We start from the raw sequence: 57671 nt of genomic DNA on the forward strand, positions 1-57671 counted from the left end.
TGCAGCGTCGCACCGACGTCGGACGTCCTGGTCGTCGTCATCGACTGCACCGAGACGGGTGCGTCCCCGCCGACCGCCACCGATCCGACCTGGATCTTGCGGCTGACCCTACGGTCGGCGAGCTTCGTCGGAACGGAGGGCATTCCGAGAGAAATTGCAGTCATCTGCTGTGCAACCCCAAGGTGTGGATCATGGTCCCGAGATCGGCGGGCTCCGGACTTCGAGGTTACGTCACCACGAAAGCCCGGAGCACACCACGTCGACAAGTCCACCCCATGGTGGGCTGCCGGTGAGCCGCACGTGTCAGGAGATTCGGACGGGGTTCACCACGTCCGCCACCAGCACCAGTGCGGTGAAACAGATGAAGATCCCGGCGACGACGTACGCGACGGGCATCAGCTTGGCGACGTCGAAGGGACCCGGGTCGGGCCGCCGGAAGACCTTCGCCACATTGCGCCTCAGCGACTCCCACAGAGCCCCCGCGATGTGCCCGCCGTCGAGCGGCAGAAGCGGCAGCATGTTGAAGAGGAAGAGGGAGAGGTTGAAGCCCGCGATGAGGAACAGCATCATCCCGACGGTGTTCTCCATGGGCAGCCCGAGCCCGAGGATCTCGCCGCCCACGCGAGCCGCGCCGACCACGCCCATCGGGGAGTCGGCCTTGCGCTCCTCGCCGTTGAACGTCGCGTTCCACAGGTCGGGGACCTTGGACGGCAGGGCGATGAGCGAGTCGACACCGGACTCGATCATGACGCCCATCCGGTCCAGCGAGTCGGTGAAGGACAGTGGCGTGACGGCCATTCCGGGGCCGAAGCCGAGGTAGCCGGCCTTGACGTACTCATCGGCGACGGGCTGGCCCTGGGCGTCCTTCTTGGCCACCTTGTTGGCGATCAGGTTCGCCTGGAGGACCTGCTCACGGCCGTCGCGCTCCACCGTGATGGAGGCGGGGCCGATCGTCTCGCGGATGCGGTCCGAGAGGGCGGCCCAGTCCTTGACGGGCTCCCCGTCGAAGGCGACGATCTTGTCGCCCTTCTCCAGGCCCGCCGCCTTGGCCGGCGACGCGGGGTCGCCCTTCCTGCAGTCGCGGTTCTCGCTCTGCGCGACGACACAGGGGACGACGGTGTCAACCGTGGTGGTCTGCTGGTTCAGGCCGATCGTCATGAACACGCCGAGGAAGATCGCCACGGCGAGAATCAGGTTCATGAAGGGGCCGGCGAACATCACGATCACGCGCTTCCACGGCTTGCGCGTGTAGAAGAGCCGGGTTTCGTCGCCGGGCTGGAGTTCCTCGTACGCCGCCGAACGGGCGTCCTCGATCATGCCGCGCCACGGCGACGTCGACCTGGCCTCGATCTTGCCGTCGGCACCCGGCGGGAACATCCCGATCATACGGATGTAGCCGCCGAGCGGGATCGCCTTGACGCCGTACTCCGTCTCACCCTTGTGCCGTGACCAGATGGTGGGGCCGAAGCCGACCATGTATTGCGGCACGCGGACGCCGAAGAGCTTGGCGGTCGAGAGGTGACCGAGTTCGTGCCAGGCGATGGAGATCAGCAGCCCGGCAAAGAAGATGACTATCCCGAGGACCGTCAACAGGATCGTCGTCATGCGCGAGCCTCCGCTGTTGCCTGTACTGCGATTTCACGGGCCCGGGCTCGTGCCCAGGTCTCGGCTTCCAGGACGTCCGCGACCGTGAGCGAGGTTCCCGTACGGGGGGTGCCATGCTCGGCCACGACTTCGGCGACCGTATCCACGATTCCTGTGAACGGCAGCCGTCCCGCGAGAAACGCGTCGACGCACTCCTCGTTCGCGGCATTGAACACCGCCGGGGCCGTGCCCGCGAGCGTACCGACATGACGGGCGAGTCCCACGGAGGGGAACGCGTCGTTGTCGAGCGGGAAGAACTCCCACGTCGACGCCTTCGACCAGTCGAAGGAGGGGGCGGCGTCCGGGACACGCTCGGGCCATCCGATGCCGATGGCGATCGGGCCGCGCATGTCGGGCGGTGTCGCCTGGGCGAGCGTCGAGCCGTCGGTGAACTCCACCATGGAGTGAACGTACGACTGGGGGTGGACGACGACCTCGATGCGGTCGAACGGAATGTCGTAGAGGAGGTGCGCCTCGATGACCTCCAGCCCCTTGTTGACCAGGGTGGCCGAGTTGACCGTGATCACCGGGCCCATCGCCCAGGTGGGGTGCGCCAGTGCGTCCTCGCGGGTGACGTCGGCCAGTTCGGCCTTCGTGCGCCCGCGGAAGGGGCCGCCGGACGCGGTGACGACGAGCTTGCGGACATCGGCGCGCGTGCCGCCGGCGAGGGCCTGGAAGAGCGCGGCGTGCTCGGAGTCGACCGGGATGATCTGGCCGGGCTTGGCGAGCGCCTTCACCAGCGGGCCGCCGACAATCAGCGACTCCTTGTTAGCGAGCGCGAGGGTGCGGCCCGCTTCGAGGGCGGCGAGGGTCGGGGCGAGGCCGATGGATCCGGTGATGCCGTTGAGCACCGTGTGGCACGGGGAAGCCGCGATCTGGGTGGCCGCGTCGGGCCCGGCCAGGATCTCCGGGAGGGGCTCCCCGCTGCCGTACTGCGCCTTCAGTGCCTCGCGAAGGGCGGGGACGGCGTCCTCGCGGGCGACCGCGACGCTGCGCACGCGCAGTTGCCGCGCCTGCTCGGCGAGCAGTCCGACCCGGCCGCCGGCCGCGGAGAGCGCGGTGACGCGGAAGCGGTCGGGATTGCGGAGTACCAGGTCGATGGCCTGGGTTCCGATGGACCCGGTGGAGCCGAGGACGACGATGTCCCGGCGGCCTTCGGACGGGTCGAAGGCGATGTGCGGGTCGGCGAGGGGGGCTGGGCTGTCGCTCATGCCCCCCATTGTTGCCGCAATGGCTCACCGGGTGGACAGCGCGTCCCTTTCGTTTCGCCGCTGACGCAACGGCCGGGCATCCGCGTGCGCGTCCCTTCGGACTCAGCGGGCCGCCGCGCGGAACTTCTCCCACTGGGCGTCGGTGATCTCCTCGGGCACTCCGCCGATGTCCTTGGTGCCGAGGATGTCGGCGCGGAAGGAGAGCGTGGCCGAGCCGGACCGTACGACCGTGAGGTAGTCGTGCAGCTTGAGCTTCCCCTTCACGTCGAGAATCGTGAAGTGGTACGCCCTGGCCTCGTCCGCCCCGGCGCCGAACTCGGGCGCCTCGACGGGCTCGACCTTGAGGTACTTGCCCTTGGCGATGGCCCGCACCTCGGTGAAGCCGTCGGCGCACTCCTGGCCGGCCTTGGCGAGGTCCTTCATGACGCGGGCGGCGTGGCCGCGTCCGTAGGAGCGGAGCTGCACGGCGACGGAGAGGCCGAGCATGTCGTCCGGGACGTCGACCCGGCGGCTGACCTCGCTCTTCAGGTCGTAGTCGGTGACATCGGCTGCGAGGCTCACGAGGGGCTGGCAGACGGCGGGGGCGGCTGTGTAGTCGTCGCCGTGGGGCGCGCCGAGGGTGAACTCGGACGCGGTGTACTTGCCGACCGTCTCGCCGTCGGTGAAGGAGGCGGCGGTGAGCTGCGCCTCGGTGAGCGCCTTGGGGCCGCCGGCGGAAGCGGTGGCTTCGCTCTTGCCGGCCTTCTTGTCGTCCTGGCCGGCGTCGCTGCCGCCGCACGCCACAGTCCCCGCGAGCAGAAGCCCGCCCACTGCGAGGGCCGCCCCACACCGTCGGCTGTTTCGCTTTTCCGCCCCGAACATGCGTGACCCCTGGTTCTGTTGACACGTGGGTGAATGCACGATTGTGGTGCATGGCTGCGGCTCGCGCCACAGCCGCCGCCCCGGCCGCTCATCCGCCCGTACGAGAAGGAGCCTGCCTTGACCACCGAACGCATCGACCCGTTCGTCGTCGCGGGGGAACGCGAGACGCTGCGCTCCATGCTGGACTTCCACCGAGCGACGCTCGTCATGAAGTGCGAGGGGCTGACCGACGAGGACCTGCGCCGGCAGTCGGTGCCGCCGTCGACGCTGTCGCTGCTGGGTCTGGTGCGGCACATGGCGGAGGTGGAGCGGGCGTGGTTCCGGCGGGTCATCAGCGGCGAGGACATACCGCTCGTGTGGTCCGACGAGGGCGACTTCCAGGTGGCGTACGACGCGACCTCCGCCACGCGGTCGCAGGCGTTCGAGGTCTGGCGTACGGAGGTCGAGCACGCGCGGCGCGTCGAGCGGGAGGCGGCGTCGCTGGACGTGACGGGCCGCTGGGCGAGGACGGGCAAGGACGTGTCGATTCGGCTGGTGATGCTGCACATGATCCACGAGTACGCCCGCCACAACGGTCACGCCGACTTCCTCCGCGAGGCGATCGACGGAAGCGTCGGCGTGTGACGCGCCCCCGAAGTGAGCTGCAGATCCATACGGTTGAGGAGTCCGCGCCCGGTGCGGCCGTCTGCGTGGTGCGGTGTGTGGGCGGAGTCGCGCGAGTGGGGCAGGAGTTCTCGGTTCCGGCGGCTTCGGGCCCCGTGGAGGAGTGCCTCCCCGTCATGCTGGAGGGCATCCGGCGCTATGAGAACGTGCACGTCACGTTCTTCGGCCCGCCGCACGCCGCGAAGGTCCGGCTCTCGGGGCCCGGTGTCCGGGGGCTGAGGCCGCGGCTCGTCATCTCCTGCGGCTGAGCGTGCCGCCGCGCCCCGCGGCGGGCGCTCGTCGAGGGGCTACCAGGCTCGCCGCAGCGCCGCGAACGCCTCGTGGAAGGCCGGGAAGGTCTTCCGTACGCAGCCGGGGTCGTCGAAGGTGACGCCGGGGGCGGTGCGCAGTGACGTGACGGCGAAGGACATCGCCATGCGGTGGTCGCCGTGCGTCGCGATCTCGGCGGGGCGGGGCGCGCCCGGCCGGATTTCGATCCAGTCGGGGCCGGTGGCTACCGTGATGCCCATCCGGCGCAGGTTCTCCGCGCACGCCTCCAGCCGGTCGCACTCCTTCACGCGCGTGTTCGCCACGTCCTCGATGCGGACCGGGCCGACGGCGTACGGCGCGATCGCCGCCAGCGTCGGCATGGTGTCGGAGATGTCGCGCATGTTGACCGTGAGGCCGGTGAGGGGGCCGGTGCCCCGGACGGTCGTGCTGTCGGCGGTGATACGGACCTCCGCGCCCATCCGCTCCAGTACGTCGACGAAGCGCAGGTCCCCCTGGAGCGCGCCGGTGCCGAGCCCCTGGACCGTGACCTCGCGGCCGGGCGAGAGCGCCGCCGCCGCGAAGAAGTAGCTGGCGGTGGAGGCGTCGGGCTCGACGGCGTACGTCGTGGCGCGGTAGCCGCCGGGCGGGACGGTGAACGTGCGGCCCTCGCACGTCACTTCGGCGCCGAAGCGGCGCATCATCGCGAGCGTGATCTCGACGTACGGCGCCGAGACGAGGTCGGTGACGGTGATACGCAGTCCCTCGGCGGTGAGCGGTCCGAGCATCAGGAGCGCGGTCAGGTACTGCGACGACTCCCCCGCGTCCAGGGTCACTTCGCCGCCCTTGATGCCGGCGGCGGCGATGCGCAGCGGGTGGTGTCCCTCGGCCTCCTCGTGGCGCAGGTCCACGCCGAGCGTGCGCAGCGCATCGGTGAGGGGGGCGAGGGGGCGACGGCGCATCTGCGGCGACGCGTCGAAACGGTACCTACCGGACGCGCCGGCCGCGGCGAGCGTGGGCAGGAAGCGGGCGGTGGTGGCGCCGTCGCGGCAGTAGACGTCGGCCTCGCTCACGGCCGGTCCCGTCGGGCGCCCCTCGACGCGCCAGGCGTCCGGCCCGCACTCCAGCCGGTACCCGAGCCGGCCGAGCCCTTCGGCGAACCCCTCGGTGTCGTCCGAGCGCAGGGGGCGAAGGAGCGTGGTGGTTCCGGCGGCCGCGGCGGCGAGAAACAGGGCGCGCGCGGTCACGGACTTGGAGCCGGGGATGTCTACGACGGTCACGGGCACCATCCTGCCGCGCGCGCGGCTGTGAGCCGGGGACTGTTTCGCCCCTTGGACAGCCGTGCGGGGGCCGGCGCACCCGGCCGCCCGCCCGGTGGGGCGGCGGCCCACCGGCCGTCGCCCCACCGGGCTTCGAGCGAGCCGCCCCCTCAGCGGACCGGGCGGTGGACGTTCTCCCGTTGTGAGGGGCCGTGGGCGGCCTCGGCGATCCAGGGGCCCTCGCCGCTCGGGTCGACGATGCCGGACTCCAGCCAGGTGTACGTGCCGGACAGGACGCCCTTGACGACCTTGTTGTCGAGGTCGTCGGTGTTGGTCCACAGGCGGTTGAAGAGTTCGTCGGTGCGAATGCGGGACTGGCGGCAGAAGACGTCGGCCAGTTGGTACGCCTCGCGGCCGTGCTGCCCCGTCGTACGCAGGAGTTCGGCGCGTACGCAGGTCGCGCTCATCGCGAAGAGCTCCGCGCCGATGTCGACGATCCGGCCGAGGAAGCCCTGCTTGGTCTCCATGCGGCCCTGCCAGCGCGACATCGCGTAGAAGGTGGAGCGAGCGAGCTTGCGTGCCGCGCGTTCGGCGTAGCGGAGGTGGACCGAGAGGTCCGCGTGTCCGGACGGGTGGAATTCGGCGTACGAGCGCGGGAGCTGACCGGGACCGGTCACCAGCTTCGGGAGCCACTTGGCGTAGAAGCCCGCCGCGTTCGCCCCCGCCTTCGCCTTCGCCGAGAGCGGCTTGTCGGGGTCGATGATGTCGCCCGCCACCTTCAGGTGGGCGTCGACCGCCTCGCGCGCGATCAGCAGGTGCATGATCTCGGTCGAGCCCTCGAAGATCCGGTTGATGCGCAGGTCCCGCAGCATCTGCTCGGCGGGGACGGCCCGCTCGCCCCGCGCCGCCAGGGAGTCCGCCGTCTCGAAGCCCCGGCCGCCACGGATCTGGACCAGTTCGTCGGCCATCAGGCAGCCCATCTCGCTGCCGTACAGCTTGGCGAGGGCGGCCTCGATGCGGATGTCGTTACGGTCCTCGTCGGCCATCTGCGAGGAGAGGTCCACGACCGCTTCGAGAGCGAAGGTCGTGGCGGCGATGAAGGAGATCTTCGCGCCCACCGCCTCGTGGAGGGCGACCGGCTTGCCCCACTGCTCGCGCACCGACGACCACTCGCGGGCGATCTTGAGGCTCCACTTGCCCGCGCCCACGCACATCGCGGGCAGGGACAGACGGCCGGTGTTGAGTGTGGTGAGGGCGATCTTGAGGCCGGCGCCCTCGGGGCCGATGCGGTTCTCGGCGGGGACCCGTACCTGGTGGAAGCGGGTGACACCGTTCTCCAGGCCGCGCAGCCCCATGAACGCGTTGCGGTTCTCGACGGTGATGCCCGGGGAGCCCGCCTCCACCACGAAGGCCGTGATGCCGCCCTTGTGGCCCTGCGACTTGGGTACGCGCGCCATGACGACCAGCAGATCGGCGACCACTCCGTTGGTCGTCCAGAGCTTCACACCGTCCAGGACGTACGAGTCGCCGACCGGCACGGCCGTCGTCGCCAGCCGGGCCGGGTCCGAGCCCACGTCCGGCTCGGTGAGGAGGAACGCGGAGATGTCGGTGCGGGCCAGCCGCGGGAGGAAGGCGTCCTTCTGCTCCTGCGTGCCGAAAATCTTGAGCGGCTGCGGTACGCCGATCGACTGATGCGCCGACAGGAGCGCGCCGATGGCGGGGCTCGCCGAGCCGACGAGCGCCAGAGCCTTGTTGTAGTACACCTGGGTGAGGCCGAGGCCGCCGTACTTGATGTCGATCTTCATGCCGAGCGCGCCGAGCTCCTTGAGCCCGTTGATCACCTCGTCGGGGATCTTCGCGTCCCGCTCGATCTGCGCGCCGTCGATCTTCGTCTCGCAGAAGACCCGGAGCTTGTCGAGAAACGCCTCGCCGCGCGCCGCGTCCGGGGGCGGCGGCATCGGATGCGGGTGGATGAGGTCCATGCGCAGGCGGCCGAGGAAGAGTTCCTTGGCGAAACTCGGCTTCCGCCAGTCCTTTTCGCGCGCCGCCTCGGCGACCTGCCGTGCTTCACGCTCGGAGACCTTGGGCTGCTGGGTCGGTTGTGCGGACATGAGGAGCTCACCTCGCCGCGAGTCGGGGTCCGGCCGCATTACCGACCGGTTCTACCCGACCGTATCTACCCGATATCCGGCATCCCCACCACCCCTGGCGCACCGATCGGCGCAGGGCCCGGCGCGCGGCACAAGGAAACGGCCGGAGCCCCCGCACAGTGGGCTCCGGCCGTGGCTCAGGTGTCGTACGAGGTCAGAGGGCGAGGCCCGTGAGGACCATGACCCGCTCGTACGTGTAGTCGTCCATCGCGAACCGCACACCCTCGCGGCCGACGCCGGACTGCTTGACGCCGCCGTACGGCATCTGGTCCGCGCGGTACGAGGGGACGTCGCCGACGATCACGCCGCCGACCTCGAGCGCGCGGTGGGCGCGGAAGGCGGTCTGGAGGTCGTGGGTGAACACGCCCGCCTGGAGGCCGTACTTGGAGTCGTTGACCGCGGCGAACGCCTCGGCCTCGCCCTCCACCTTGCGCACCGTCAGGACCGGGCCGAAGACCTCCTCGCAGGAGATCGTGGTGTCGGCCGGTACGTCGGCGAGAACGGTCGGGGCGTACGAAGCACCCTCGCGCTTGCCCCCCGTGAGCAGGCTCGCGCCCGCCTTGACGGCCTCGTCGACCCATGCCTCGACGCGCTTGGCGGCGTCCTCGCTGACCAGCGGGCCGACGTCGGTGCCGGCGTCGTTCGGGTCACCGGTCACCTGGGCCTCGACGGCGGCGACGATCCTCGGCACGAGACGCTCGTACACGGAGGCGTCGGCGATCACGCGCTGCACGGAGATGCAGGACTGGCCGGCCTGGTAGTTGGAGAAGGTCGCGATGCGGGTCGCGGCCCAGTCCAGGTCCTCGTCCGAGGCCCAGTCGGCGAGGACGACGGCCGCGCCGTTGCCGCCGAGCTCCAGGGTGCAGTGCTTGCGCGGCACCGAGTCCATGATCGCGTAGCCGACCTTCTCGGACCCGGTGAAGGAGATGACGGGCAGCCGCTCGTCCTGCACCAGCTCGGGCATCTTGTCGTTGGCGACCGGCAGCACGGACCACGAACCGGCCGGCAGGTCGGTCTCGGCGAGCAGCTCACCCAGGATCAGGCCGGACAGCGGCGTCGCGGGCGCGGGCTTGAGGATGATCGGGGCGCCGACGGCGATGGCCGGGGCGACCTTGTGCGCGCACAGGTTCAGCGGGAAGTTGAAGGGCGCGATGCCGAGGACGGTGCCGCGGGGGAAGCGGCGCGTCAGGGCGAGGCGGCCGACGCCGCCGGCGTCGGTGTCGAGGCGCTGGGCCTCGCCGCCGTTGAAACGGCGGGCTTCCTCGGCGGCGAACCGGAACACGGAAACGGCGCGGCCGACTTCACCGCGAGCCCACTTGATCGGCTTGCCGTTCTCCGCGGAGATCAGCTGCGCGATCTCTTCGGTGCGCTCGACGAGACGCTTGCTGACGTGGTCGAGGGCGGCGGCGCGGACGTGCGCGGGGGTGGCCGCGAACTCGGCCTCCACGGCGTACGCGGCCGCGACGGCCTCTTCGACCTGCGCGTCGGTGGGGATGCTCACCGTGCCGACGAGTCGGCCGTCCCAGGGGGACGTGACGTCGAACGCGTCCTCGCCGGTGGCCTGGCGGCCGGCGAGCCAGAAGGCGTGGGTGGAAGTCATATCGTTTCCGGCCCTTCCGAGGGAGTGGGGTGCTGATGTCCCCCCACGGTAGGGGTGCGGACGCCGGAGGTCGTTTGTCCGAGGTGGAGTGCTGCGCGCGGCGGAGACGCCGGTTTGGAGGACGACCGGTTAGCGCCCCCTGGCCGGGCGGGTCGGTACGGGGCGCAGGGGCGTATGCGGGGCAGCGTTTTCCCCCAGCCGCCTTCCCGGAACCGGGGCTCAGCCCCGGACCCAGCTCCTCGCACGCCGGAGGGGCTGGATTCGGATACCGCAACCGTCCGTCGGCGTAAGCCCCGTCGGCGTCAGCCCGCGCCCGAGCCCGAGCCCGCTGTCGCCTTAAGCGCCAGCCACAGCTCCATCCGCACGTCCGCGTCGTCCAGCGACCGGCCCAGGATCTCCTCGACCCGCCGCATCCGGTACCGCAGCGTGTGCCGGTGGACTCCCAGGTCCGCCGCCGCCGCGTCCCACTGGCCGTGGCGCGACAGCCACGCCCGCAGGGACGCGATCAGGTCGCCCCGGCCCTTCGCGTCGTGCTCGTGCAGGGCCCGCAGCGTCCCGTCGGCGAAGGACCTCACCGCGTCGTCCGCCAGCAGCTGCATCACCGAACCCGCCGCCAGCTCCTCGTGCTCGACCAGCGTCCGTCCCCGCCGCCGCGCGACCGAGAGCGCCTGTTCGGCCTGCTTGTACGCCCCGACCGCCGCGATCGGGCCGGCCGGCGCCGAAAGGCCGACCACCAGTTCGTCCTCGCCCGCCGGCTCGTGCGGCCGCGCCGCGTCGCCGCGCCGTGCCTCCGTGTACGCGAGGCACGCCGCCACCGCGTCACCGCCGTCCGCGGCGAGCACCACCAGCCGGTCGCCGTCGGGCACCACGAGCACCGGCTCGCCCGCCCGCATCGCTGCCGACTCCATCGCGTCGGCGAGCGCATGGAGGGGGTCGGTGCCCACGGCGGGCGCGCCCTCCGCCACCTCCGAGGCCGTCGGCTCGGCGATGAGGAGTCGGAAGGGGGCGTCCAGCAGCGCCCCGTACAGGTCGCCGGCGACGGCCCGCGCGTGGTCCGGCTCACCGGCCAGCAGCATCCGCAGCACCGCCGCTCCGAGCCGCTGTTCGGCGGCCTGCAGGGACCGCGACCGCTCCGTCGTCAGCGTCAGCAGCGCGATGGCCGAGTGAACGGCGTACCGCTCGGCCGTCCCCAGCGGAGCCCCGGTCCCGACCGCGAGTACGCCCCGTACGCGGCGCCCGGCGCCCAGGGATTGCAGCTCGACCCGGTCGTCCGCCTCGGCGTCGCTGTCCGCTCCACCACCGCCCACCACGGAGCTGGCGGGCGCGGGCCGCTCCCGCAGCCGTTCGACGTCGGCGGTGAGCCGGGCGGCCCGGCGCGCGGCCCAGTCGGGCGCCGCGACGACGACCGCGCCGGAGACGTCGTACAGCGCGGCCCACCCGTTCACGTGCGCCGCGAGGCGGGCGAGCAGATCTCCGGGACCGTCGCCGGACAGCGCCGCCTTCGTCAGTTCGCGCTGCGCCTCGAAACCGGCGGTCACGGCGCGGTACTGGTCGGCCGCGTTGGCGGCGGATACGGCCTTGCTGATGGCGAGGAAGGGCGTACGGCGCGGCACTTCCAGCAGCGGCAGGCCCTCCTCCGTGGCCGCGTCGACGAGTGCCTGCGGGATGTCGTCGTAGTGGACGCCGACGGCGAAGCCGAGCCCCACGACGCCCGCCCCGGCCAGCCGCCGCACGTACCGGCGCATCACGTCCGGGTCCTCGGCCTCCAGCTTCACCGCGGTGACGAGCAGCAGCTCGCCGCCCTCCATGTAGGGCACGGGGTCGGGGAGCTCACTGACGTGGGCCCAGCGCACCGGAGTGTCCAGCCGGTCCTCCCCGGCGCGCACGGTGAGCTTGAGCGCCGAGTGGTGGACCAGCGAGGCGAGGGTGGGGGGCATGGACGGTCAGACCTTAGGACGGAGGATTTTCGCCGTCGCGTATGAACGGCTCATATCGATTCTGCCAGGACGTACGAGTACCCGGCACCACGCCACTCGGCCGCGAGGCAGCCGCCGGTCAGTCGCCGGTCAGCTCCGCAGGTCCACGAGCAGCGGCGGGGCGTGCTCCCCCCGCACCGTCGTCAACGACAGCACGGCGTGCCCGGCGGGCACCGAATGGGCCAGGTCCGAGGCGGACCACCGCTCGCGTTCGACCTTGCGCACCGTGATCGCGTCCGTCGTCACGGCCTTGCCGGTGACGATCCGCCGGAAGACGTGGAAGGCCCGGGTGAGCGGCTGGTCGGCGAAGACGGTCCGGCTGGTCACATCGCGCGTCTCGACCCACTCGGTGCCCCACGCCTCGGCGAACCGCTTCCCGTCCCACGTGGTGACACCCGAGAAGGCCATCCGGCACCCGACGGCGCCGAGCAGCGCCGCGTGCAGGTTCTCCGGTACGTCGTCGAGCGACCGCAGCGTGATCACAGCGCCGGCGTGGGCGGAGCGCAGTCGCTGGATGCCCCGCACGGTCTCCGCGGTGAGGGTGCGGGTGGCGTCGTCCAGCACCAGGCAGGCGAAGAGCGACCGGTCGGCGCGGTGCGCGGCGCTCGCCGTGAACTGGGCGAGGACGAGCCGCGCGAGCAGCCGGGACGCCTCGGCGTGACCGCGCTCGGGCAGGTCGATGCGGACCCGAAGCGGGTGCTCCAGGGACCGCAGCGAGAAGGGCCGGGCCTTCCCGCTCGTGTCGAAGAACGACGCGAACGCGGGCCGGTCGAGCAGCGCCACCCGGTCGGCGAGAGCGATGCCGGGGTCACCCGGCGTCCCCGACTGCCGTGCCCGCGCGTCGAGTTCGCGCTGGAGGGCGTGCTGCGAGCCGTCGTCGAGTGCCTCGCGCAGCGCGCCGAGCGCGGCCGGTACGCCGTCGAGGAGCTCCCGCAGTTCGGGTACGGAGGGGAAGCGGCCGTAGGCGGCGCGGTACGGGCCGAGGAGCTGGGCGAGGGCGGTGGCGGCGCGACGGCTGTCGACGTCGGGGAGATCGCCGACGAAGCCCTCGGCGAGTACGGCGGCGGCCTCGTCCGGGTCGGTGGTGCCGCCGTACAGGTCGAGGTCGTACACGGAGCCGGGGTCGCCGAGCTTGACGACGACGTCGTACGCCTCGTCCGGGCCGAGCTGCGCGCCGGCCGCCCCGACGGCGATGACGGCGGCCTGGCCGGCGAGCGCCAGGAGGGCCAGCGATTCGACGACGGGCCGTACGAGGGCCCGGGACTTGCCGGTGCCGGGCGGGCCGACGGCGACGAGGGAGGTGCCGAGCAGCTCCGGGTCGAGGGCCAGGCCGGTACCGCGCCGGCCGTACGGATTGCGTTCGCCGGGGTGGACGGTGCCGAGCCTGACCTGGCGGGCGCACAGGTCGTGCGCGGCGGCGCGGACGGGCAGGTCGCGGGCGCCGGAGGGGTGGGTGCAGGCGGCTGCGCCGTTGCGCAGGACGGTGTCGGTGAAGGCACTGAGGCGGGAGGGGTCGGCCCGGACGGACTGCCAGGCGCGGCGGATCCGGGCGTAGTCCACGTCGTTCATGCGCCCCGATCTGGCCTCCTCCGCGAGCCTGGCGGCGGCCTCGGCCTGTCCGGCGCCACGCAGCTCGGGCCACTCGGCGGGGTCGGCGGCGGAGCCGGGTTCGGTGCGGGGATCGGGCACGGGTCCGGCGGCGGGGGGCTTGGGGAGGAGGAAGCGGCGTACGACCTCGGCCCAGCGGCCCATGCGGCCGAAGGCGACGGCGAGCAGGAGGGCGAAGAGGCCGTAGTAGAGGTACGAGACCCAGACGAAGGCCATATTGCCGCCGTCCTCGCGCCACGACGCGGGGGTGAACCAGAAGAGCGGCCACAGCCAGAAGCTGATGTAGCCGTTCCAGCAGAGCGACCAGATGAGCAGTGCGGTGAGCAGCGAGATCAGGGCCCCGCTGACGAGCTGGCGCCCGGGGATGACCTCGGGCTCCTCGGCGGGGCGCGGGACGTGGCCGTACGACCAGACACCGGGGCCGTCGGCGTTGCGCGGTGTGCGCAGCCATTCGGTGAGGGTGGGGCCGGTGGCGGGGGCGTGGGTGGGGGCCGGTGGTACGGCGGGGGGTGCGGAAGGGGGCGGGCCGGCCGGACGCGGTACGGCGCTGGACCGGGTGGCGCGTGCTTCGGGTGTGCCTGTGCCCTCGGTGTCCATGTGCTGCCCTGCCCCTCGTCCCCTGACCAGCCTGTGCGCAGGGCCTCAATCTAGTGCCCGGGGCAGGGCAGTTGTCCGCCCCGCGCCCGGTGACGGGCGATGTCGCCCGCGGCGCCGCCCCCTGCCCGGGACCGGGGGCAGAACCCCCGGCTATGTCCGCCACGGACAAGGACACGACCGCACTTCTCCCGAACGGAACATGCCACCCCCCACCCCCCACCCCTAGCCTGCGAAGTAAAGAAGCGTCCGGAATACCCCCAGGAGCCCCCCATGACCGCAATCCCGCAGGAGCGCCGCGTCGTCACCGCGATTCCCGGCCCGAAGTCGGCAGAGCTGCAGGCCCGGCGCACCGCCACGGTCGCCGGCGGCGTGGGCTCCGTGCTGCCCGTCTTCACCGCGCGCGCGGGTGGCGGCATCATCGAGGACGTCGACGGCAACCGTCTGATCGACTTCGGCTCCGGTATCGCCGTGACCTCGGTCGGCGCGTCCGCCGAGGCCGTCGTACGCCGCGCCTCCGCGCAGCTCCAGGACTTCACCCACACCTGTTTCATGGTCACGCCGTACGAGGGCTACGTCGAGGTCTGTGAGGCGCTCGCCGAACTGACCCCGGGCGACCACGCCAAGAAGTCCGCGCTGTTCAACTCCGGCGCGGAGGCCGTCGAGAACGCCGTCAAGATCGCCCGTGCGTACACCAAGCGCCAGGCCGTCGTCGTGTTCGACCACGGCTACCACGGTCGCACCAACCTCACGATGGCACTGACCTCGAAGAACATGCCGTACAAGAACGGCTTCGGCCCGTTCGCCCCCGAGGTCTACCGCGTCCCGGTCGCCTACGGCTACCGCTGGCCGACCGGCGAGGAGAACTGCGGCCCCGAGGCGGCGGCCCAGGCCATCGACCAGATCAGCAAGCAGGTCGGCGCCGACAACGTCGCCGCGATCATCATCGAGCCGGTGCTCGGCGAGGGCGGCTTCATCGAGCCGGCCAAGGGCTTCCTGCCCGCGATCGTGAAGTTCGCCAACGACAACGGCATCGTCTTCGTCGCCGACGAGATCCAGTCCGGCTTCTGCCGCACCGGCCAGTGGTTCGCGTGTGAGGACGAGGGCATCGTCCCCGACCTGATCACGACCGCCAAGGGCATCGCGGGCGGTCTGCCGCTCGCCGCCGTGACCGGCCGCGCCGAGATCATGGACGCCCCGCACGGTGGCGGCCTGGGCGGCACGTACGGCGGAAACCCGGTGGCCTGCGCCGGTGCGCTCGGCTCCATCGAGACGATGAAGGAACTCGACCTCAACGCGAAGGCCAAGCGCATCGAGGAGGTCATGAAGGGCCGCCTGGCCACCATGGCGGAGAAGTTCGACATCATCGGTGACATCCGCGGCCGCGGCGCCATGATCGCCATCGAGCTCGTGACGGACCGGGACACCAAGGAGCCGAACGCGGCCGCCGCCGGCGCCCTCGCCAAGGCGTGCCACGCCGAGGGTCTGCTGGTCCTCACCTGCGGCACCTACGGCAACGTGCTGCGCTTCCTGCCGCCGATCGTCATCGGCGAGGACCTGCTCAACGAGGGTCTGGACATCATCGAGGCGGCCTTCGCCGGCGTGTGACCTGTGAAGAAAGGGTGGGGGGCCAATGGCGGGATGGAGATCCGCCTGTCGGTCCCCCACCCTCTGCCGTACGGTTTCTGCAGATGAGAGAAACACCCCGCTCGCAGGGGACTGCGGGCGGTTCCAGGTCGAGGCACCCCCTGCCCCGCCCTGGTCGTGCCTTCGCGCACATGGCTGGAGCCTCGAGCTCCGGAACTCCTCACCGATCGGATCGCCGCCCGCCCCACACCCCCCGGGGCGCGCGGCAGCCCGGTCCAGGCGGCTGCCTCGGAACTACCCCCCCTGTTCCGGGGCAGCCGGCTTTCCTCTTCGGCCCCTTCGCCCTCTCAGGGCTTCTTTCCGGGCTTCTCTTCGCGCTCGTCACCTGGCAGGTCGCTGCCGCCGGCCCCCTGCGCCGCGCCGACGAGCGCCTCGGCCGGGCCGTCGTGGGCCACGGCCCGACCGGACTCACGGAATTCCTCGCCGACCTCGGCAACATGGCGGTGGCGCTCCCGGTGCTGGCCGCCGCCGTCGCGTACACGCTGTGGTGCGGCGGCCGCGGCGCCCTCCCCCGCGCCTCGGCCGCCGTCCTCTCCATGGCGGCTGTGCCCGCCCTCGTCGTCCCGCTCAAATCCTGGATCGCCCGTACCGGCCCCCTCACCCGGGAGACCGGCTACTACCCGTCCGGGCACACGGCGACCGCCGCCGTCGCGTACTGCGGCGCGGCACTGCTCCTCCTGGCGTACGTACGCCGCCACCGCTGGTGGCCACCGGCCGTCGCGCTCGTACTCACCCTCGCGACCGGCGCCGGCCTCGTCCTGCGCGGCTACCACTGGCCGCTGGACGTCGTCGGCAGCTGGTGCCTGTGCGTCGTGCTTCTTCTGCTCAGCCATCGCCTTCCCGCGCGATACCGGCGGCCGCCTCGTGCATCGCGAGCTCCAGCAGCGCCGGATCGGTGAGCGTGCCCGTGCCGTCCGGCAGGACCAGCCACCGGACTCCGCCGGCCGCCCGGCCCGGGTAGGGGACGACGATCCAGGTGCCGCGGCCCGCGCCGCGTACGCCCGTACCGATCCAGTGGCCGACCGTGCCCGGTGGCACGAAGAAGCCCATGCGGGAATCGCCGAAGTCGGCGAGCACGGGACCCGGGCGGTCGATGAGACGGGTCAGGATGTCGAGCGTGGGGTAGCCGAGCTCGCCCGGCAGGATCAGGACGTCCCAGCGCCTGCCGGCGGGAAGGAGAGCGACCCCCAGGGGGTTGCGCTCCCATTCCCACCGGCAGGCGTCGGGATCCGATGCCACCGATACGAGCCAGTCCACCGCGGTTTCAGCCCCCGAGCCAGTCATGTTGTCCGGCCTCCATTCGCGTGCGCAGCCAGTGCGTATACGAAGGGAGAGGGGGCTGGGCCCGGGGTATTACGCGGGTTCGGTCACCTCGTTGGTGTGAGCCGGGTCTCAGCTGTCGAAGCCGAGCCCCAGCTTGTCCATGGCCTTGAGCCACAGATTGCGGTGCCCGCCGTTTTCGTCCGACCGGGCCAGCGACCACTTGGTGATGCCGATGCCCGCCCAGGCGAAAGGTTCCGGCGGGAACGGCAGCGGCTTGCTGCGCACCATCTCCAGCTCGGTGCGCTCGGTCCGCTCGCCCGCGAGGAGGTCGAGCATCACGTCGGCACCGAAGCGCGTGGAGCCGACGCCGAGACCGGTGTACCCGGCGGCGTACGCGACCTTGCCCGCGTGCGCCGTGCCGAAGAAGGCCGAGAAGCGCGAGCACGTGTCGATCGCGCCGCCCCACGCGTGGCTGAAGTTCACGCCCTCCAGCTGCGGGAAGCAGCGGAAGAAGTGGCCGGCCAGCTTGAGGTAGGTCTCCGGGCGGTGGTCCATCTCGGCGCTCAGCCTGCCGCCGAAGGGGTAGATGGCGTCGTAACCGCCCCACAGGATGCGGTTGTCGGCGCTCAGACGAAAGTAGTGGAACTGATTGGCGCTGTCGCCGAGCCCCTGTCGGTTCTTCCAGCCGATCGAGGCAAGCTGCTCGTCGGTGAGCGGCTCGGTCATCAGCGCGTAGTCGTAGACCGGGACGGTGTACGGGCGTACCCGCTTGACCAGTGACGGGAAGATGTTCGTGCCGAGTGCGACCCGGCGGGCCGAGACCCGGCCGTACGGCGTACGGACGGCCATCCCGGCGCCGGCCGACACCAGGTCCAGGCCCCGGGTGTGCTCGTAGATCCGTACGCCGAGACCGAGACAGGCCTGCTTGAGTCCCCACGCCAGCTTCGCGGGGTGCAGCATGGCGACGCCGCGCCGGTCGAACAGGCCGCCGATGAAGGTCGGCGAGTCGACCTCGGCGCGTACCGCGTCCCGGTCGAGGAGTTCGAGATGGCCGGCGAAGCCGAGCTTCTCCGCCTCCGCGTACATCTCGCGCAGCTCTTCGAGCTGGTGCGGCTCGGTGGCGACGTCGATCTCACCGGTGCGCTCGAAGTCGCAGTCGATGCCGTACGCCGCCACCGCCGCCTCGATGGCGTCGAGGTTGCGCTCGCCGAGCTCCTCCAGCCTGGCCAGCTCGCCGGGCCAGCGGGAGATGCCGTTGCTCAGGCCGTGGGTGAGGGAGGCGGCGCAGAATCCGCCGTTGCGGCCCGAGGCGGCCCAGCCCACCTCGTGGCCCTCGATCAGTACGACGTCCCGCCCCGGGTCGCGCTCCTTGGCAAGGAGCGCGGTCCACAGTCCGCTGTATCCGCCGCCGACGACGAGCAGATCGCAGCGCTCGTCACCGGTGAGGGCGGGCTGTGGTGCGGGCCTTTCGGGATCGTCCAGCCAGAACGACACCGGCTTGGCGCCGGAAAGGGATTGTGCAGCACTACGCATGGCAACTGGGGCCATGGTTTCCAACTCCTTCAGGGCTTACTGGGGCTGTGCGTTGTTCTTTCGACGGCTCGCGAGAAACTGGCCGCCGAGAACCATCAGTACCGCGATGACGAACATCGCCGTGCCGATGACGTTGATCTGTACGGGTGTGCCGCGCTGCGCCGATCCCCACACGAACATGGGGAAGGTGACGGTCGAGCCCGCGTTGAAATTGGTGATGATGAAATCGTCGAAGGAGAGCGCGAAGGCGAGCAGCGCTCCGGCCGCGATTCCGGGTGCGGCGATCGGCAGGGTCACCCGCACGAAGGTCTGCACGGGGCCCGCGTAGAGATCGCGCGCGGCCTCCTCGAGACGTGGGTCCATCGACATCACGCGCGCCTTGACCGCCGTCACCACGAAGCTCAGGCAGAACATGATGTGCGCGATGAGGACGGTCCAGAAGCCCAGCGGGGCGCCCATGTTGAGGAAGAGCGTCAGCAGCGAGGCGGCCATGACGACCTCGGGCATGGCCATCGGCAGGAAGATCAGCGAGTTGATCGCGCCCCGCGCCCGGAAGCGGTAGCGGACCAGCGCGAAGGCGATCATCGTGCCGAGCACGGTCGCGCCGACCGTGGCCCAGGCGGCGATCTGGAGCGAGAGGGACAGCGAGCCGCACAGGTCGGCGACTCCGCACGGGTCCTTCCACGCGTCCAGCGAGAATTCCTGCCAGGCGTAGTTGAAGCGCCCCTTCGGATTGTTGAAGGAGAACACCATCACGACGATGTTCGGCAGGATCATGTAAGCGAGCGTCAGCAGCCCCGCGATGACGACGAGATTGCGCCGTATCCAGCGAATCAAAGGCATCAGACCAGATCCTCCGTCCCGGACTTGCGGATGTACACGGTGACCATGCCCAGCACGATCGCCATCAGGATGAAGGACAGCGCGGCCGCCGTCGGATAGTCGAGCACCCGCAGGAATTGCGACTGGATGACGCTGCCGACCATTTTCGTGTCGGTCGAGCCGAGCAGTTCCGCGTTGACGTAGTCGCCGCTCGCCGGGATGAAGGTGAGCAGCGTGCCGGAGACGACACCCGGCATCGAGAGCGGGAAGGTCACCTTGCGGAAGGTGGTCGCGGGGGTGGCGTACAGGTCGCCGGCCGCCTCGTGCAGCCTGCCGTCGATGCGCTCGAGCGAGGTGTAGAGCGGCAGGATCATGAAGGGCAGGAAGTTGTACGTCAGGCCGCAGACCACGGCCATCGGCGTGGCCAGGACACGGCTGCCCTCGGTCCAGCCGAGCCAGCTGGTGACGTCGAGGACGTGCAGGGTGTTGAGCACGTCCACCACCGGGCCGCCGTCCGCGAGGATCGTCTTCCACGCGAGCGTACGGATCAGGAAGCTGGTGAAGAACGGCGCGATGACCAGCACCAGGACCAGGTTGCGCCAGCGGCCCGCCTTGAAGGCGATCATGTACGCGAGGGGGTAGCCGAGCAGCAGGCACAGCAGGGTGGCGGTACCGGCGTACAGCAGCGACCGGATGAACTGGGGGTAGTAGTCCGTCAGCGCGTCCCAGTACGTCTGGAAGTGCCAGGTGACCTTGAAGCCCTGCTCCAGCGAGCCGGTCTGCACCGAGGTCGACGCCTGGTAGACCATCGGCAGCGCGAAGAAGACGATCAGCCACAGGATGCCGGGCAGCAGCAGCCAGTACGGTACGAGCCGCTTGCGGGTGGATGCCTTGCGCAGGGCGGGCGGCTCCACCGGTGAGGGCGCCAGGGGCGGCGCGTCGGTGACGCTCACGCGCTCTCCTCCACCGTCTCCACGCCCGCGTCGATGTCCTGATCGGCGTCCAGGCCGAAGGTGTGGGCCGGGTTCCAGTGCAGGACGACCTCGGCGCCCGGGACCAGCCGGGCGTCGCGCTCGATGTTCTGGACGTACACCTCGAAGTCCGAACACGCCGGGCTGTCGACGATGTACTGCGTGGAGACGCCGATGAAGCTGGAGGCGACGATCCGGCCGGTGATCTTGTTGCGGCCGTCCGCGACCGAGCCCGCGTCGTCCGCGTGCGCGACCGAGACCTTCTCCGGGCGTACGCCGACGAGCAGCTTGCCGCCGCTGCGCGGCTGCGACGCGCACCGTCCGCCGGGCAGGCGGAGCTTGGAGCCGCCGCAGGTGACCACGGTGTCGTCGCCCGAGGTCTCGACGACCTCGGCCTCGATGAGGTTGGACGTACCGAGGAAGTTGGCGACGAACGTCGTCTTCGGGTTCTCGTACAGGTCGGCGGGGGCGCCGAGCTGCTCGACGCGGCCGCCGTTCATCACCGCGACCTGGTCGGCCATGGTCATGGCCTCCTCCTGGTCGTGGGTGACGTGGACGAAGGTGATGCCGACCTCGGTCTGGATGCGCTTGAGCTCCAGCTGCATCTGGCGGCGCAGCTTGAGGTCGAGCGCGCCGAGCGGCTCGTCGAGGAGCAGCACCTGCGGGTGGTTGATGAGCGCGCGGGCGACGGCGACGCGCTGCTGCTGGCCGCCGGAGAGCTGGTGGGGCTTGCGTCCGGCGAAGGCGCCGAGCTGGACGAGGTCGAGCATGTCGTCGACCTGCTTCTTGTACGACTTGATGCCGCGCCGGCGCAGGCCGAAGGCGATGTTCTCGGCGACGTTCAGGTGCGGGAAGAGCGCGTAGCTCTGGAAGACGGTGTTGACCGGCCGCTTGTACGGCTGGAGGTCGGTGACGTCCTTGTCGCCGAGGAAGACCGTGCCGGTGCTCGGGTCCTCCAGGCCGGCGATCATCCGCAGGGTGGTGGTCTTGCCGCAGCCGGACGCGCCGAGCAGGGCGAAGAAGGAGCCCTGCGGAATGGTGAGGTCGAGCGGGTGTACGGCTGTGAAGGAGCCGTAGGTCTTGCTGATCCCGGAGAGGCGGACGTCGCCGCCTTCTGTCTTCTGCGTCATGGGGTGTGGTCCCAGGGTGTTGAGAGGGGGCGGGAGAGGACAGCGGCTCAGGCGCCGATGAGCTTGGCGAACTTCTCTTCGTACGCCGTCTCTTCCTTGCTGCTGAGCGAGCGGAAGGCGTGGGACTTGGCGGCCATCGCCTTGTCCGGAAGGATCAGCGTGTTGGAGGCCATCGACTCGTCGATCCTGGCCAGCTCGTCGCGCACGCCCTCGACCGGGCAGACGTAGTTGATGTACGCGGCGAGCTCGGCGGCGACGGGCGGCTCGTAGTAGTAGTCGATGAGCTTCTCGGCGTTGCCCTTGTGCCGCGCCTTGGCCGGGACCAGCAGGTTGTCGCTGGAGGTGATGTAACCGGCCTCTGGGATGACGTACTTGATGTCCGGGTTGTCGGCCTGGAGCTGGATGACGTCACCGGCCCAGGCGAGACAGGCCGCGAGGTCGCCCTTGCTCAGGTCCGAGGTGTAGTCGTTGCCGGTGAAGCGGCGGATCTGCTTCTTGTCGACGGCCTTCTGGATCCGGGCGACGGTGGCGTCGAAGTCGTCGTCGGTGAACTTCCCCGGGTCCTTGCCCATGTCGAGGAGGGTCATCCCGATGGAGTCGCGCATCTCGGAGAGGAAGCCGACCTTGCCCTTGAGCGCGGGGTCCTCCAGCATCTGCGTGACGGTTTCGATCTTCTTGCCGCCCGTCGCCTTGGAGTTGTAGGCGATGACCGTGGAGATGCCGGTCCAGGGGTACGAGTAGGCGCGGCCCGGGTCCCAGTCGGGGGTGCGGAACTGCGGGGAGAGGTTGGCGAACGCGTGCGGCAGGTTCGCCGGGTCGAGCTTCTGCGCCCAGCCGAGCCGGATGAGCCGGGCGGCCAGCCAGTCGGTGACGCAGATCAAGTCGCGTCCGGTGTCCTGACCGGCTGCGAGCTGCGGCTTGATCTTCCCGAAGAACTCGACGTTGTCGTTGATGTCCTCGGTGTACTTGACCGTGATCCCGGTGCGCTTGGTGAACGCCTCCAGGGTGGGCCGGCTCTTCTCGTCCTCGCTGACGTCCATGTACTCGGTCCAGTTGGAGAAGCTGATCCGCTTCTCCTCGGCCGAGTGGTCGTCGGACGCCGGGGCGTCGCCTTCCCGCTTGGCGGGCGGGATGCCGCAGGCGCTGAGGGTTCCCAGGCCGCCGACCGCGAGCGCGCCCATGCCTGAGGCGCGCAGCAGCGAACGGCGGGTGAGGGCGCCCCTGCCGCTCGTCGCGCTGCGCCGCATGGCGGCCACTTGGGCCGCGGACAGGCTGTCAGGCTCGTACTGCTCCATGCGCAAGTGCCCTTCCGGGTGGGTATGGCCGCTGGTCGTGCGGCGTAGCTCTATCGGTCCCCGAAGATCGTGCGGTGCCAGTCCTTGCGGGCGACCGCGGTGTTGTCGTACATCACATGCTTGACCTGCGTGTACTCCTCGAAGGAGTACGCCGACATGTCCTTGCCGAAGCCGCTGGCCTTGTATCCGCCGTGCGGCATCTCGCTGATGATCGGGATGTGGTCGTTGACCCACACACAGCCCGCCTTGATCTCGCGGGTGGCACGGTTCGCGCGGAACACGTCCCGGGTCCAGGCGGAGGCGGCGAGTCCGTACGGCGTGTCGTTCGCCAGCGCGATGCCTTCCTCGTCGGTGTCGAAGGGCAGCACGACCAGGACCGGGCCGAAGATCTCGGCCTGGACGATCTCGCTGTCCTGCGGGGCGTCGACGACGAGCGTGGGCCGGTAGTACGCGCCCTCGGCGAGGTCTCCGCCGGGCGCCTCGCCGCCGGCCACGACCCGGGCGTACGCACGGGCCCGCTCGACGAATCCGGCGACCCGGTCGCGCTGGGCGTGGCTGATGAGCGGCCCGAGGTCGGTGGACGGGTCGAAGGGATCACCGACCCGCACGCTGTCCATCACCTCGGCGACGCCCGCGACGAAGGCGTCGTAGAGCGGGCGCTGGACGTAGGCGCGGGTCGCGGCCGTGCAGTCCTGCCCGGTGTTGATGAGCGAGCCGGCCACCGCGCCGTTCACGGCGGCTTCGAGGTCCGCGTCGTCGAAGACCACGAAGGGGGCCTTGCCGCCGAGTTCGAGGTGGAGGCGCTTGACCGTGGAGGTGGCGATCTCCGCGACGCGCTTGCCGACGGCGGTCGACCCGGTGAAGGAGGTCATGACCACGTCCGGGTGCCCGACGAGGTGCTCGCCCACGTCCTTGCCCGCGCCCGTGACGATGTTGACGACACCGTCCGGGATGCCGGCCTCCTTGGCCGCCTGCGCGAACATGACCGACGTCAGGGGGGTGATCTCGGCGGGCTTCAGGACGATGGTGTTGCCCGCCGCGATGGCCGGCAGGACCTTCCAGGCGGCCATCTGGAGGGGGTAGTTCCAGGGGGCGATGGAGCCTACGACGCCGATCGGCTCGCGGCGTACGTACGAGGTGTGGTCCCCGGAGTACTCGCCGGCCGACTTGCCCTCCAGGTGGCGGGCCGCGCCCGCGAAGAAGGCGGTGTTGTCGACACTCCCGGGCACGTCGAACTCGGTCGACAGCTTGATCGGCTTGCCGCACTGGAGCGACTCGACGTACGCGAAGTCCTCGGCCTGCTCGGCGAGCACGGCGGCGAAGCGGTGCATCGCCTCGGAGCGTTCCGCCGGGGTGGCGGCGGACCAGCCGGGGAAGGCGTCACGGGCGGCGGCGACCGCCGCGTCGACATCGGCGGTGGACGCGAGCTCGTACTCGTACACCTTCTCGCCGGTCGCGGGGTCCACGACGGCGTGGGTACGTCCCGAGGTGCCTGCCCGCAGCTGTCCGCCGATGTACTGCGCACCGTCCGCGAATCGGTCCTGCACCGGGAAACGGTTGACCATGACGCACTCCGTAGCTCCAGCTGGATTTGAGTGCCGATCCTGACAGAGGGACTGATCACCAACAAGGGATTCCGTTGTTGCCTTTTGGTTACGCGACGGAATCGGTCGACCATGTGTCGAGGCGAGCCGGAAATACCGTACGGAGTGTCCGTGGCATGCGCACACCCGGCGTGGCAGGACCGCCCCGCAGGGCGAAACCGCAGGCGGGGCGGGGCGGGCCCGGGGGCTCGGAGGGCCTGCCGACGGGCCCTGGAACGCCGGACGGGCCGGCCTCTCCGGGGTGGAGAGGCCGGCCCGTCCGGCGGCCGCGGACCGGGGTCCGGGCAGCGCCCCGGTGCGGGGAGGGGGCTCGCGGCGCCTAGCCGCGAACGGGGGCTTCGACCACCAGTGAGGAGTTCGCGTACGGGTCGTACTCGGAGTCGAGGTCCTTGTCGTTCTCCGACTGGACGATCGCCCACACGATGAACCCGATGAACGCCGAGCTGAGCACGAAGCCGATGACACCGAGGATGATCCCGGCCAGCGCCATGCCGCTGTTCGTCGCCTCGCCGCGCTGGACCCGCTTGCGGCCCAGGATGCCGAAGATCAGCGCCAGGATGCCGAGGATGATCCCGAGTCCGTACGCGCAGAAGAACGTGACGGCGATGATGCCGAGCACCATGGCGGTGATGCCGTAACCATTGGCCGGCGCCGGGGCCTGCTGTCCGGTCCAGGCGGCCGGGCCGCCGTATCCGGGATAACCGGGGTAGCCGCCGGTGCTGTACGGAGCCTGGGCCTGCGGGGCCCCGTACGCCGGGTAGCCGTAGGTGCCGGGCGCCGACTGCGCCGGACCGCCCTGGCCCACCGGTGCGGCGGGCGGCGGCGGCACCGCGCCCTGGCCGGGAGCCGCGCCCGTTCCCGTGCCCGGCCCGAAGCCCGGTGCCGGTTCGGCGAGCGGCACCGAGGTGACCGTCTGCTGGTCGTGCACCGGAGGCCGCGCGGCCTCCGGCTTGTCCAGGGGCACCTTCTGCGCCGACTGCTCGGGCGGAGCCCATGGGTCGCGCGGCTGCTCGGGCGGCGGGCCCGAGGGCTGCTGTGCGTTGTCTGACATGTGCCTCCCCCATCGTTATTCCGCCATGCTACGGCCTGCGTTCCGGCCCGTACCGCCCGCCTACGATGATCCTCGAACCCGCTCCACCTGCCCGTACACCGGAGGATCCGATGACCGATCTGCACCACTTCATCGCGGGGCTGCCCAAGGCCGAACTGCATGTGCACCACGTCGGATCCGCCTCCCCGCGCATCGTCGCCGAACTGGCCGCCCGGCACCCCGACTCGAAGGTCCCGACCGACCCCGAGGCGTTGGTCGACTACTTCTCGTTCACCGACTTCGCGCACTTCGTCGACGTCTATCTCTCCGTCGTGGACCTGATCCGCACCCCGGAGGACGTCCGGCTGCTGACCTTCGAGGTCGCCCGCGACATGGCCAGGCAGAACATCCGGTACGCCGAGCTGACCATCACGCCGTTCAGCTCCACCCGCCGCGGCATCGACGAGAAGGCCTTCATGGAGGCCATCGAGGACGCCCGCAAGGCGGCCGAGACCGAGCTCGGCACCGTACTCCGCTGGTGCTTCGACATCCCCGGCGAGGCCGGCCTCGAAGCGGCGGAGGAGACGACGCGGCTGGCCGTGGACCTGCGGCCCGAGGGTCTGGTGTCGTTCGGGCTCGGCGGCCCCGAGATCGGCGTACCGCGCCCCCAGTTCAAGCCGTACTTCGACCGCGCGATCGCGGCCGGTCTGCACTCGGTCCCGCACGCCGGTGAGACGACCGGGCCCCAGACCGTCTGGGACGCGCTGAACGACCTGCGCGCCGAGCGCATCGGCCACGGCACCAGCGCCGTCCAGGATCCGCGGCTGCTGGCCCACCTCGCCGAGCACCGCATCCCGCTCGAGGTCTGCCCGACCTCCAACATCGCGACCCGCGCGGTGGCCACGCTGGACGAGCACCCGGTCAGGGAGATGGTGGACGCGGGCGTCCTGGTCACGATCAACAGCGACGACCCGCCGATGTTCGGCACCGACCTCAACAGCGAGTACGCCGTAGCTGCCCGGCTGCTCGGCCTCGACGAGCGCGGTGTCGCCGGCCTCGCCAAGAACGCCGTGGAGGCCTCGTTCCTCGACCCGGTGGGCAAAGCGCGGATCACCGACGAGATCGACGCGTACACGGCGGACTGGCTCGCGCGATGACGCGGACGCGTTTCTGACCCCCGCCCGTCCCGCACCCGCCCGTCCGGTACCCGCCCGCACAATGGGGCCATGCGCACCGTCACTGCCGTGGCCCACCGCGGCGACCCGTACCGGGTCCGTGAGAACACCCTGGCCTCGCTCCGCTCCGCCCTGGAGCGGGGCGCGGACGCCGTCGAGATCGACGTCCGGCTGACCCGCGACGGCGTCCCCGTCCTGCTCCACGACGACTCGCTCAAGCGGCTCTGGGGTCACGAGCGGCTGCTCGCCCACCTCACCGAGAAGGACCTGCGCGAGCTCACCGGCGACGGGATCCCCACCCTGCGCGAGGCCCTGGGCTCCCTCGGCGACCACCGCGTGATGATCGACCTGCCGGGCGCCACGGCCGAATCGGTACGCACCGTGGTCGGCGTCGTCCACGAGTGCGGAGCCGCCGGGCGCGCGTACTACTGCGGCGGCACCTCCGCCATGCTCGACATACGCGCCACCGACCCCGGCGCCGAGATCGCCATGACCTGGACGACCCTCACCCCGCCCCGCCCTACGCTGCTCGACGCGGTGAAGCCCCGGTGGCTCAACTACCGCTTCGGCCTGGTCGGCCGCGACCTCACGGACCGGGTGCACCGGGACGGGCTGCTGGTCTCCGCCTGGACCGCGGACACCGGGCGTACGATGCGCCGCCTGATCGGCCACGGCGTCGACTCCATCACCACCAACCGCGTCGACGTCCTGCACACACTCCTCAAGAAGGCCCAGTCTCACGCGACTTGAGTTCCGGCATGATGGCCGGATGGACAGAATCCGCACGGACATCGCGCACAACGCCCGCGTCTGGAACTACTGGCTCGGCGGCAAGGACAACTACCCCGTCGACCGTGCGGTGGGCGACCAGGTCACCGGTATGTATCCCAGCATCGGTGAAGTGGCGCGCGCGGACCGGGCGTTCCTGAAGCGGTCGGTGCGCCACCTGGCGGCGGACGCGGGGGTGCGCCAGTTCCTGGACATCGGCACCGGACTGCCCACGGCCGACAACACCCACGAGGTCGCCCAGCGCGTCGCACCCGAAGCGCGCGTCGTGTACGTCGACAACGACCCCATCGTGCTCACCCACGCCCGCGCCCTGCTCACCGGCACCCCCGGCGGCGTCACCGAGTACGTCGACGCGGACGCCCACGCGCCCGGCGAGATCCTGAGCGCCGCGGCGGCGACGCTGGACCTCGGGCAGCCGGTCGCGGTGATGATGCTGGGCATCCTCAACTTCGTCCAGGACACCGGAAAGGCGAGGTCGGTCGTACGGGAACTGATGGACGCCGTACCGTCCGGCAGCCACCTGGTACTGACCCACCCCACCCTCGAACTGGGCGGGCAGGGCAACGCCGCTGCGATGCGCTTCTGGAACGAGAACGCGACGCCGCCGATCGTGGCGCGCGACCGCGCCGAGTTCGCGTCGTTCTTCGAGGGACTGGAGCTCCTGGAGCCCGGCATCGTCTCGTGCGCGCGCTGGCGCGGCGACGAGGGGGCGCCGGAGGTGGCCCAGTTCGGCGCGGTGGCCCGCAAGCCCTGACGGCGGGCAGGTGGCACGGTGGCGGCGCTGCGCCGCCGGCTCGGACAGCTACCGGCTGGGACCGCCGCCCGCTCAGACCGCGGCCGGTACCGCGAAGCTCACCGGCGCGGTGAGCGACTCCAGTTGCTTGATCTTCCGCCGTACGACGTAGAGAGGGATGACGCCGAACACCCCGAAGGAGATGTCGATGAGCGACCACCAGAGGGGGATGCCCCGGACCGGTCCGCAGATCAGCGCGAGCGGGACGATCCCGGCGCAGGCGATCATCCCGAACTCGACGACCCAGATGTTGCGCACCGGATCGCGGTACGGGCCGTAGAACGCGACGGCGATGACGAGGTGCGCGAAGGCCAGCCAGTCCGTCCCGTACAGGACGAAGGGGTAGGCGGCATCGGTGGCGTCGAGACCCTCCCGGACGCGCTCGATCCAGCCCATCAGCGCGGGGAAGTGCTCGGGCACCGGGGAGGCGGAGGACTTCAGCAGGCTCTCCAGCCAGTGGAGTTCGGTGACGAGCGGGAAGGCCGTCAGCCCGCTGAGCACGAGAGCGACGATGAAGAAGACCAGCCACACACGTATGCGCCGCAGAAGGACGTTCGCCTCGTTCATGCCCGCAGCGTACGCCCGTGTTTACCTGCTCCTTACACCGGCCCCTACAGCCCGACGATCGCGTTCCAACGCTTCGCGAAGCCCACCCGCTCCTCCGCCGTGATGTCCCGCGCGATCGCGAGCCGCTCGCGCATCGCGTCGTCGGGGAAGATCAGCGGGTCCTCGGCGAGCGCGGCGGTCTCCTCGTCCTTCGCGGAGGCCAGGATGTCGCGCGCCGCCGGAACCGGGCAGACGTAGTTGACCCAGGCCGCGAGTTCGGCCGCGACCTCGGGATCGTAGTAGTGGTCGACGAGCTTCTCCGCATTGCGCTTGTGCCGGGCGAGGTTGGGGATCATCAGGCTCTCCGCCCACAGCTCCGCCCCCTCCTGCGGCACCACGAACTCGATGTCCGGGTTGTCCGCCTTGAGCTGGATGACGTCGCCGGAGTACGCCTGGCACGCCAGTACGTCGCCGCCGGCCAGGTCCTTGATGTAGTCGTTGCCGGTGAAGCGCCTGATGTGCCTGCGCCGCACGAGCTTCTCCACCTGCTCGCACATCGCGTGGAAGTCGTCGGCGGTCCAGCGCGTGACATCGGCGCCGTTGCCCTGCATCAGCAGGGCGAAGCTCTCGTCGAGCCCCGAGAAGAGCGTCACCCTGCCGCGCAGGTCGTCCGCCCACAGCTGGGAGGTGGAGCGGATGTCGTGCCCGAGCTTCCTGCGGTTGTACGCGATGCCGGTGATCCCCGACTGCCAGGGCACGGAGTGCAGCCGCCCCTCATCGAAGGCGGGCGTACGCAGTTGCGGGTCAAGGTACTTGGCGACGTTCGGCTGCTTCGCCCGGTCCATCTCCTGGACCCAGCCCAGGCGTACGAACCGGGCGGCCATCCAGTCGCTGATGACGATGAGGTCGCGGCCGGTCTCCTGGTGGTTCATCAGCGCGGGGCTGATCTTCCCGAAGAACTCGTCGTTGTCGTTGATCTCCTCGGTGTAGCGGACGGCGATCCCGGTCCGCTCCGTGAAGGCGTCGAGCGTGGGCCGCCGCGACGCGTTCTCGTCGTCGGTGTCGATGTAGAGCGGCCAGTTGGCGAACTGAAGGCTGTGGTCGCGCGCCGACCGGTCGTCGGCGGCGGCCCGGTCGCCCGGTTCGACGTACGCGGCGGGCACCCCGCACCCGGCGAGTGCGCCCAGCGCGCCCGCCGTACCGAATCCGCGGAGCAGCGTACGACGCGACACACGACCAAGATCACTCATGGCCCCCACTCTCGTCCCGCGCACGAAAGGCGGGCAATAGACAGTCTGTCTATTGCCCGCCCTCGTGGAACAGCGTCCTGATCAGCCCTCGATCGAGGTCATCACGTGCTTGATGCGCGTGTAGTCCTCGAAGCCGTACGCCGAGAGGTCCTTGCCGTAACCGGACTTCTTGAAGCCACCGTGCGGCATCTCCGCGACCAGCGGGATGTGGGTGTTGATCCACACACAGCCGAAGTCGAGGTTCTTGGACATGCGCATCGCCCGCGCGTGGTCCTTGGTCCACACGGAGGAAGCCAGCGCGTACTCGACGCCGTTGGCCCACTCGAGGGCCTGCGCCTCGTCCGTGAAGGACTGGACGGTGATGACGGGGCCGAAGACCTCGTTCTGGATGATCTCGTCGTCCTGCTTGAGGCCGGAGACGACGGTCGGGGCGTAGAAGTAACCCTTGTCGCCGACCTGCTGGCCGCCCGCCTCGACCTTGGCGTGCGCCGGGAGGCGGTCGATGAAGCCGCTGACCTGCTTGAGCTGGTTGGCGTTGTTGAGCGGGCCGTAGAGCACGTCCTCGTCGTCCGGCTGCCCGGTCTTCGTGTCGGCGGCGGCCTTCGACAGCGCGGTCACGAACTCGTCGTGGATCGACTCCTGTACGAGCACGCGCGTCGCGGCCGTACAGTCCTGGCCGGCGTTGAAGAAGCCCGCGACCGAGATGTCCTCGACGGCCTTGGCGATGTCGGTGTCGTCGAAGACGACGACCGGCGCCTTGCCGCCCAGCTCCAGGTGGACGCGCTTGACGTCCTTGGAGGCGGACTCGGCGACCTGCATGCCGGCCCGTACGGAACCGGTGATGGAGGCCATCGCCGGGACCGGGTGCTCGACCATCGCGCGGCCGGTGTCACGGTCGCCGCAGACGACGTTGAAGACGCCCTTGGGGACGATGCTGCCGATGATCTCGGCCATGAGGACCGTCGAGGCGGGCGTGGTGTCCGACGGCTTCAGGACCACGGTGTTGCCCGCGGCGAGCGCCGGGGCGAACTTCCAGACGGCCATCATCATCGGGTAGTTCCACGGCGCGACCTGCGCGCAGACGCCGACCGGCTCGCGGCGGATGATGGAGGTCAGACCCTCCATGTACTCGCCGGCCGAGCGGCCTTCGAGCAGCCGGGCCGCACCCGCGAAGAAGCGGATCTGGTCGACCATGGGCGGCAGTTCCTCGGTCCGCGTGAGACCGAGCGGCTTGCCGGTGTTCTCGGACTCGGCCGCGATGAGCTCCTCGGCGCGCTCCTCGAAGGCGTCCGCGATCTTGAGCAGCGCCTTCTGGCGCTCCGCGGGCGTGGTGTCGCGCCAGGCCGGGAAAGCCGCGGCGGCGGCCGCCATGGCGGCGTCGACGTCCTCCTGGCCGGAGAGCGGCGAGGTGGCGTACACGTCGCCGGTGGCCGGGTTGACCACGTCGATGGTCCGCCCGTCGGCGGCTTCGCGGAACTCTCCGTCGATGTAGTTGCGCAGGCGGCGCAGTTCGGTGGTCACAGCCACCCCTCCCTTGTCGGATGTCCGATTACTGAGATCCCCACCCTAGTCGCTCAGGTGTCGCTTTCGACATACCCGCCTGCCGGGAACTTCGGATTCAGCAAGATCCGATGCTTCAAACAACGAATTTCATCGGTTTGGGGTTGCGGAACAGTCGAGACGTCGTGCACAGTGAGGACGTGGCCAGTAGAAGCGCAGATTCCAGAACCGGGAACGGCTCGTCCCCAACGGTCGATGCCGTGTCTCTGGCGATCATCGAGCAGCTCCAGGAGGACGGACGCCGTCCCTACGCCTCCATCGGCAAGGCCGTCGGCCTCTCCGAGGCGGCGGTACGCCAGCGCGTACAGAAGCTGCTCGACCAGGGCGTGATGCAGATCGTCGCCGTCACCGACCCGCTCACCGTGGGCCTGCGACGTCAGGCCATGGTCGGCATCAACGTCGAGGGCGACCTCGATCCCGTCGCGGAAGCGCTGACGGCCATGGCCGAATGCGAGTACGTGGTGATGACCGCGGGCTCCTTCGACCTCATGGTGGAGATCGTCTGCGAGGACGACGACCACCTGCTCGAAGTGATCAACAAGAGGATCCGCTCGCTCCCCGGCGTGCGGTCCACCGAAAGCTTCGTCTACCTCAAGCTGAAGAAGCAGACCTATATGTGGGGAACCCGATAGTCGTGAGCCAGGACCTCTCCAAGACCGCGTACGACCACCTGTGGATGCACTTCACCCGCATGTCGTCCTACGAGAACGCACCCGTGCCCACCATCGTGCGTGGTGAGGGCACCTACATCTACGACGACAAGGGCAAGAAGTACCTCGACGGTCTCTCCGGCCTGTTCGTGGTCAACGCCGGCCACGGCCGTCACGAGCTTGCCGAGACCGCGTACAAGCAGGCGCAGGAGCTCGCCTTCTTCCCGATCTGGTCGTACGCGCACCCCAAGGCCGTGGAGCTGGCCGAGCGCCTCGCGAACTACGCGCCGGGCGACCTGAACAAGGTCTTCTTCACCACCGGTGGCGGCGAGGCCGTCGAGACCGCGTGGAAGCTGGCGAAGCAGTACCACAAGCTCACCGGCAACCACACGAAGTACAAGGTGATATCCCGCGCGGTGGCCTACCACGGCACCCCGCAGGGCGCCCTGTCCATCACCGGCCTGCCGGCCCTGAAGGCCCCCTTCGAGCCGCTCGTACCGGGTGCGCACAAGGTCCCGAACACCAACATCTACCGCGCGTCGATCCACGGCGACGACCCGGTCGCCTTCGGCCGCTGGGCCGCCGACCAGATCGAGCAGGAGATCCTCTTCGAGGGCCCCGAGACGGTCGCCGCCGTCTTCCTGGAGCCGGTGCAGAACGCCGGTGGCTGCTTCCCGCCGCCGCCCGGGTACTTCCAGCGGGTCCGCGAGATCTGCGACAAGTACGACGTGCTGCTCGTCTCGGACGAGGTCATCTGCGCCTTCGGCCGCCTCGGCACGATGTTCGCCTGCGACAAGTTCGACTACGTGCCGGACATGATCACCTGCGCCAAGGGCATGACGTCGGGTTACTCCCCGATTGGCGCGTGCATCATCTCGGACCGTCTGGCCGAGCCGTTCTACAAGGGTGACAACACCTTCCTGCACGGCTACACGTTCGGTGGCCACCCGGTCTCCGCTGCGGTCGGCTGCGCGAACCTCGACATCTTCGAGCGCGAGGGTCTCAACCAGCACGTTCTCGACAACGAGGACGCGTTCCACTCGACGCTGAAGAAGCTGCTCGACCTGCCGATCGTCGGCGACGTACGCGGCAACGGCTTCTTCTACGGCATCGAGCTCGTGAAGGACAAGGCCACGAAGGAGACCTTCACGGACGAGGAGACGGAGCGCGTGCTCTACGGCTTCCTCTCCAAGGCCCTCTTCGAGAACGGTCTGTACTGCCGCGCCGACGACCGTGGCGACCCGGTCGTCCAGCTCGCGCCGCCGCTGATCTCCAACCAGGAGACCTTCGACGAGATCGAGGGGATCCTGCGCCAGGTGCTCACGGAGGCCTGGACCAAGCTCTGATCCGGAGCCACCGGTCAAGGTCTTCCGGCCGAGATCCGGGCTTGCTCTGATCGTATGACCCAATCGCGGCCCGGATACACCCGTTCGAGTGAGAACGGACGTATCCGGGCCGCGCGCTTGCCACGCCACCCCGTCTCACGTCCTTACGGTGCAGTGACCGATCGGCCCCGACTTCGTTCCCCCATCCGGGGGACGGGACAACTGCTGTGACACTCAAGACGTGCCGTGACACTCAAGACGTGAGGTGTACGCCATGGTGGCCCCGCCCGACAACGATGTGCTGTGGGCACGCTCCCTGCACTACTCCCACAGCGGATCCCCCGCCCTCACCGGCGTCTCGCTCGGTGTGCGCGAGGGTGAGATCCTCGCCGTCAGCGGTCCGCGCGGCAGCGGTAAGACAACCCTTCTGCGGTGCCTCTCCGGCCAGCTCGTTCCCCAGCAGGGCGAAGTCTGGTTCAACAGCACGCCCGTGCACACCATGAGTCTCCCGCTGCGCGAGCGGCTGCGCGGCGACCGGTTCGGCTGGATCGACCCCGAGCCGAGACTCGTACCGGAGCTGAAGGCCTGGGAGAACGCCGCACTCCCCCTCCTCCTGCACGGCACCTCGCACCGCGCGGCGAAGAAGGCCGCCATGGAGTGGCTGGAGCGGCTCGACATCGGCATGATCGCCCGCAAGCGCCCGGCCGCGCTCCTGCAGTCCCAGCGCCAGCGGGTCGCCATCGCTCGCGCCCTCGTCACCGCCCCCACGGTGCTCTTCGCGGACGAGCCGACAGCGCCGCTGCACCGCACCGACCGGGCCCAGGTCCTGCGTACGCTCACCACCGCGGCCCGCTCGCACCGGATCACCGTGCTCCTCGCGACCCACGACGTGGACGTGGCGACGCTCGCGGACCGCACCGTGTCGCTGCTCGACGGGCGCCGCGTCGGCGCCGTACAACCGGACGGCGCCGATGGTACGGAAGGCCGGGCCGCGTGCTCGCTCTCCGTCTAGCCCGCGGCACCCACCCGCTGGTCCTGCTGCGCCGTCTGCTGGTCGCGGCGGCGTCGGGCGGCGTAGGTTTCCTGCTCCTGTGCACCCTGGGGTACGCGCTGGGCCACCCCGAGCAGTCCGCGGGCTCGGTGCGGCGCCTGCTCTGGTGCCTGCCCCCGCTGGCGGCCACGGTCTACTTCGCGGTGGCGGTGGCCCGTACCGATCCGCGGGCGCCGCGCGCCGGGCTCTCCGCGGCCGGCCTGGGCCCGGTACGCCTGGCGGCGCTCGCCGCGGTCTCCACGGCGGTGTCGTGCACCCTGGGCAGCGCGCTCGCCCTCCTCTTCTTCCTGCACCTGCGCGGCGACCTCTCCGGCCTGCCGTTCGACGGTGCGGGGGCGGAGCTGCTGGCCTCCGGGCAGCCGTTGCCGCTGGCCGCCGTTCTGACCTTGCTGGCCCTGGTACCGGTCGCGGCGGCGACGGTGTGCGCCCTCGTGCTGCGCCCGCGCACCCCGAAGCACCCGGACGACGAGCCCTCCGCCCCCGGTCCCCCGACGGGCCTGCCCTGGGGCGTGGCCCTGGTCGCCGCGGGCCTCGCCGTCGAGACCTACGCGAGCCGCGGCAAGCCCGGCGCGGCGCTCCCGCTGCCGGGCCGGCTGGACGTCCTACCGGCCGGAGTCCTGACGGGCTGGGCGCTCACCGCCGTCGGCCTGGCCCTGGCCGGCCCCGGTCTGACGTACCTCTCGGGGCGCCTGCTCCAGTCCGTACGCCCCGGCGCGGTACGGCTGCTGGCCGGCCGGGTCCTGATGGGCGAAGCCCGCCGCGTCGGCCGCCCCCTGGGCGTGGTGTGCGCGGTGGCATCGGCGGCGATCGCGGCGGCGCGACTGCACGACGCCGGTTCGTCCCCCGTCCCCTTCGGCCCCCTGACCGGCCTGGGCGCCGGGCTGGTGATGACCTGCGCGGTCGCCACGCTGCTGACGGCGGCCCTGGAGGCGAAGCAGTCCCGCGCCACGACCACGGAGGCGCTGGTGGGCCTGGGCGCCCCGGCCCAGACGCTCCGTACGGCAGCGGCCCTGAGGGCGGCAGCGGTCCTCACGGTCTTCGCTCCGGTGACGGTCGCCCTGGCGGCGCTGGCGGCTTTCCCTCTGACGAGCTGACGCCTCGACATGCCGACGGGGCTGGGGGACCCCAGGCTTGACGGCTCTGGACGGCCCGGCCCTCGCCTTCAAGCCCGACCCGCCGCCCGCACGCCGACACCAGCCCGCCCGGCCGGGACCGTCGCACCGCCGCACGGCGACGCGGCGCGGCCGGCCCCCGGGGCGCCGGGCCTCGGAGCGTGCCTCCCCCGCGTCAAGGCGAAGCGGCAGAAGTGGGGTCGGACCTGCGCCCCGCACCGCACCGCGTACCGCCTAGCATCTTCGCGTGCCTCAACTCACGGAACGCGCCCACGACCCCGCCCACGACCGCGAGATCGAAACCCTCGCCGAGTTCGACGAAGCCGTCGCGCGCGGCTCCCTCGGCGGCTACCGCGTTCAGGCCGTCGACCTGACGGCCCGCACCCCCGACCTCCTCGCCGTCGCCACATCCGGCGCCGTGTTCCTCGGCTGCCCCATGGACCCCGACGGCCTCGCCAAGGTCCGCGCGGACGGCGCGCTCGTCTTCCCGCCCGTCCCCGACCTGCCCTTCGACCCGTACCGGGGGCTCCTCTACACCGCAGGCGCGCTGTTCGAGCACCTGGAGCAGGGGTACGACGCCACTCCCGACGCCCTGGCCTACGCCTGGTTCCAGCGCACCAAGGCCGACGGCGACATATTCGCGTCGATGCTCCGCTCCATCCACGACGACGCCGTCTCCGACGCCCTCGACGAACACCTCGTCGGCGCCCGCGTGGTCGGCGTCATGGGTGGCCACGCGATGGCCCGCGGCACGCGCGCCTACGAGGGCGCCGCCCGCCTCGGCCGCACCCTCGCCCGCAGCGGTCTGACCGTGGCGACGGGCGGCGGCCCCGGCGCGATGGAGGCGGCGAACCTCGGCGCGTACATGGCTCCGCTCGAGGACGACGCCGCACTCGACGAGGCACTCGAACTCCTCGCCAAGACCCCGTCCTTCACCCCCTCGATCACCGACTGGGCGCGTGCCGCCTTCGACGTACGCGACCGCTGGCCGTCCGGCGGCGACTCCGTCGGCATCCCCACCTGGTTCTACGGCCACGAGCCCCCGAATCCCTTCGCCGGACACATCGCCAAGTACTTCGCCAACGCCACCCGCGAGGACGGCCTGCTCGCCCGCTGCAACGGCGGCGTCGTCTTCCTGCCCGGCGCGGCCGGCACGGTCCAGGAGATCTTCGACAACGCGACCCCCAACTACTACGAGTCGCGCGGCGAACCGACCCCCATGGTCCTCGTCAACCGCGCCCACTGGACCGAGAAGCTCCCCACCTGGCCTCTTCTCCAGTCCCTGGCCGAGGGCCGCCCGATGGAGTCACGCATCGCCCTGGTCGACACCGTCGAAGAGGCCCCGGCGGCGCTGGCCCGGCTCGCCTCCGAGTAGCGCGACGAGCCGCTCGTACGACCGGTCCCAGCTCCACTCCGTACGCACCAGCTCCCGCCCCTTCTCGCCCATCGCCCGGGCGAGAAGGGGATCGGCGAGCATCCGTACCAGCCGCTCGGCGACCGCCGCACCGGACCTCCCGTCGACGACGTACCCCGTCTCCCCGTCCCGTACGGCATCCGGCGCACCGCCCGAGTCGCCCACGAGGACCGGGAGCCCGCACGCCGCGGCCTCCAGAAACACGATCCCGAGTCCCTCCACCTCCAGTCCCCGCCTTCGCGTGCGGCACGGCATCGCGAAGACATCGGCGGCGGCGTAGAAGGACGGCATGGCGTCGTGCGGGTGGCCGCCCGCGAAGACGACGGAGTCCTCGACCTCGTACGCGGCGGCCAGCCGGCGCAACCGGCGCTCGTACGGGCCGCCCCCCACCAGCAGCAGCACGGCGCCCGGCACCTCGCGGCGCACCCTCCCCAGCGCCCTGATCAGTGTGTCCTGCCCCTTGCGGACGACGAGCCGTGAGGCACAGAGGATCACCGGCCGGTCCCCGAGGCCGTACCGCTCGCGCACCGGCGCGGCATCGAGACCGGGCCGGAAGGCGACGGTCTCGACGCCCGGGACAAGCCGCTCCAGCCGCGCGCCCGGCCCCATCGCGGCCGCGATCGGGGCGCGGGTGCTTGCCCCGAGGTACGTCACCGTGTCGGCCCGCGCCCCGATCCGCCGCAGCAGTTCGCGCGCGCCCGGCGTGCGCGCCCACCAGACCTCGTGGCCGTGCGTGGTGGCGACGGCGGTCCGTATCCCGGTCTCGCTCCGCAGCCGCTCCGCCATCAGCCCGAGCGGCGCCGCGGCCCCGAACCACACCCGGTCGCAGCCGTACCGCCGGGCTATGGCGGCCGATTGGGCGGCGGTACGCCGGGTCGGCAGCAGCGTCCGCACGGGCGAGCGTACGACGGGGTACGGGAGCGTCGCGTCGTACACCGCCCAGCCCGGCTCGCACGACGTGTGGACCACGACCTCGTCGGCGGGGAAGCGGCTGGTCATGGCGTGCACGAAGGTTTCTATGCCGCCCAGCCTGGGCGGGAAGTCGTTGGTGACGACGAGGGTCCGGGTCATGTCGTGGCCTTTCGCGGGACGGGTGCCGGCCGCGCTCCGCACCGGGGCAGCGCCCAGAGCACGAGCGGGTAGACGAGGTAGCCGAAACGGGTGGCCGGCATCAGGGTCATGGCGAGCCCGAGGCCGAGCGCGAGGCGGTCCGCGGCGGCCCGGGCGGTGAGCGGTGGCCGTACGCACAGGGAGACGGACAGCAGCAGGGCGCTCACCGCGAGCAGCGACAGGGCGATCACTGTGCCGCCGGGCACATACGCGGCGAGGAGGTGACCGGGCAGCGGGCTGGCGGCGGGCGAGGCGGCCGTACCGAGGCCGAGCGGGAAGGCGACGACGTTGGCGTGGAATCCGGCGGGATCCGCGAGGAGGAACGGCGCGACGGCCACCACCCCGGTCCCCAGCGCCACACCGGCGAATCGCCCCGCCGGCCGCCTCCCGCCTCGTACGGCCAGCAGCGCGCAGGCGACCGGAAGCGCGGGCCAGGCCGTCCACTTCAGCGCGGCGACCACGCCGAGCACCAGTCCCGCCTGCCGGGCGCGGCCCTGTCCGGCGAGCGCGGTCCCCAGGCACATCAGCCCGACGACGGGCAGATCCGTACCGCCCACGCACAGGGGCAGGGCGACGACCGGGCACGCGACCAGCAACGCCGTCCTCCCGCACCGGCCCGCCGCCGCGGCCAGCGCCCCGGCGAAGACCGCGCCCGTCCACCAGCGGGCGTCACCGGGCAGCAGGCCGAAGACCGCCATGCCCGGCAGGTACGGGTTGAAGTCCGCGACGGCGGAGGGGTCGGGGAGGTACGGGCCGCCGGTCGCCGCGAGCCGTTCCCCCGAGCGTTCCACGACGGCCACTTCCAGCTGCGCGAGCCCGGTGGCGAGGAGTACGCCGAGCGGCAGCACCACCGCGCCGGCGACGGCCACCGCCCGGGAGGCGGTGAGCGCGGCGACGCCGTACCCGAGCGCCGCGGTCAGGCCCCAGACCCGGTGGGGCGCGAGATCCGACAGCGCGGCGAGCGCGAGCGCGACGGCCGCACACGCGGCCCACAGCGCGCGCTCACGCCGGACGGAGGGTATGCGCACCGGGACACGGAGATCACTCATGCCGGACAACGCTAGAAATCCCCCGGTCCCACGGCGTCAAACGGGAATCCGATCCCCACCGTCAACCCGTGGCATGACCCCCGTCCCCCGGCTCAACCCGTGCGGTGACGCGGTCCACCGGCCCAATCCGAAGAATGGGGGTATGAGTTCGTCCGCCCGGCAGCGCCTTCGCGCGTGGATCACCGGCCCCGCCTACCCCTGGATCACCGGTGGCGCCCTGACGGCCTGCGCGGTCGTGGAGCTGTTCGCCTACCCCGGATCGGTGACGATCGCGGTGGGCGTGCTGCTCTCCGCCGCCTCGCTCATGTGGCGGCGCTCCTGCCCGCCCGTCGCCGTACTCACGGTCGCCGCGGGCCTGGTCGCCTTCGCGGCGGGCAGCAGCCTCTACGTCTGCACCATCGTCAGCGGACTCGTCGGCTTCTACACGCTGGGCCGCCGCCGCGTCCACCACCCGGCGATCCTCCTCGCGGGCGGTGTGCTCGGCTCCCTCGCCGTGAACCTGGCGCACATCGCCGACTGGTCCCGGCAGGACGACCTGCCGGTCCCGGCCCTCGGTGGCCCCGGTTCGCTGGGGCTCTTCGCCGAGGCGTTCGTCCTCTCGGTGGTGCTGCTGGGGGCCGTTTCGATGGGCGACGCGGTACGGGCCCGGGAGGAAACCCGGCGCGAACGCGCTCTGGCGCACGACCAGTTGATCGCGATGGAGCGACAACAGGCCGCCGAGGCGGAACGGGCGGCGATCGCCCGCGAGCTGCACGACATCGTCTCCCACTCGGTGTCGATGATCGCGGTGCAGGCGGAGAGCGCGACGTACACCACCCCGGGTCTCACCCCCGAAGCCCGCGACGGCTTCCAGCAGATCGCGTCCACCGCCCGCTCCTCGATGGCCGAGCTGCGCCGCCTCCTCGGCGTACTGCGCACTCCGCAGCAGGACGGCCCGGCCCTCACCGCACCCCAGCCGACCCTCGCCCACCTCCCCGAACTGCTCGACCAGCACCGGGCGGTGGGCGGCGAGGCGGAGCTCAAGGTCACCGGCGAACAGCTCGAGCTGCCTGCGGCGTGGGAGCTTTCGGCGTACCGCATCGTGCAGGAGGCGTTGACCAACACGCGCAAGCACGCGCCGGGCGCCCGTACGGTGGTGGAGATCGATTACGGCTCCGACCGGCTGGCCCTGCGCATAGGCGACGACGGCCCGGGACTCACCGCACCGGGTCCGACAGGACCGGTTCCGGCCGGCCACGGCCTGACCGGCATGCGCGAGCGGGCGGCGCTGGTGGGCGGGCGGCTGAGCGCGGGCCCCGGCCCGGACGGCGGATTTCTGGTGGAGGGGGAGCTGCCTTGGTGATCAGGGCGATGGTGGCGGACGATCAGGCGGTCGTAAGGACGGGCTTCGTGAGCCTGCTCGGCACCCAGGACGACATCGAGGTGGTGGGCGAGGCCGAGGACGGCGCGCAGGCGGTCAGGGTCGCCGCCGAGACCCGCCCCGACCTGGCGCTGCTCGACATCCGGATGCCGCACAAGAACGGCATCGAGGCCGCCCGCGAGATCCTCGCGGCCTCGGACGGCGCGACGAAGGTCCTGATGCTGACGACCTTCGGTCTGGACGAATACGTGTACGAGGCGCTGGCCGCGGGGGCGGGCGGCTTCCTGCTCAAGGATGCGACGTTCCCCGAACTCCTGCACGCGGTGCGGGTGGTGGCGGCCGGGAACGCGCTGCTCTCGCCCGAGATCACCAAGCGGCTGATCGGGCAGTTCATCAAGGCACGGGTCTCCGCGCGGGCCTCAGCGCGGCCGGTGCGCACGGTCGAGGACCTGACGGCACGGGAGGTGGAAGTGCTTGTCCTGATCGCGCAGGGCCTGTCGAACGCGGACATCGCCGGACGGCTGACGATCACGGACCACACGGTGAAGACCCACATCAACCGGCTGTTCACGAAGATGGGCCTGAGGGACCGGGCGCAGGCGGTAATCCTGGCGTACGAACTGGGCCTGGTCCGCCCGGGTACACAACTCTGAAGTCCTACGGGGGCCTCGACCCCGGACGGGCTGGACAGTGCCCCGAGGCGGCGCGGGCGCTCGACGCCGGCCGGTTCGCCACCCGTCGGCAGGCCGACGCGGGGTCGTCCGCGGCCGCCTCGGCGCCCAGTGTCAGCCCGTGGCGCTTGAAGGACCGGGATCCGGGGTGAAGCCCCACCCCACTCCCTCAGCCTCGCGCCCCCGCCCCTGCTCCCAGCACCACAACCTCCTCCGCCGCGAAGGCGATGCCCACCTGCGCCCCCACCTCCGGCGCGTCCCGCAGCGCGCACTCCGCTTCCAGCAGCGGCGCCCCCACCGGCTGCAGCAGCAGGGCGACATGGTGCCCCCGGAACGTCCGCGCCGTAACGGCGCACGGCAGTCCCTCCGAGACCGGCACCAGCCTCACGCCCGCCGGCCGTACCAGGAGCCGCGCCTCCCCCTGCGCCGTTCCCGCCGGAACAGGGACCTTGCCCCACACCGTGTCGGCCGCCTCGCCGCTGACCGTCGCCGCGACGACGTTGTCGAACCCGAGGAAGCGCGCGACGAACTCGGAGGCCGGCCGCCGCCAGACCTCCAGCGGCGTACCGGTCTGCGCGATCCGCCCCTCCCGCATGACCACCACCCGGTCGGCGAGCGCGAAGGCCTCGCCCTGGTCGTGCGTGACGGCCAGTACGGTCGTACCCAGCCGCTCGAAGAGCTGACGCAGCTCGACGACCAGCCGCTCGCGCAGCCCGCGGTCCAGCTGCCCCAGCGGCTCGTCGAGCATCAGCAGCTTCGGCTCCGGGGCCAGCGCCCGCGCCAGAGCGACCCGCTGCTGCTCGCCGCCCGAGAGCGTGCTGATCGCGCGCCGCCCGGCACCCGGCAGGCCGACCATCTCCAGCAGCTCCCCGACCCGGCGGACCTGTTCGGCCCTGCCCGCGCCCCGCATCCGCAGCCCGAAGGCGACATTCCCGCCGACATCCCGCTGCGGGAACAGCTGATGGTCCTGGAACATCAGCCCGACCCCGCGCCGGTGCACCGGCACCCCGCGCTGGTCGCGCCCGTCGAGCAGCACCCGCCCGGCGTCCGCCGTCTGCAGCCCGGCGACCACCCGCAGCAGCGTGGATTTACCGCTGCCGCTCGGCCCGAGCACACACACGATCTCGTGCTCGGCGACCTCCAGGTCCACGTCGTCGAGCGCCGCCCGCTCCCCGAACCGCACGGTCGCCCCGTCCAGCCGCAACATCAGAACTCCCCGGATCCGGATCGGTCGGGCCGCATGCGTTCGAGAACCAGCAGCGCCACCGCGCACACCACCATCAGAATCGTGCTCAGAGCCATCGCCTGCCCGTAGTTCAAGTCCCCCGCCCGCCCCAGCAGCCGCGCCACGGCCACCGGCAGCGTGGGATTGTCCGGCCGCGCGATGAAGACCGTCGCGCCGAATTCACCCAGCGATACGGCGAAGGCGAACCCGGCGGCGACCAGCAGCGCCCGCCGCACCATCGGCAGGTCGACCTCCCGCCACGCCCGCAGCGGCGAGGCCCCGAGCACCGCGGCCGCCTCGCGCAGCCGCTCGTCGACCGCCCGGAGTACGGGCAGCATGGTCCGTACGACGAACGGCACACCCACCAGCGCCTGCGCCAGCGGCACCAGAATCCACGACGTGCGCAGATCCAGCGGCGGCTCGTCGAGGGTGATGAGGAAACCGAAGCCCACCGTCACCGCGGAAACGCCCAGCGGCAGCATCAGCAGCGCGTCGAAGCCGCGCACCAGCCGCCCCGCCCGCCGGGTCAGTGCCGCCGCCGCGAGCCCGCCGACGACCAGCGCGATCGCGGTCGCCGCCAGGGCGTACTCCAGCGAGTTCCACACGGCTTCCAGCGGCGGTACGAGGAAGGTGCCCCCGCTCGCGCCCGCCGACTGGAGCGCCCGGTAGTACCCGAACCCGTACCCGCCGGGCCCGTCCAGCGACCGCTCGACGAGCACCCCGAGCGGCACCAGGATCAGCAGCACCACCGTCGCCAGCACGCCACCGAGCAGGGCCCACTGCCCCGCCCCGCGCGGACGCCGCGCGGTCCGCGCCGGATCGACCAGCTTCAGCGCGCTCTCCCGGCGCCGTACCGTCCACGCGTGTACGGCGAGGATCGCGCCCACCGCCGCGAACTGCACCAGCGTGAGCACGGCCGCCGTCGGCAGATCAAGGAACTGCGCGGTCTGCCGGTAGATCTCCACCTCCAGGGTGGAGTAAGCGGGCCCGCCGAGGATCTGCACGACGCCGAAGGAGGTGAACGTGAACAGGAAAACCATCAGCGCCGCGGCGGCCACGGCCGGCACCAGCGCCGGCAGTGTCACCCGCCGCCACGCGGCGAACCGCCCGGCGCCGAGCACCCGCGCCGCCTCCTCCTGACGCGGGTCGAGCTGCGACCAGAGGCCGCCCACCGTCCGGACGACCACCGCGTAGTTGAAGAAGACGTGCGCGAGGAGGATCGCCCACACGCTTGTGTCGAGGCGTACGCCCCACAGCTCGTCCAGCAGCCCGCCCCGCCCGAGCAGCGCCAGGAACGCGGTCCCGACGACGACGGTCGGCAGCACGAACGGCACGGTGACCACGGCGCGCAGCAGCTGCTTGCCGGGAAAGTCGAGCCGGGCGAAGGCGTACGCCGCGGGAAGCGCGATCAGCAGCGTGAGCCCCGTCGAGGCGAGGGCCTGCCACGTCGTGAACCACAGCGCGTCGAGGATGTCCGGATCGGCGAGCACCTCGCCGATCCGGCCGAACTGCCAGACGCCGTCCACCTTGAGCCCGCGGCCGACGATCGCGGCCACGGGGTAGGCGAAGAACACCGCGAAGAACGCGACGGGCAGGGCCATGAGACCGAGCCGCACCGCGCTCCCGCGCGTGCTCTCGTTGTTCCCGGTTGCCTTCCTGGCTACTTCAGGACGAGCGAGGACCACGACTTGACCCACTGCTCACGGTTGTCGGCGATCTTCTCGGGGGCCACGGTCTGCGGCTTGTCGACGACCACGCCGTGCTCGGTGAACAGCTCGGGCAGCTTCGCGTCCTTGATCACCGGGTTCACGAACATGTTCAGCGGCATGTCCTCCTGGAACTTCTTCCCGATGAGGAAGTCGATGAGCGCCTTGCCGCCCTCCTCGTTCTTCGCGCCGGTCAGCAGCCCCGCGAACTCGGTCTGCCGGAAGCAGGTGCCGGTCGCGACACCGGTCGGCGCCTCCTTGGGCTGCGGCTCCGCGTACAGCACCTCGACGGGCGGGCTGGAGGCGTACGAGACGACCAGCGGCCGGTCGGCCTTGGCCTTCTTGCCGCCGGCGGAGCCGGAGAACTCCTCGTTGTACGCCTGCTCCCAGCCGTCGACGACCTTGACGCCGTTGGCCCGGAGCTTCTTCCAGTAACTCTCCCAGCCGTCGTCGCCGTACTGCCCGACCGTGCCGAGCAGGAAGCCGAGGCCGGGCGAGGAGGTCCCGGCGTTCTCGGTCACGAGCAGGTTCTTGTACTCCGGCTTGATCAGGTCGTCGAAGGACTTCGGCGGCGCGAGCTTCTTGTCGGCGAAGTACTTCTTGTCGTAGTTGACGCAGATGTCGCCGGTGTCGACGGGTGTGACGCGGTGCTTGTCGCCGTCGAGCTGAACGCCTTCCGGTACGGCCCCGAGCCCCTTGGCCTCGTACGGCGTGAAGATGCCGTTGTCCAGGGCCCGCGACAGGAGCGTGTTGTCGACACCGAAGAAGACGTCGCCACGCGGGGAGCCCTTGGTCAGGATCTCCTGGTTGAGGGCGGCGCCCGCGTCCCCGCTCTTGAGGACCTTGACCGTGTAGCCGGTCTCCTTGGTGAACGCCTTCAGTACGGCGTCGGACGCGGCGAACGAGTCGTGGCTGACCAGCGTCACGGTCTTGGACTTCTTGCCGTCGCCGGATCCGGCGTCGTCCTTGTCGCCCCCGCACGCCGCGAGCGTCGAGACGCCGAGCGCGGCGGCCAGCGCGGTGGCCGCGAACTTCTTGGTGGTGTGCACTGAATTCCTCCTGGGATGGGACATCCAGGAAGAGACGCGGCCCTGCCCGGGGAAAACGGGCAGGGCGCAACAGCTCGAGTAGTGACCGAACTTCCTACCCAGAATGACCTGGGCAAGGTTCAGAGGGTCTGCGGCGTACCGCACTCTCAGCGCTGTGGCGCTCCCCTGTCGGAATATGAAAATGTGCGGCCCACGTTACACGGACCCTTTCACCGGCCTATCGCTCGGTGGCCGCCAGCTGTCCGCACGCTCCGTCGATCTCCTGGCCACGGGTGTCCCGTACGGTCACGGGCACACCATGAGCTGCGATCGCCTCGACGAACGCCTTCTCGTCCTCGGGACGCGAGGCGGTCCACTTCGAACCCGGGGTCGGGTTGAGCGGGATCAGGTTGACGTGTACCCGCTTGCCCTTGAGGAGGCGTCCCAGCAGGTCACCGCGCCATGCCTGGTCGTTGATGTCGCGGATCAGCGCGTACTCGATGGAGATGCGACGGCCGGACTTCTCGGCGTACTCCCACGCCGCGTCCAGCACCTCTCGCACCTTCCAGCGCGTGTTGACCGGCACGAGGGTGTCGCGCAGCTCGTCGTCCGGGGCGTGCAGCGAGACGGCGAGGCGGCACTTGAAGCCCTCGTCGGAGAAGCGCAGCATGGCCGGCACGAGGCCCACGGTCGACACGGTGATGCCGCGCTGCGACAGCCCGAGACCGTCCGGCTCCGGGTCGGTGAGCCGGCGGATGGCGCCGACGACCCGCTTGTAGTTGGCGAGCGGCTCGCCCATGCCCATGAAGACGATGTTGGACAGCCGCGCGGCGCCGCCGGGGACCTCGCCGTCGCGCAGCGCGCGCATGCCGTCCACGATCTGGTGCACGATCTCGGCGGTCGACAGATTGCGGTCGAGCCCCGCCTGCCCGGTGGCACAGAACGGACAGTTCATGCCGCATCCGGCCTGCGACGAGATGCACATGGTGACCCGGTCCGGATAGCGCATCAGGACGGATTCGACGAGCGTCCCGTCGTGCATCTTCCAGAGGGTCTTGCGGGTGGTGTCGTCGTCACAGCTGATGTGGCGCAGCACGGTCATCAGCTCGGGCAGCAGCTCCGCCTGGAGCTTGTCGCGCGAGCCGGCGGGGATGTCGGTCCACTCCGCCGGGTCGTGCGCGTACCGCGCGAAGTAGTGCTGCGACAGCTGCTTGGCGCGGAACGGCTTCTCGCCGATGGCGGCCACGGCCTCGCGGCGCTCGGCGGGCGTGAGATCGGCGAGGTGCCGCGGGGGCTTCTTGGCTCCGCGCGGCGCGACGAAAGTGAGTTCTCCAGGTACAGGCATGGTTCTTCCAGTGTGGCAGACAGCCTATGGTCCTCACGGTCGTCGCCTGCTCAGGTGGCACCAAGCTCGCCCCCGGCTGGTCAACATTGGTCGTTGCCGGTCGCCATCGGCGGCCCTCCGACGGCCCACAGACGGCCCGGCCACGCCCCTGCGACCGTACCCATCGCACCAGAGGTCAGCAGCGGGCGAGGCCGCACACCGAGGGCTAGAATCGAATACGTGTCCGAAAACCTCTCTCGACTACAGCGCCTACGCATAGTGCGTGAGTGGCAGGCGTACCAGCTAGGACGAACGGACCGGACGATCGCTGAGCTGGAAGCACGCGAAGCTTTGGCCGTCCGCGCTGCTCGCACGCTTCCGCCGGCAGCGCCTGAGTGGAAGCTCTCGCTACTGCGCACAGGGCATGGGGCCCAGGTCGACGCGGTGCACACGGGCGACTGCGCAATGAGCGGGAAGAGAACGCAGTCGATGACGCACGAGCAGGCACTGCGCGCACTTACGGAAGACGGCATCACGGCTTGCCCGTACTGCCGACCAGACCGAGAGCTCGGAGTGCTTTGAATCGCGAGCTGCGGGACTTTGAGGCTATGAGGGACGCACCGATCGTCATCCACCGTGCGACCGGAACAGGCGGTCGTCGAGTGACGATCCGTGGCCAGGTCGCGGGCCTCGCCCGCAGTGACAGCGACGTAGTCGAGTTTCTACGCCGAGCTGGCCTGCCGGACGCTGCCGAAGTGATGGACGACCCTCGGTGGACCGAGTGGCAGGGCGGCCGTCCGCACAAGTACGGGGCGACCCAGCACGACCACCCGGCAGCACCCCGTAGAGACCGCCACCCATCGCGCTGCTGATCACCTCGGTCGGCCGGATCCAGCTCGGCCAGGGCCACCGCTCTGAGGGAACGGCTTTCAAGACCAGTCCACCTACGGTCCTGCCAACGCACTGGCCTCGAAAGATGAGCCGGGTCGCCCTCATCACCGGCCTTTCTGGCCAGAGGTTGGCCACGATGGCCCGTACGACGACCCCCTCAATGCGAACTACCGGCCGAGGCGGTCGCTGAGGTCTGCCCGGCTGGGCATTGGTGGTCCTGCGGCCGGTGGCGGTCGGCTGTTCGCGGTGGTTGCGGTACTTCGCTGCTGCACTGCAACAGCGCCGGAGAGATTGCGTCGATCAAGTCTCGCAAACTATCTGAACTGCCGCTCTGAACAGTCGCAGATAGTTGGCCCGCTCAACAAGAATTGGCGGTCCTCAAGATGCGTGCACCCACCTTTCGGCGCAGGCTAGAAGGGAATCCTCGGAGGCGGGGGCTACAGGGAGAATGATCAGCATCAAGTGTCCACAAGCCGTGTCTCCCCGCAGCTATCTTCTGAGCCACGCATTTCGGGAGGCATGTAATCATGTGCCATCATTCATGCGGGGAGACGTTTCTCGCTCACTGTTGCCCACCTGGCGAATATGAGACCCGAGCGGGCGTGCACGCTCTGATTATTGGCATGAGCCACTACCCTCGCCGTCCGAAAAGTCACTGGTGGATGCCCCATGACGAACTACCATTGGGCGACATAGATGGCGCGGCACTCGGCGCTGCTCAATTTGCAAAGTTCCTAAGCGACGAACTCAAGTATCCCACAGCTGCACCTATACGCACTGTTCGCCTACTCCTTATCCCCACAGACGACGAGAAAGACCATCTCCCTGTGCTCCCCCATGAGTGGGAGGAGGCAAATTTCGATAACGTGCGAGACGCCATTTCAGAGTGGTATCGCGACTGCAATAGCCATCCCAATAACGTAGCAATATTGTATATAAGCGGTCATGGAATAGTCACAGCACGCAGCGTGCCGCTAGTCTTCCTCGGCCGAGCTAACCAAGAAAAGTCTAATCCGTGCGCCCAGAGTATCGACCTGGGAAACATTATCGAGGCAATGGCCTACAACCAAGCCAGCGATAATATCTACTTCTTTGACTGCTGTGCCGTCACAGCTATTGAAGCCGCCCTCCCGTATGACTGCGTGCATCAAAGTGCCATCACGCTTCCTATTCCAAGCACGGCACAGACGTACAGAAACAGTTATGCCGTAATCAGATCGGCTCGAACAGGAATGAACGCCTACGCTATCAGCGCCAGCGCGGGCACCCTGTTCTCTCAAGCTCTTCTCCCATTGCTCTCGACAGCTGGCTCTCTACTACGCGGCTTGTTTACTATCACGACAGATCGACTAAAGGACAGACTGCGTGAAGAATTTAGAGCCATCCCAAACTCTCTGGGGCAGGAGCCTGACGTGGATGGACACATACCGACCGGAATTCACCTTCCGCCGCCGCCCAATTTTCGCGTTCGATTCTACAATGACACCGAGAAATGCGATGGCCCGACCTCGATCACCGTCTACGATAATCGAGGGTGCCAGGTTATTGATATCACAATCACGAGCACAGAGAAAGTAGAAGAGCTGCCAGCTGGCATATACAGCATAAAGGCGGGGGACGACGTGAACACTGGACCGGTCATTTTCCTATTGGAGCAAGATACATCAGTTCCCCTGAGGAAGGTGAACTAGCGATGCCCAAAGTGACCTTCCAGTGGCACAGGCCCGACGCTGCAGATCGACAAGTTCCGTTTGCTCCCGTCAGGATCATCGGACACGATCTCAACGTGGTGCTCGCGCCTGGGGAAGAAGTAGAGGTGCCTAAGGAAACCAATTTTTATGTAATCGCTGAGGTTCCAGGATTTCGGAGATACGAAAGGGAGGTCTCTGTACTTGACGAGAAGCCAATTTGTGTTTCCCTAAAGGTCGATAGCCTGACTCCTATTCCTCGATTCGATAACCAAGAGCTAAGAAGGGGATGCCCGTCTGCAGTGGGTGTGAGTGTGCACTCATGGTCACCTGGTGCAGCGTCCCCTCCAACGCCAAGTGCCGATATCTCGCTTGTCACGGGCGAAGAGAGTTCAACTTTCACCGTTCAGAATCAGAGCAGAACAGCCCTTCCAATAGGTATGGAAGTTGGCAGCCGGCTCACGCCTCGTCGCCTGCTGGCCATCCCACAAATGGGCAGAACCGAGCGTTGTCAAATTGCGTGGCGTCGCCCGCACGCTTCTGCACTACGGCCTCGCGTTGAGCCGAGTGACCCTTTGGGCTGGCTACTCATGGACTACTTAAGTGCGGGGCGGTTTCAAGAAGCCGCCGCAGCAGCCAGGGGCATAGAACGCGCCCGCGCGGGTCGATCACCCCTTGATTGGGCCGCCGCGTCGTATACACAGCTACTTATCGGCTATTCCTATGCGCTTGGCAGAGACCAGGCACGACTGTCGGCCTGGTCCCGCCGTACTGCAGCGGATCGCGTACTCAGCGCAGATGGACTTGTTTTGACCTCAGAGGCTGCTTGGCAAGCACGCCACAAGCCGGTGGCGTTGGAGTGGCTACTGAAGGCTGCCGATCTCGCGCCGCCAACAATCACACTTGGTGTCGAGATGGAGCTACGTTTGGCTACAATCCTCTCTTCAAAGAGTAATAGCGATATCGAGAATCCAGAGGAACGCCAACTCGCCCGAATCCGCAATTCTTGTCTTTGCCTGCTGACGCGTGCGGATACAGACACTCCAACCCTATCTCTTCCTCAGACTGACATTGCAACACCGGATTTGTCTGATGCATCTGCGATTAGGCGTACCATGGCTCGCGCACGATTTGCATTCACCAGATGGCGCTATGACTACGTGCTTAGACCAATGTCTGTGCAGGAGAGGCGCCATCCCCTTAATCCGGAAAGGTGGGCGACTGTGATGTCTGACACTTCTGCCAACAAAGTCGAAGCGGACGGGGCGACGAATGTAAGGTCCTTGTCTGGGCCAGCCATATGGGTTGCCGTTTTCGCAATAGCGGCATGGCTCGGCTTCTCTATATTTCTCCTCACCCAGGCTGGATCTACCGGCGAAATAAGGTGGACCCGCATCGTCTGGGTCTTTGCGTCAGTAGAGGCGATCGCCTTCGCGGCGGCAGGTGCCCTTTTCGGAACCGCTGTGCAGCGTAGCAACGTCGTCCAAGCAGACCAGCGAGCGAAATTGGCAGAGAAAGAAGCCAGTCAGAATCGTGATGAGGCAACTGCAGGGAGGGCCCTGTCGGCAAGTCTTCAAGCAGACGACAGTTCAGCCGGCGCGGGGCAGGAGAGTTTGAGATCAATGGGCGCCGACAGCAAATCCTCCGATGACGTTCGCCGTCGACACGCTGAGTTGGCACGCAGTCTTTTCGGCGACCTTGTGCGACCGTGAAGCGCGTTTTCACGGACATCTACCGCGAGAAGGTCCGCTCTCGCAGCATCGTGCCCGGCAACTCGGGCAGTCTTTGGACCTGCCCGCAATGTGTCCGAGTGGCCCCCTGGTCTTGCTCGGCGCGGGCCCGGACCGGGGATGTGGCTAAAAGCCTCGGAGTCGACCGCCCCAGCCAAAGCGGTTTGGCTACCCAGCTGTTGGTCTGCTCGCTCTAGCCGCGTGGCCGCGGAGCCGGGGCCGGGGCCACGGAGTGGCGGAGACAGGGAGCGTCTGGCGTCGGCGGTGGGCCGGGGCCGCGTGCGGCGAGCATGAGCGAGCCGCCTTGATCGAGTAGGAAAGTCTACCGCGCTCCGGCCCGGGCGGTCCTCAAGACCAGTCCACCTACCGCCTCAACAATGCACTGACCTCGACAAACGAGCCGCGTCGCCCGCAACGCCGGTCTTCCTGGCCAGAGGTTGGCCACCTTGGGCGGCGCAGGCGCCACGCCCCCCTCAATGCGAACTATCGGGCGGGACGATTGATGAGCTTGCTCGGCTGGTCAGTCGTGTGCTGGGGGCTGGTGGCGGTCGGCTGCGGTCGCAAAGGTTGCTGCACTCCGCTGCTGTACTGCAACGGCTCCGGAGGCCCCGTGCGATCGGCGAGTTTGACAAGCTCAGGGACCTGAGGGCCTGCTGCCTTACGTCGCAAGTCCACGCATAGACCGCAGTTGGGAGAGCAGCGGCGGACGAACCTTCAACGCCCCAAGCGCTGGTGCTGTCCTGCGGGCAGGCCCCCGCGAGAGAAGAGATGTGCCGGAGAACGTTGCACGAGCTAGGTCTTTTCTATCCGCGGGCGCCCGTAACCGTCAGAAGAGTGTCCCAGCTGTTCGACTGACTCAGGTGATCCTCGGTGGCGAAGAGGTACTTCCACGTCCCAAGCCCAAGTTCGGTCACTTCCTTCGCCCACGCCTCAGCCGCTGCCTTCTTCGCCAAGACCGACTCGCTGGATGCCTCCGCGTTGGACTTGCCCTCGACGAGCCAGTACGCGCCGTCCTGGCCAATGGCGATGAAGTCTGGGTAGTAACGAGACCCGTTGTCGAGCTGAATGTAGGTACCGCTCAACGATTCGAGTCGCAGCCACCACGCAATCTTAGGGCTGACATCCATCAACCTGGCCAGCTTGACCTCGGTGGACAATGCGTCGAATTGAACGACGGGAAGAATCGAACTGCTCCAATGCGTGTACCCCATGCCCCGGATCACCTTGTCCGTCATCTGCATCTGAGGCATCGTCTGCCCCGGCCACGGCTGGGCAGGAGGCGGGACAGTCACCTTCACGATCTCGTGTTCGACCGTCGCGAGCTTCTGTTTGAAGCTGGAGACCACGAGCCTCTCCAGCTGCGTCAACGCAAGCTCTGCCCGAGCCTCCTCCCAAGGTGTGCTGCTCTCCGCGTCAACCTCAATCGCCGCACCGAGGAACGTATGCACGATCTTCTGTGCAGCCTCGACCTCGTCAGCCGTGAGCTTCAGCTGCGGCAGATTGAGAATCCGCTCTTCGAGATCCTCCCTGACCTTCGAGATCGGCCAGCTTCGCTGGGTCGCGACAGCGGACTTCTGGTCTTGTGTCTCCACCGTCACGGTGCCGTCCAACCCACGCGAGGCATTCAGCGCCTTGCGCTTCAACTCCACCTCTATTTCATGCTTGAACTGCTTGCCCTTTTCCGCGACAGCTGCGGAGTTGACGAAGGACAAGCTGTAGGTGTCCGGCTTCTCCAACAGGCGCTTGCTGGGAAACTCTATGGCAGGCGCATCCTCCACAGGTTTCATGATCTGATGGATCTGTTTCTTCTCCACCCCGGCTTCGGCAAGCCGAAGTTCCATGTCGGCCATACCGAGGTAAACAGCCTCGGGCGTCTCAGTGCCGAACCCGCCGTCGCTGATGGGGGCTTCGGCAGTAAACGCCAGCATGCCCTGGGTCTGGGATTCGTGGTATGGAGGAAGAAGGATTGCGCTACCCGAGGTGATCGTAGTGCTCGCACCGTTCCCCGATTCGCCACCGCGCTCTGCCCTTTGCGGAAGGGTGTGCTCTAGGAGAGCTTCCTTCGAGTCGAGAAGTCGCCGGTACGACTCATGGGCAATGATGTCAACGCAGTCGACCATCGAGAACCCGACTCGCTCACCATAAGGAAGGCGAAGGCCGCGGCCGAGGATTTGTTCGGTGAGGGTCTGAGAGGCCAGGGTGCGGCGTGCGACGATCACGCTGATGTTCTTGACGTCCCATCCCTCCTTCAGCATGTCCACGGAGACCACAGCCCGCACGGGAGAATCGGCGTCCTCGATGCCGGCGAGGGCTTCGAGTGCGTCCTCCTTACTGCCGGAGGTGACCTGCAACACCGCACCCGGTTCGTCGATGAATCCTGGGCCGGCCAGGATTTCGGCGGTCTCCGTGGCTTCGTCGATGCTCTGGCAGACCACGAAGAGGACGGGGTTGACCATAGGCCGCCCATTCCGCTCGGCCCACTCCCGGGTGGTCTCCTCCTTGACCTTGCGCAGATGGCACGCGTCAGCCAACTGAGTCCGAACGTCAGTGTGCCCGTCTTCGCGGTAGACGATGACAGGGATCTTGACTAGTTGGTCCGCGATGGCCTCTGCGAGGGAGTACTGGAAGATGATCCGGTCCGGCACCTTGCGGTCCGACTCGTCAGGGGTTGCCGTCAGGCCCACCAACGCACGCGGATGGAGATCCCGGACCGCCTCATGAAACTTCTTAGCTTCGTTCCGGTACACGTGGTGCTCGTCGGCGATGATGACCAGGTCGTCCACGCTGCGCAGGTGGTCGTACAGGGCGGTACCGATGAACTCGTCGGTCAGGTATGTGCTGCGCGAGGTCTTCACAGTCGGTTTGGTCAGCAACTGGACGTTGAAAATGAAGACCTTCAACGCGTCCGGATCATGCAGTGCGTCGCCGACCCGACCACCCGCATAGTTCTCCGGGGTGATGACAATGGGCTCGCAGTTGGCGCCCGGCACGAACTTCGGGTGACCAGGCTTGAAGTTCGTGAGGGTCTTGCGCTGGATGGTCCGTCCAGGAGTGACGATCAGGACGTTGCGGACACCCTGATCTGCGAGGTAGTCGATCAGGGCCCTGCAGATGTACGTCTTGCCCACACCGGTTGCCAGATCGCAGACGACCTCCCGCCCACCTCCCGACTGGATTTCCTCGATGACCTTGGCCACGGCACGACGGTTGGGATCCCGCAGCTCCATGCGGGTCGCCAGGTCCTCAATCGCCGCCTGATCGTATTTGATCCAGCTCAACGCAGCACACGTCCCTTCATGTCCAACAAGTCCTGGGGAGCCTTCTTGATGCGTGAGCCGGGGCTGAGCTTCTCCAGAAGGCTTGCTGCCTCGCGCAGGTAACTCTTGGCTACGATGAGAACACTTTCGCTCTCGCTCAGTGCCTCGACGATCGACCGGACCGTGCTCTCTGAGACGAGCCCATCGACGACCGCCAGGCGCTGTCGCCCCTTGTAGCCGACGAACGGCGTCTCGGCGGCCGGGTCAAGCTCGAAACCGGGGATCTGCGCACATGCGGCTTCCGCGAACGCGTGCCCATCTACCCACGGAGCAAGGAGCACTCTGCCGCCCAAGCGCTCGTACATGGAGGGGGCGACTTCGAGCTGGCGGAATCCTCCGCCCTTCTCCCAACCGACGGAGACAGTCACGCCTCCGGGGTCCTCGCCGTTGACCACCTTCTCCAGACGAGGGCGCAGGAAGTTCCCGACAGTCCTGCTTTTCTGTTCAGCCGTGACCCATCTGCGGCCCATTTTGTGAGCGACCGCAGCCGTGGTTCCCGACCCACCGAAACAATCGAGAACGATATCCCCTGGATCGCTGGCCACGTGAATGATCTGCTGGAGCAAACGTTCCGGCTTCGGAGTATCAAAGACGTCGCCGTCCCCGAAGAGGCGCGCACTCTCTCGCTTCCCCTCCGGGTTGCTCCCCACTTCCGACGCGAGCCACAGTGTGAAGGGAACCAGGCCGTCGTCCTCGGAGGGGAACCTCTTTAGTCGAGGTTTCCCATCACCCTTCTTGGGCCAATAGATCATGTTCTGCTCGCGCAGCCCTTCGAACCTTTCACGGCTGTACGTCCAAGCTCGGCCAGGGGGCGGGCTGTGGACGACCCCTGTGGGAGTCGTGATGTCGTAGAACTGATTCGCCGTCGCATGTCCCGCTTGGGCCGACATGGGGACACTGCGCCAGGGTCCACGCGGATCCTTGTCCGGGTTTGAGAATTCACCGGGATCAGCGAGCCGGTTCCGTACATTTTTCCACTGCGAAGGTCCTGCAGGAGAATACACGAAAATATAATCCTGGGTAGCGCTGAAGGCAGCCCGGTTGTCACGGGTCGTCCGCTTCTGCCAAACAACAGTGGCGACAAAAGAGTTTCTGCCGAAAATCTCATCTAGAAGAACGCGGCAATAGGCCATCTCTGCATCGTCAAGATGAACCCACAGACTCCCGTCATCGGCTAGAAGGTCGCGCAGCATCGTGAGGCGGTCCCTCATCAGGCCAAGCCATACGGAATGCTCAAGCCCGTCGTCATAGTTCACAAAGGCTTCGCCGGTGTTGAAAGGAGGGTCGATGTAAGCGAGCTTTACCTTGCCTCGGTACTTCTCGGCGAATTCTGGCAGTCTCGTGAGCGACCTCAGAACGTCCCCGGAGTCTCCCGTAATCAACAGGTTGTCCTCGGCGCGCTGCACGTCGTCATGCACCTCTCCGACAGTCGCGACATCGCGGAGCAGACGTGTCTCGGACACCCTGAAGTCGTCCCGATCGACCCACTCGTAGCCGCCATCCTGGGCGCCGATGAGGAACCTATCCTTATTGATCCAAGACAGGCTGAGACGCCCCGAGGTGCGCATGTGATTTCCTCCAACTGTTGCGACACTGGGAAGCGTACCGGGGCGGACTGGCTACGCGGATCGGTCTGCCCTCGACCTGTATGGTCCACTAAGCTGCGGGCTCCCTCGGTGCCCACAAGGCCACCCCTGCGAAGCCGCACTCAGCGGCAGGCGTCAGTGTGGCACTGGTTTTCTGGCTGCCTGTCGTGGCATCGACACGGCTTCCTTCACGACGCTCCTCCTAACTCACCCCAGCTGCCATCCCGTCCGCCTTCGACCCACACACCGTGGAGCAATTGTGGTTCAGGGCGTCAAGGTGGAGCGCGCCACTGTACGAACGACCTTGACGCCCTGGGCCGCGACTGCCCGGCTCTGCCTGGGTCGAAGGTGGTCGGGATGGCAGCCCACAACGCTCGCCACGAATCCGCCGGCACTCGCCAACGGCGCCTTGGCCATCCCGGAGTCTGAGCGCCCCCGCCGGAGGCATGTCTTTGACTCGCAGATTGGGTCTCGTCTCATGCCCTCCGGGCCTATCCAGTGTGGGCGCGCGACGGCGGCGGCAGCGCCGAGTGGGCCGCAGGCAGGAGCGCGGGCGCAGCCAGAGCCGGTAAGCGCGCCCGGCGAAGCGGAGCGCAGCCGGGCGCCTTGATGAAGTAGGGCAACTTCTACCGCGCTCGGACTGGGACGGTCCTCAGAAACGTTGCCGTTTCGGTTGACGCAGCACCCTGACCTGCGCCTGAGTCGGCCGAGCTCCCTAGAGGCATCCTGGCCAACGAATGGCCCATGAGCTGAGAATTGGCTACATGCTGGTCTGGCGGGGGCAGCGGCCTAGCAGGCACAGCGTGCAAGGCTTGAGACAGACGACGGGTGGATGGAGAGGGAGAGCGAGTGTCACAACAGACCAGCCCTCGGGGGACCTTCTTGCAAATCGCTGAGGCGGTGAAGATTCAAATTCGGTCCAACCCCGAGATGACGGAGCTTCCGAAGCTGGCGGACCTGATGGACGCCCATGGGGTGTCCCGTGGCGTCGTACTCCGAGCCTTCGCCGTGCTGCGGGAAGAAGGAGTCGCGGAACCGGTACCCGGTGGCCGCTGGAGGGTGCTCAGGGAAGGGAAGCACGCAGAGCGCCGGCCACTGGCCGACCGCATCGCCGATGTGATCACGGATGACGGACTAAAGGTGGGGGAAGCGTTCCCAAGTGCGTCCGCGCTGTCGACACGGTTCGGGGTATCACGGCCCACGGTGGCCAAGGCCTTGGACAAGCTGGAGGTCGCCGGACTTCTGTCAGAGGGAGGCCAAGGGAAGGTGCGGACCGTCCGAGCCCTGCCGAACCAAGAGGAGCGATCACAGCCGTGAGCACCACGAGCTTGACCGAGTGGGCCTACCCCCTCGCTGAATCGCTGCTGGCTAAGCCGCTCCCCCGTAGGTGGAAGCACTCGCTGGGGGTAGCGGAGCGAGCCCGAACGCTCGCCCCGATCCTCGGCACGGACGCCGACCTGATGGAGGCCGCCGCAGTGCTCCATGACATCGGCTACTCGCCGGACCTCGCTAAGACCGGCTTTCACCCGCTGGATGGCGCGCGGCACCTCCGAGAGACGTCCCACTCTGACGAGCGCGTCGTACGCCTCGTGGCGCATCACTCGTGTGCCTGGATGGAAGCGGAGGCACGCGGACTGCGCGAGGAGCTGGAGGACGAGTTCCCCAGGGAGCACTCTCATCTGAATGACGCGCTCTGCTACTGCGACATGAACACCACCCCGGATGGCAGCCCTACGAATCCGGTGGACCGGGTGAACGAGATCGCCGGGCGTTACGGGCCGGACAGCCTGATCGGCACGTTCATCCGTCGCGCCGAACCGGAGATTCTGGCGAGCACGGCACGGGTCCTCGAACGGCTCGCTACCGCCCAGCGTCAACCGATGTAGGGCACCGTCCGCGTCCCGTCCATCGCGTGCTCAATCCTGAGTCGCATGGTCGGGTGGATGTCGAACTCTGGCAGGTCCGCTGGGTCGACCCAGCGGACCTGTGTCGTCTCGTCACTCGTACGAACATCACCACCGACCGGCCGCGCGCGAAAGCAGATGCTGAACTGCTGCCGGGCCTCGCCGTCGTCGTACAGCATCACGTGGCCGGGGTCGGTGTAGATCCCCGACATGTCGACGACTTCCGCCTTGATCCCGGTCTCTTCCCAGACCTCGCGAATCACGGTGTCGCTGATGGACTCGCCAACATCATGGCCACCTCCCGGCAGCG

At 69.1% G+C, this 57671-nt stretch carries 48 protein-coding genes (1 of these 48 running past the window's edge); 19 read left to right on the forward strand and 29 right to left on the reverse strand.

Annotation, left to right across the window (positions count from 1 at the left end; translation table 11 throughout):
* From ACWIHY_RS30915 to ACWIHY_RS30930, 4 genes are all read right to left on the reverse strand, one after another.
* Nucleotides 1-164: flavodoxin-dependent (E)-4-hydroxy-3-methylbut-2-enyl-diphosphate synthase (locus ACWIHY_RS30915; protein WP_356646833.1), on the reverse strand; the 164-nt coding region annotated here is incomplete at its 3' end.
* A gap of 139 nt (nt 165-303) precedes the next feature.
* Entirely contained in the window at nt 304-1605 is a 1302-nt protein-coding gene (locus ACWIHY_RS30920; RefSeq protein WP_454379315.1) for a M50 family metallopeptidase, read from the reverse strand.
* The gene (gene dxr / locus ACWIHY_RS30925; RefSeq protein WP_454379317.1) at nt 1602-2855 is read right to left on the reverse strand and encodes a 1-deoxy-D-xylulose-5-phosphate reductoisomerase; all 1254 of its coding nucleotides are present in this window, start codon (nt 2853-2855) and stop codon (nt 1602-1604) included. Before dxr ends, ACWIHY_RS30920 begins: the two co-directional genes overlap by 4 nt.
* 102 nt (nt 2856-2957) lie before the next feature.
* Nucleotides 2958-3665: a hypothetical protein gene (locus tag ACWIHY_RS30930; RefSeq protein WP_454379318.1), complete on the reverse strand. Its 708-nt coding sequence runs from the start codon at nt 3663-3665 to the stop codon at nt 2958-2960.
* Between the two features lie 168 nt (nt 3666-3833).
* Here ACWIHY_RS30930 and ACWIHY_RS30935 point away from each other — a divergent pair, with 168 nt between their 5' ends.
* A complete protein-coding gene (locus ACWIHY_RS30935; protein WP_454379319.1) occupies nt 3834-4340 on the forward strand; it encodes a DinB family protein in 507 nt (168 codons plus the stop codon).
* Complete coding sequence (locus ACWIHY_RS30940) at nt 4337-4627, forward strand: hypothetical protein (RefSeq protein WP_454379320.1); 291 nt, start codon at nt 4337-4339, stop codon at nt 4625-4627. Before ACWIHY_RS30935 ends, ACWIHY_RS30940 begins: the two co-directional genes overlap by 4 nt.
* Before the next feature lie 39 nt (nt 4628-4666).
* Here ACWIHY_RS30940 and aroA read toward each other — a convergent pair whose 3' ends face one another.
* From aroA to ACWIHY_RS30965, 5 genes are all read right to left on the reverse strand, one after another.
* The gene (gene aroA / locus ACWIHY_RS30945; protein ID WP_454379322.1) at nt 4667-5905 is read right to left on the reverse strand and encodes a 3-phosphoshikimate 1-carboxyvinyltransferase; all 1239 of its coding nucleotides are present in this window, start codon (nt 5903-5905) and stop codon (nt 4667-4669) included.
* A gap of 149 nt (nt 5906-6054) precedes the next feature.
* Nucleotides 6055-7995: an acyl-CoA dehydrogenase family protein gene (locus tag ACWIHY_RS30950; RefSeq protein ID WP_454379324.1), complete on the reverse strand. Its 1941-nt coding sequence runs from the start codon at nt 7993-7995 to the stop codon at nt 6055-6057.
* Nucleotides 7996-8188: 193 nt separating this feature from the next.
* Entirely contained in the window at nt 8189-9634 is a 1446-nt protein-coding gene (locus ACWIHY_RS30955) for an aldehyde dehydrogenase family protein (RefSeq protein ID WP_454379325.1), read from the reverse strand.
* 302 nt (nt 9635-9936) lie between these two features.
* On the reverse strand, nt 9937-11571 hold the full coding sequence (locus tag ACWIHY_RS30960; RefSeq protein WP_454379326.1) for a PucR family transcriptional regulator: 1635 nt from the start codon (nt 11569-11571) through the stop codon (nt 9937-9939).
* Nucleotides 11572-11700: 129 nt separating this feature from the next.
* Entirely contained in the window at nt 11701-13815 is a 2115-nt protein-coding gene (locus ACWIHY_RS30965; protein ID WP_454379327.1) for an ATP-binding protein, read from the reverse strand.
* Between the two features lie 270 nt (nt 13816-14085).
* On the opposite strand from ACWIHY_RS30965, the gene gabT reads away from it, so the two are divergent.
* Nucleotides 14086-15420, forward strand: a complete 1335-nt coding sequence (gabT, locus tag ACWIHY_RS30970) for a 4-aminobutyrate--2-oxoglutarate transaminase (RefSeq protein WP_454379329.1) — start codon at nt 14086-14088, stop codon at nt 15418-15420.
* Between the two features lie 83 nt (nt 15421-15503).
* Nucleotides 15504-16358: a phosphatase PAP2 family protein gene (locus ACWIHY_RS30975; RefSeq protein WP_454379331.1), complete on the forward strand. Its 855-nt coding sequence runs from the start codon at nt 15504-15506 to the stop codon at nt 16356-16358.
* Here ACWIHY_RS30975 and ACWIHY_RS30980 read toward each other — a convergent pair.
* The 8 genes from ACWIHY_RS30980 to ACWIHY_RS31015 form a co-directional block, all read right to left on the reverse strand.
* Nucleotides 16285-16743 (reverse strand): hypothetical protein, encoded by a 459-nt coding sequence (locus ACWIHY_RS30980; protein ID WP_454379333.1) that lies wholly within the window; start codon nt 16741-16743, stop codon nt 16285-16287. The genes ACWIHY_RS30975 and ACWIHY_RS30980 overlap by 74 nt on opposite strands.
* A gap of 108 nt (nt 16744-16851) precedes the next feature.
* Nucleotides 16852-18270: an NAD(P)/FAD-dependent oxidoreductase gene (locus ACWIHY_RS30985; RefSeq protein ID WP_454379335.1), complete on the reverse strand. Its 1419-nt coding sequence runs from the start codon at nt 18268-18270 to the stop codon at nt 16852-16854.
* Between the two features lie 21 nt (nt 18271-18291).
* On the reverse strand, nt 18292-19098 hold the full coding sequence (locus ACWIHY_RS30990; protein WP_454379336.1) for an ABC transporter permease: 807 nt from the start codon (nt 19096-19098) through the stop codon (nt 18292-18294).
* The gene (locus ACWIHY_RS30995) at nt 19098-20030 is read right to left on the reverse strand and encodes an ABC transporter permease (RefSeq protein WP_454379338.1); all 933 of its coding nucleotides are present in this window, start codon (nt 20028-20030) and stop codon (nt 19098-19100) included. Before ACWIHY_RS30995 ends, ACWIHY_RS30990 begins: the two co-directional genes overlap by 1 nt.
* Nucleotides 20027-21178: an ABC transporter ATP-binding protein gene (locus ACWIHY_RS31000; protein WP_454379340.1), complete on the reverse strand. Its 1152-nt coding sequence runs from the start codon at nt 21176-21178 to the stop codon at nt 20027-20029. The genes ACWIHY_RS30995 and ACWIHY_RS31000 overlap by 4 nt, the downstream gene beginning before the upstream one ends.
* A gap of 47 nt (nt 21179-21225) precedes the next feature.
* The gene (locus ACWIHY_RS31005) at nt 21226-22473 is read right to left on the reverse strand and encodes an ABC transporter substrate-binding protein (RefSeq protein WP_454379342.1); all 1248 of its coding nucleotides are present in this window, start codon (nt 22471-22473) and stop codon (nt 21226-21228) included.
* 50 nt (nt 22474-22523) lie between these two features.
* Nucleotides 22524-24038 carry a gamma-aminobutyraldehyde dehydrogenase gene (locus ACWIHY_RS31010; protein ID WP_454379344.1) on the reverse strand — a complete coding sequence of 505 codons (1515 nt, stop codon included), beginning with the start codon at nt 24036-24038 and terminating at the stop codon, nt 22524-22526.
* Between the two features lie 358 nt (nt 24039-24396).
* Nucleotides 24397-25128, reverse strand: coding sequence for a DUF4190 domain-containing protein (locus tag ACWIHY_RS31015; RefSeq protein WP_454379346.1), 732 nt, complete (start codon nt 25126-25128; stop codon nt 24397-24399).
* Nucleotides 25129-25238: 110 nt separating this feature from the next.
* On the opposite strand from ACWIHY_RS31015, the gene ACWIHY_RS31020 reads away from it, so the two are divergent.
* From ACWIHY_RS31020 to ACWIHY_RS31030, 3 genes are all read left to right on the forward strand, one after another.
* On the forward strand, nt 25239-26264 hold the full coding sequence (locus ACWIHY_RS31020; protein ID WP_454379347.1) for an adenosine deaminase: 1026 nt from the start codon (nt 25239-25241) through the stop codon (nt 26262-26264).
* A gap of 69 nt (nt 26265-26333) precedes the next feature.
* Nucleotides 26334-27032, forward strand: a complete 699-nt coding sequence (locus ACWIHY_RS31025; protein ID WP_454379349.1) for a glycerophosphodiester phosphodiesterase — start codon at nt 26334-26336, stop codon at nt 27030-27032.
* Nucleotides 27033-27051: 19 nt separating this feature from the next.
* Nucleotides 27052-27825, forward strand: coding sequence for an SAM-dependent methyltransferase (locus ACWIHY_RS31030; RefSeq protein ID WP_454379351.1), 774 nt, complete (start codon nt 27052-27054; stop codon nt 27823-27825).
* A gap of 72 nt (nt 27826-27897) precedes the next feature.
* On the opposite strand, the gene ACWIHY_RS31035 is transcribed toward ACWIHY_RS31030, so the two are convergent.
* From ACWIHY_RS31035 to ACWIHY_RS31045, 3 genes are all read right to left on the reverse strand, one after another.
* Nucleotides 27898-28431 carry a hypothetical protein gene (locus ACWIHY_RS31035; RefSeq protein WP_454379352.1) on the reverse strand — a complete coding sequence of 178 codons (534 nt, stop codon included), beginning with the start codon at nt 28429-28431 and terminating at the stop codon, nt 27898-27900.
* Between the two features lie 44 nt (nt 28432-28475).
* The gene (locus ACWIHY_RS31040; protein ID WP_454379423.1) at nt 28476-29642 is read right to left on the reverse strand and encodes an extracellular solute-binding protein; all 1167 of its coding nucleotides are present in this window, start codon (nt 29640-29642) and stop codon (nt 28476-28478) included.
* Nucleotides 29643-29741: 99 nt separating this feature from the next.
* The gene (locus ACWIHY_RS31045; RefSeq protein ID WP_454379354.1) at nt 29742-31181 is read right to left on the reverse strand and encodes a gamma-aminobutyraldehyde dehydrogenase; all 1440 of its coding nucleotides are present in this window, start codon (nt 31179-31181) and stop codon (nt 29742-29744) included.
* Between the two features lie 164 nt (nt 31182-31345).
* On the opposite strand from ACWIHY_RS31045, the gene ACWIHY_RS31050 reads away from it, so the two are divergent.
* From ACWIHY_RS31050 to ACWIHY_RS31070, 5 genes are all read left to right on the forward strand, one after another.
* Entirely contained in the window at nt 31346-31852 is a 507-nt protein-coding gene (locus tag ACWIHY_RS31050) for an Lrp/AsnC family transcriptional regulator (protein ID WP_215133344.1), read from the forward strand.
* A complete protein-coding gene (locus ACWIHY_RS31055) occupies nt 31837-33216 on the forward strand; it encodes an aspartate aminotransferase family protein (RefSeq protein WP_454379356.1) in 1380 nt (459 codons plus the stop codon). The genes ACWIHY_RS31050 and ACWIHY_RS31055 overlap by 16 nt, the downstream gene beginning before the upstream one ends.
* A gap of 253 nt (nt 33217-33469) precedes the next feature.
* Nucleotides 33470-34207: an ABC transporter ATP-binding protein gene (locus ACWIHY_RS31060; protein ID WP_454379358.1), complete on the forward strand. Its 738-nt coding sequence runs from the start codon at nt 33470-33472 to the stop codon at nt 34205-34207.
* Nucleotides 34189-35340 carry a hypothetical protein gene (locus tag ACWIHY_RS31065; protein ID WP_454379359.1) on the forward strand — a complete coding sequence of 384 codons (1152 nt, stop codon included), beginning with the start codon at nt 34189-34191 and terminating at the stop codon, nt 35338-35340. The genes ACWIHY_RS31060 and ACWIHY_RS31065 overlap by 19 nt, the downstream gene beginning before the upstream one ends.
* 265 nt (nt 35341-35605) lie before the next feature.
* On the forward strand, nt 35606-36733 hold the full coding sequence (locus ACWIHY_RS31070; protein WP_454379360.1) for an LOG family protein: 1128 nt from the start codon (nt 35606-35608) through the stop codon (nt 36731-36733).
* On the opposite strand, the gene ACWIHY_RS31075 is transcribed toward ACWIHY_RS31070, so the two are convergent.
* Nucleotides 36665-37843, reverse strand: a complete 1179-nt coding sequence (locus tag ACWIHY_RS31075; protein ID WP_454379362.1) for a glycosyltransferase family 4 protein — start codon at nt 37841-37843, stop codon at nt 36665-36667. The genes ACWIHY_RS31070 and ACWIHY_RS31075 overlap by 69 nt on opposite strands.
* On the reverse strand, nt 37840-38931 hold the full coding sequence (locus tag ACWIHY_RS31080; RefSeq protein ID WP_454379364.1) for a glycosyltransferase 87 family protein: 1092 nt from the start codon (nt 38929-38931) through the stop codon (nt 37840-37842). Before ACWIHY_RS31080 ends, ACWIHY_RS31075 begins: the two co-directional genes overlap by 4 nt.
* 142 nt (nt 38932-39073) lie before the next feature.
* Between ACWIHY_RS31080 and ACWIHY_RS31085 the strand changes: the two genes are divergently transcribed.
* Nucleotides 39074-40273, forward strand: coding sequence for a sensor histidine kinase (locus ACWIHY_RS31085; protein ID WP_454379365.1), 1200 nt, complete (start codon nt 39074-39076; stop codon nt 40271-40273).
* The gene (locus ACWIHY_RS31090; protein ID WP_454379366.1) at nt 40267-40944 is read left to right on the forward strand and encodes a response regulator; all 678 of its coding nucleotides are present in this window, start codon (nt 40267-40269) and stop codon (nt 40942-40944) included. Before ACWIHY_RS31085 ends, ACWIHY_RS31090 begins: the two co-directional genes overlap by 7 nt.
* Nucleotides 40945-41131: 187 nt before the next feature.
* On the opposite strand, the gene ACWIHY_RS31095 is transcribed toward ACWIHY_RS31090, so the two are convergent.
* From ACWIHY_RS31095 to rlmN, 4 genes are all read right to left on the reverse strand, one after another.
* Nucleotides 41132-42169: an ABC transporter ATP-binding protein gene (locus tag ACWIHY_RS31095; RefSeq protein ID WP_454379368.1), complete on the reverse strand. Its 1038-nt coding sequence runs from the start codon at nt 42167-42169 to the stop codon at nt 41132-41134.
* A complete protein-coding gene (locus ACWIHY_RS31100; protein ID WP_454379370.1) occupies nt 42169-43788 on the reverse strand; it encodes an ABC transporter permease in 1620 nt (539 codons plus the stop codon). The genes ACWIHY_RS31095 and ACWIHY_RS31100 overlap by 1 nt, the downstream gene beginning before the upstream one ends.
* Before the next feature lie 59 nt (nt 43789-43847).
* The gene (locus ACWIHY_RS31105) at nt 43848-44942 is read right to left on the reverse strand and encodes a thiamine ABC transporter substrate-binding protein (RefSeq protein WP_454379372.1); all 1095 of its coding nucleotides are present in this window, start codon (nt 44940-44942) and stop codon (nt 43848-43850) included.
* Nucleotides 44943-45159: 217 nt separating this feature from the next.
* The gene (gene rlmN, locus ACWIHY_RS31110; protein ID WP_454379374.1) at nt 45160-46266 is read right to left on the reverse strand and encodes a 23S rRNA (adenine(2503)-C(2))-methyltransferase RlmN; all 1107 of its coding nucleotides are present in this window, start codon (nt 46264-46266) and stop codon (nt 45160-45162) included.
* A 258-nt stretch (nt 46267-46524) separates the two neighbouring features.
* Here rlmN and ACWIHY_RS31115 point away from each other — a divergent pair, with 258 nt between their 5' ends.
* The 3 genes from ACWIHY_RS31115 (at nt 46525) to ACWIHY_RS31125 (ending at nt 48827) form a co-directional block, all read left to right on the forward strand.
* On the forward strand, nt 46525-46827 hold the full coding sequence (locus ACWIHY_RS31115; protein ID WP_454379425.1) for a DUF6233 domain-containing protein: 303 nt from the start codon (nt 46525-46527) through the stop codon (nt 46825-46827).
* A gap of 26 nt (nt 46828-46853) precedes the next feature.
* Entirely contained in the window at nt 46854-47117 is a 264-nt protein-coding gene (locus tag ACWIHY_RS31120) for a hypothetical protein (RefSeq protein WP_454379376.1), read from the forward strand.
* Between the two features lie 546 nt (nt 47118-47663).
* Nucleotides 47664-48827, forward strand: coding sequence for a caspase family protein (locus ACWIHY_RS31125; protein ID WP_454379378.1), 1164 nt, complete (start codon nt 47664-47666; stop codon nt 48825-48827).
* Between the two features lie 2530 nt (nt 48828-51357).
* Here the strand turns inward: ACWIHY_RS31125 and ACWIHY_RS31130 are convergent.
* Both ACWIHY_RS31130 and ACWIHY_RS31135 read right to left on the reverse strand, forming a co-directional pair.
* On the reverse strand, nt 51358-53832 hold the full coding sequence (locus ACWIHY_RS31130; protein WP_454379380.1) for a DEAD/DEAH box helicase: 2475 nt from the start codon (nt 53830-53832) through the stop codon (nt 51358-51360).
* Nucleotides 53829-55439, reverse strand: coding sequence for a site-specific DNA-methyltransferase (locus ACWIHY_RS31135; RefSeq protein WP_454379382.1), 1611 nt, complete (start codon nt 55437-55439; stop codon nt 53829-53831). Before ACWIHY_RS31135 ends, ACWIHY_RS31130 begins: the two co-directional genes overlap by 4 nt.
* 867 nt (nt 55440-56306) lie before the next feature.
* Between ACWIHY_RS31135 and ACWIHY_RS31140 the strand changes: the two genes are divergently transcribed.
* Nucleotides 56307-56774 (forward strand): GntR family transcriptional regulator, encoded by a 468-nt coding sequence (locus ACWIHY_RS31140; protein WP_454379383.1) that lies wholly within the window; start codon nt 56307-56309, stop codon nt 56772-56774.
* Nucleotides 56771-57343 carry an HD domain-containing protein gene (locus ACWIHY_RS31145; protein ID WP_454379384.1) on the forward strand — a complete coding sequence of 191 codons (573 nt, stop codon included), beginning with the start codon at nt 56771-56773 and terminating at the stop codon, nt 57341-57343. Before ACWIHY_RS31140 ends, ACWIHY_RS31145 begins: the two co-directional genes overlap by 4 nt.
* Here the strand turns inward: ACWIHY_RS31145 and ACWIHY_RS31150 are convergent.
* Nucleotides 57331-57671, reverse strand: partial view of an NUDIX domain-containing protein gene (locus ACWIHY_RS31150; protein ID WP_454379386.1) — the 3' portion only. It continues 133 nt past the right edge of the window; only the last 341 of its 474 coding nucleotides appear in the window; its start codon lies beyond the right edge, outside the window; its stop codon occupies nt 57331-57333. The two genes, ACWIHY_RS31145 and ACWIHY_RS31150, sit on opposite strands and share 13 nt — an antisense overlap.

Source organism: Streptomyces sp. NPDC055287 (genome assembly GCF_053646035.1).

Excerpts from the sequence above, each read along its gene's own strand:
- ACWIHY_RS30965 (WP_454379327.1), bottom strand. The coding sequence starts at position 13,815 with ATGGACACCGAGGGCACAGGCACACCCGAAGCACGCGCCACCCGGTCC.
- ACWIHY_RS31120 (WP_454379376.1), top strand. The coding sequence starts at position 46,854 with ATGAGGGACGCACCGATCGTCATCCACCGTGCGACCGGAACAGGCGGT.
- ACWIHY_RS31075 (WP_454379362.1), bottom strand. The coding sequence starts at position 37,843 with ATGACCCGGACCCTCGTCGTCACCAACGACTTCCCGCCCAGGCTGGGC.
- gabT (WP_454379329.1), top strand. The coding sequence starts at position 14,086 with ATGACCGCAATCCCGCAGGAGCGCCGCGTCGTCACCGCGATTCCCGGC.
- ACWIHY_RS31030 (WP_454379351.1), top strand. The coding sequence starts at position 27,052 with ATGGACAGAATCCGCACGGACATCGCGCACAACGCCCGCGTCTGGAAC.
- ACWIHY_RS30920 (WP_454379315.1), bottom strand. The coding sequence starts at position 1,605 with ATGACGACGATCCTGTTGACGGTCCTCGGGATAGTCATCTTCTTTGCC.
- ACWIHY_RS30950 (WP_454379324.1), bottom strand. The coding sequence starts at position 7,995 with ATGTCCGCACAACCGACCCAGCAGCCCAAGGTCTCCGAGCGTGAAGCA.
- ACWIHY_RS31085 (WP_454379365.1), top strand. The coding sequence starts at position 39,074 with ATGAGTTCGTCCGCCCGGCAGCGCCTTCGCGCGTGGATCACCGGCCCC.
- ACWIHY_RS30985 (WP_454379335.1), bottom strand. The coding sequence starts at position 18,270 with ATGGCCCCAGTTGCCATGCGTAGTGCTGCACAATCCCTTTCCGGCGCC.
- ACWIHY_RS30975 (WP_454379331.1), top strand. The coding sequence starts at position 15,504 with ATGAGAGAAACACCCCGCTCGCAGGGGACTGCGGGCGGTTCCAGGTCG.
- dxr (WP_454379317.1), bottom strand. The coding sequence starts at position 2,855 with ATGAGCGACAGCCCAGCCCCCCTCGCCGACCCGCACATCGCCTTCGAC.
- ACWIHY_RS31025 (WP_454379349.1), top strand. The coding sequence starts at position 26,334 with ATGCGCACCGTCACTGCCGTGGCCCACCGCGGCGACCCGTACCGGGTC.
- ACWIHY_RS30980 (WP_454379333.1), bottom strand. The coding sequence starts at position 16,743 with ATGACTGGCTCGGGGGCTGAAACCGCGGTGGACTGGCTCGTATCGGTG.
- ACWIHY_RS30990 (WP_454379336.1), bottom strand. The coding sequence starts at position 19,098 with ATGCCTTTGATTCGCTGGATACGGCGCAATCTCGTCGTCATCGCGGGG.
- ACWIHY_RS31020 (WP_454379347.1), top strand. The coding sequence starts at position 25,239 with ATGACCGATCTGCACCACTTCATCGCGGGGCTGCCCAAGGCCGAACTG.
- ACWIHY_RS31135 (WP_454379382.1), bottom strand. The coding sequence starts at position 55,439 with ATGCGCACCTCGGGGCGTCTCAGCCTGTCTTGGATCAATAAGGATAGG.
- ACWIHY_RS31100 (WP_454379370.1), bottom strand. The coding sequence starts at position 43,788 with ATGGCCCTGCCCGTCGCGTTCTTCGCGGTGTTCTTCGCCTACCCCGTG.
- ACWIHY_RS31060 (WP_454379358.1), top strand. The coding sequence starts at position 33,470 with ATGGTGGCCCCGCCCGACAACGATGTGCTGTGGGCACGCTCCCTGCAC.
- ACWIHY_RS31000 (WP_454379340.1), bottom strand. The coding sequence starts at position 21,178 with ATGACGCAGAAGACAGAAGGCGGCGACGTCCGCCTCTCCGGGATCAGC.
- ACWIHY_RS31010 (WP_454379344.1), bottom strand. The coding sequence starts at position 24,038 with ATGGTCAACCGTTTCCCGGTGCAGGACCGATTCGCGGACGGTGCGCAG.
- ACWIHY_RS31095 (WP_454379368.1), bottom strand. The coding sequence starts at position 42,169 with ATGTTGCGGCTGGACGGGGCGACCGTGCGGTTCGGGGAGCGGGCGGCG.
- ACWIHY_RS31035 (WP_454379352.1), bottom strand. The coding sequence starts at position 28,431 with ATGAACGAGGCGAACGTCCTTCTGCGGCGCATACGTGTGTGGCTGGTC.
- ACWIHY_RS30955 (WP_454379325.1), bottom strand. The coding sequence starts at position 9,634 with ATGACTTCCACCCACGCCTTCTGGCTCGCCGGCCGCCAGGCCACCGGC.
- ACWIHY_RS31080 (WP_454379364.1), bottom strand. The coding sequence starts at position 38,931 with ATGAGTGATCTCCGTGTCCCGGTGCGCATACCCTCCGTCCGGCGTGAG.
- rlmN (WP_454379374.1), bottom strand. The coding sequence starts at position 46,266 with ATGCCTGTACCTGGAGAACTCACTTTCGTCGCGCCGCGCGGAGCCAAG.
- ACWIHY_RS30960 (WP_454379326.1), bottom strand. The coding sequence starts at position 11,571 with ATGCCCCCCACCCTCGCCTCGCTGGTCCACCACTCGGCGCTCAAGCTC.
- ACWIHY_RS31005 (WP_454379342.1), bottom strand. The coding sequence starts at position 22,473 with ATGGAGCAGTACGAGCCTGACAGCCTGTCCGCGGCCCAAGTGGCCGCC.
- ACWIHY_RS31125 (WP_454379378.1), top strand. The coding sequence starts at position 47,664 with ATGTGCCATCATTCATGCGGGGAGACGTTTCTCGCTCACTGTTGCCCA.
- ACWIHY_RS31015 (WP_454379346.1), bottom strand. The coding sequence starts at position 25,128 with ATGTCAGACAACGCACAGCAGCCCTCGGGCCCGCCGCCCGAGCAGCCG.